At 37.4% G+C, this 55,392-nt stretch carries 66 protein-coding genes (1 of these 66 only partly in view); 32 read left to right on the forward strand and 34 right to left on the reverse strand.

The genetic code is table 11. The features are described from left to right. Positions 1 to 5: 5 nt before the first annotated feature. From B0O44_RS12435 to parS, 7 genes are all read right to left on the reverse strand, one after another. A complete protein-coding gene (locus tag B0O44_RS12435; protein ID WP_110830933.1) occupies positions 6 to 779 on the reverse strand; it encodes a LytR/AlgR family response regulator transcription factor in 774 nt (257 codons plus the stop codon). Further along, on the reverse strand, positions 754 to 1,836 hold the full coding sequence (locus B0O44_RS12440) for a sensor histidine kinase (RefSeq protein ID WP_110830935.1): 1,083 nt from the start codon (positions 1,834 to 1,836) through the stop codon (positions 754 to 756). The genes B0O44_RS12435 and B0O44_RS12440 overlap by 26 nt, the downstream gene beginning before the upstream one ends. A gap of 1 nt (position 1,837) precedes the next feature. Further along, positions 1,838 to 2,836, reverse strand: a complete 999-nt coding sequence (locus tag B0O44_RS12445) for an NAD-dependent epimerase/dehydratase family protein (RefSeq protein ID WP_110830938.1) — start codon at positions 2,834 to 2,836, stop codon at positions 1,838 to 1,840. Beyond that, a complete protein-coding gene (locus tag B0O44_RS12450; protein WP_110830940.1) occupies positions 2,836 to 3,636 on the reverse strand; it encodes an SDR family NAD(P)-dependent oxidoreductase in 801 nt (266 codons plus the stop codon). The genes B0O44_RS12445 and B0O44_RS12450 overlap by 1 nt, the downstream gene beginning before the upstream one ends. Continuing rightward, positions 3,629 to 4,189, reverse strand: coding sequence for a hypothetical protein (locus B0O44_RS12455; RefSeq protein WP_110830943.1), 561 nt, complete (start codon positions 4,187 to 4,189; stop codon positions 3,629 to 3,631). The genes B0O44_RS12450 and B0O44_RS12455 overlap by 8 nt, the downstream gene beginning before the upstream one ends. 109 nt (positions 4,190 to 4,298) lie before the next feature. Next, positions 4,299 to 4,769, reverse strand: a complete 471-nt coding sequence (locus B0O44_RS12460; RefSeq protein WP_110830946.1) for an RES family NAD+ phosphorylase — start codon at positions 4,767 to 4,769, stop codon at positions 4,299 to 4,301. Next, positions 4,769 to 5,227, reverse strand: a complete 459-nt coding sequence (gene parS / locus B0O44_RS12465; RefSeq protein ID WP_170123325.1) for a type II RES/Xre toxin-antitoxin system antitoxin — start codon at positions 5,225 to 5,227, stop codon at positions 4,769 to 4,771. The genes B0O44_RS12460 and parS overlap by 1 nt, the downstream gene beginning before the upstream one ends. Before the next feature lie 133 nt (positions 5,228 to 5,360). Here parS and B0O44_RS12470 point away from each other — a divergent pair, with 133 nt between their 5' ends. Then, on the forward strand, positions 5,361 to 5,777 hold the full coding sequence (locus tag B0O44_RS12470; protein ID WP_110830951.1) for a nuclear transport factor 2 family protein: 417 nt from the start codon (positions 5,361 to 5,363) through the stop codon (positions 5,775 to 5,777). Here the strand turns inward: B0O44_RS12470 and B0O44_RS12475 are convergent. Both B0O44_RS12475 and B0O44_RS12480 read right to left on the reverse strand, forming a co-directional pair. Continuing rightward, positions 5,774 to 6,217 (reverse strand): hypothetical protein, encoded by a 444-nt coding sequence (locus tag B0O44_RS12475; protein ID WP_110830954.1) that lies wholly within the window; start codon positions 6,215 to 6,217, stop codon positions 5,774 to 5,776. The two genes, B0O44_RS12470 and B0O44_RS12475, sit on opposite strands and share 4 nt — an antisense overlap. Positions 6,218 to 6,225: 8 nt before the next feature. Continuing rightward, positions 6,226 to 6,621 (reverse strand): hypothetical protein, encoded by a 396-nt coding sequence (locus tag B0O44_RS12480; RefSeq protein WP_110830957.1) that lies wholly within the window; start codon positions 6,619 to 6,621, stop codon positions 6,226 to 6,228. A gap of 175 nt (positions 6,622 to 6,796) precedes the next feature. Between B0O44_RS12480 and B0O44_RS12485 the strand changes: the two genes are divergently transcribed. Both B0O44_RS12485 and B0O44_RS12490 read left to right on the forward strand, forming a co-directional pair. Next, positions 6,797 to 7,297, forward strand: a complete 501-nt coding sequence (locus B0O44_RS12485; RefSeq protein WP_110830959.1) for a DinB family protein — start codon at positions 6,797 to 6,799, stop codon at positions 7,295 to 7,297. 85 nt (positions 7,298 to 7,382) lie between these two features. After that, positions 7,383 to 7,583, forward strand: coding sequence for an RNA-binding protein (locus tag B0O44_RS12490; protein WP_110830962.1), 201 nt, complete (start codon positions 7,383 to 7,385; stop codon positions 7,581 to 7,583). A 16-nt stretch (positions 7,584 to 7,599) separates the two neighbouring features. On the opposite strand, the gene B0O44_RS12495 is transcribed toward B0O44_RS12490, so the two are convergent. Together B0O44_RS12495 and B0O44_RS12500 are read right to left on the reverse strand one after the other, a co-directional pair. After that, positions 7,600 to 8,166 carry a hypothetical protein gene (locus B0O44_RS12495; RefSeq protein WP_146229823.1) on the reverse strand — a complete coding sequence of 189 codons (567 nt, stop codon included), beginning with the start codon at positions 8,164 to 8,166 and terminating at the stop codon, positions 7,600 to 7,602. Positions 8,167 to 8,321: 155 nt separating this feature from the next. After that, the gene (locus tag B0O44_RS12500) at positions 8,322 to 9,053 is read right to left on the reverse strand and encodes an energy transducer TonB (RefSeq protein WP_110830968.1); all 732 of its coding nucleotides are present in this window, start codon (positions 9,051 to 9,053) and stop codon (positions 8,322 to 8,324) included. A 199-nt stretch (positions 9,054 to 9,252) separates the two neighbouring features. On the opposite strand from B0O44_RS12500, the gene B0O44_RS12505 reads away from it, so the two are divergent. Beyond that, positions 9,253 to 10,338, forward strand: a complete 1,086-nt coding sequence (locus B0O44_RS12505; protein ID WP_110830971.1) for a DMP19 family protein — start codon at positions 9,253 to 9,255, stop codon at positions 10,336 to 10,338. A gap of 92 nt (positions 10,339 to 10,430) precedes the next feature. Here B0O44_RS12505 and B0O44_RS12510 read toward each other — a convergent pair whose 3' ends face one another. Together B0O44_RS12510 and B0O44_RS12515 are read right to left on the reverse strand one after the other, a co-directional pair. Then, complete coding sequence (locus tag B0O44_RS12510) at positions 10,431 to 11,624, reverse strand: PAS domain-containing sensor histidine kinase (protein WP_110830974.1); 1,194 nt, start codon at positions 11,622 to 11,624, stop codon at positions 10,431 to 10,433. Positions 11,625 to 11,744: 120 nt separating this feature from the next. Beyond that, entirely contained in the window at positions 11,745 to 12,269 is a 525-nt protein-coding gene (locus B0O44_RS12515) for a GNAT family N-acetyltransferase (protein WP_110830977.1), read from the reverse strand. Positions 12,270 to 12,410: 141 nt separating this feature from the next. On the opposite strand from B0O44_RS12515, the gene B0O44_RS12520 reads away from it, so the two are divergent. After that, positions 12,411 to 13,043: a class I SAM-dependent methyltransferase gene (locus tag B0O44_RS12520; RefSeq protein ID WP_110830980.1), complete on the forward strand. Its 633-nt coding sequence runs from the start codon at positions 12,411 to 12,413 to the stop codon at positions 13,041 to 13,043. On the opposite strand, the gene B0O44_RS12525 is transcribed toward B0O44_RS12520, so the two are convergent. From B0O44_RS12525 to B0O44_RS12565, 8 genes are all read right to left on the reverse strand, one after another. Continuing rightward, entirely contained in the window at positions 13,044 to 13,691 is a 648-nt protein-coding gene (locus B0O44_RS12525) for a hypothetical protein (RefSeq protein ID WP_146229824.1), read from the reverse strand. 327 nt (positions 13,692 to 14,018) lie between these two features. Next, a complete protein-coding gene (locus tag B0O44_RS12530; protein WP_110830985.1) occupies positions 14,019 to 14,675 on the reverse strand; it encodes a hypothetical protein in 657 nt (218 codons plus the stop codon). Positions 14,676 to 14,679: 4 nt separating this feature from the next. After that, positions 14,680 to 15,186, reverse strand: coding sequence for an RNA polymerase sigma factor (locus tag B0O44_RS12535; RefSeq protein WP_110830988.1), 507 nt, complete (start codon positions 15,184 to 15,186; stop codon positions 14,680 to 14,682). A 145-nt stretch (positions 15,187 to 15,331) separates the two neighbouring features. Further along, a complete protein-coding gene (locus B0O44_RS12540) occupies positions 15,332 to 15,640 on the reverse strand; it encodes a hypothetical protein (RefSeq protein ID WP_110830990.1) in 309 nt (102 codons plus the stop codon). Between the two features lie 52 nt (positions 15,641 to 15,692). Further along, positions 15,693 to 16,085: a DUF3592 domain-containing protein gene (locus tag B0O44_RS12545; RefSeq protein ID WP_110830993.1), complete on the reverse strand. Its 393-nt coding sequence runs from the start codon at positions 16,083 to 16,085 to the stop codon at positions 15,693 to 15,695. Between the two features lie 20 nt (positions 16,086 to 16,105). Further along, on the reverse strand, positions 16,106 to 16,609 hold the full coding sequence (locus B0O44_RS12550; protein WP_110830996.1) for a hypothetical protein: 504 nt from the start codon (positions 16,607 to 16,609) through the stop codon (positions 16,106 to 16,108). 652 nt (positions 16,610 to 17,261) lie between these two features. Further along, entirely contained in the window at positions 17,262 to 17,750 is a 489-nt protein-coding gene (locus tag B0O44_RS12560) for a hypothetical protein (protein WP_110831001.1), read from the reverse strand. Positions 17,751 to 17,849: 99 nt separating this feature from the next. Continuing rightward, entirely contained in the window at positions 17,850 to 18,596 is a 747-nt protein-coding gene (locus B0O44_RS12565; protein ID WP_110831004.1) for a metallophosphoesterase, read from the reverse strand. A gap of 455 nt (positions 18,597 to 19,051) precedes the next feature. On the opposite strand from B0O44_RS12565, the gene B0O44_RS12570 reads away from it, so the two are divergent. Next, positions 19,052 to 19,465: a hypothetical protein gene (locus B0O44_RS12570; protein WP_110831006.1), complete on the forward strand. Its 414-nt coding sequence runs from the start codon at positions 19,052 to 19,054 to the stop codon at positions 19,463 to 19,465. Between the two features lie 36 nt (positions 19,466 to 19,501). Here B0O44_RS12570 and B0O44_RS12575 read toward each other — a convergent pair whose 3' ends face one another. Continuing rightward, a complete protein-coding gene (locus tag B0O44_RS12575; RefSeq protein ID WP_110831009.1) occupies positions 19,502 to 21,673 on the reverse strand; it encodes a hypothetical protein in 2,172 nt (723 codons plus the stop codon). A 209-nt stretch (positions 21,674 to 21,882) separates the two neighbouring features. Between B0O44_RS12575 and B0O44_RS12580 the strand changes: the two genes are divergently transcribed. The 4 genes from B0O44_RS12580 to B0O44_RS12595 all read left to right on the forward strand — a co-directional run bounded on the left by B0O44_RS12580 (position 21,883) and on the right by B0O44_RS12595 (position 24,711). Beyond that, entirely contained in the window at positions 21,883 to 22,701 is an 819-nt protein-coding gene (locus tag B0O44_RS12580; protein WP_110831011.1) for an SDR family NAD(P)-dependent oxidoreductase, read from the forward strand. 79 nt (positions 22,702 to 22,780) lie between these two features. After that, the gene (locus tag B0O44_RS12585) at positions 22,781 to 23,671 is read left to right on the forward strand and encodes a helix-turn-helix domain-containing protein (RefSeq protein ID WP_110831014.1); all 891 of its coding nucleotides are present in this window, start codon (positions 22,781 to 22,783) and stop codon (positions 23,669 to 23,671) included. Between the two features lie 22 nt (positions 23,672 to 23,693). Beyond that, positions 23,694 to 24,218 carry an RpnC/YadD family protein gene (locus tag B0O44_RS25210; RefSeq protein WP_110831016.1) on the forward strand — a complete coding sequence of 175 codons (525 nt, stop codon included), beginning with the start codon at positions 23,694 to 23,696 and terminating at the stop codon, positions 24,216 to 24,218. A 46-nt stretch (positions 24,219 to 24,264) separates the two neighbouring features. Further along, positions 24,265 to 24,711 carry a hypothetical protein gene (locus tag B0O44_RS12595; RefSeq protein ID WP_110831019.1) on the forward strand — a complete coding sequence of 149 codons (447 nt, stop codon included), beginning with the start codon at positions 24,265 to 24,267 and terminating at the stop codon, positions 24,709 to 24,711. Positions 24,712 to 24,752: 41 nt separating this feature from the next. Here B0O44_RS12595 and B0O44_RS12600 read toward each other — a convergent pair whose 3' ends face one another. Continuing rightward, positions 24,753 to 25,166, reverse strand: coding sequence for a (R)-mandelonitrile lyase (locus B0O44_RS12600; protein ID WP_110831021.1), 414 nt, complete (start codon positions 25,164 to 25,166; stop codon positions 24,753 to 24,755). 98 nt (positions 25,167 to 25,264) lie between these two features. Here B0O44_RS12600 and B0O44_RS24990 point away from each other — a divergent pair, with 98 nt between their 5' ends. The 8 genes from B0O44_RS24990 (at position 25,265) to B0O44_RS12640 (ending at position 30,699) form a co-directional block, all read left to right on the forward strand. Continuing rightward, positions 25,265 to 25,471, forward strand: coding sequence for a hypothetical protein (locus B0O44_RS24990; RefSeq protein ID WP_170123326.1), 207 nt, complete (start codon positions 25,265 to 25,267; stop codon positions 25,469 to 25,471). After that, positions 25,383 to 25,643, forward strand: a complete 261-nt coding sequence (locus tag B0O44_RS25390) for a hypothetical protein (protein WP_394340871.1) — start codon at positions 25,383 to 25,385, stop codon at positions 25,641 to 25,643. Before B0O44_RS24990 ends, B0O44_RS25390 begins: the two co-directional genes overlap by 89 nt. 61 nt (positions 25,644 to 25,704) lie before the next feature. Then, positions 25,705 to 27,885, forward strand: coding sequence for a TonB-dependent receptor (locus tag B0O44_RS12610; RefSeq protein WP_110831024.1), 2,181 nt, complete (start codon positions 25,705 to 25,707; stop codon positions 27,883 to 27,885). 80 nt (positions 27,886 to 27,965) lie between these two features. Further along, the gene (locus B0O44_RS12615; RefSeq protein ID WP_110831026.1) at positions 27,966 to 28,346 is read left to right on the forward strand and encodes a VOC family protein; all 381 of its coding nucleotides are present in this window, start codon (positions 27,966 to 27,968) and stop codon (positions 28,344 to 28,346) included. 426 nt (positions 28,347 to 28,772) lie between these two features. Further along, a complete protein-coding gene (locus B0O44_RS12625) occupies positions 28,773 to 29,507 on the forward strand; it encodes a DUF3667 domain-containing protein (protein ID WP_245943656.1) in 735 nt (244 codons plus the stop codon). Positions 29,508 to 29,513: 6 nt separating this feature from the next. Then, positions 29,514 to 29,705, forward strand: a complete 192-nt coding sequence (locus B0O44_RS12630) for a hypothetical protein (protein ID WP_110831032.1) — start codon at positions 29,514 to 29,516, stop codon at positions 29,703 to 29,705. A gap of 53 nt (positions 29,706 to 29,758) precedes the next feature. Continuing rightward, positions 29,759 to 30,367 carry an ankyrin repeat domain-containing protein gene (locus B0O44_RS12635; RefSeq protein ID WP_110831034.1) on the forward strand — a complete coding sequence of 203 codons (609 nt, stop codon included), beginning with the start codon at positions 29,759 to 29,761 and terminating at the stop codon, positions 30,365 to 30,367. 47 nt (positions 30,368 to 30,414) lie between these two features. Then, complete coding sequence (locus tag B0O44_RS12640; protein WP_245943657.1) at positions 30,415 to 30,699, forward strand: aminoglycoside 6-adenylyltransferase; 285 nt, start codon at positions 30,415 to 30,417, stop codon at positions 30,697 to 30,699. Here the strand turns inward: B0O44_RS12640 and B0O44_RS12645 are convergent. Continuing rightward, entirely contained in the window at positions 30,598 to 31,428 is an 831-nt protein-coding gene (locus B0O44_RS12645) for a tetratricopeptide repeat protein (protein WP_110831040.1), read from the reverse strand. The genes B0O44_RS12640 and B0O44_RS12645 overlap by 102 nt on opposite strands. Positions 31,429 to 31,585: 157 nt before the next feature. Continuing rightward, positions 31,586 to 32,866, reverse strand: a complete 1,281-nt coding sequence (locus B0O44_RS12650; protein WP_110831042.1) for a hypothetical protein — start codon at positions 32,864 to 32,866, stop codon at positions 31,586 to 31,588. A gap of 165 nt (positions 32,867 to 33,031) precedes the next feature. Here B0O44_RS12650 and B0O44_RS12655 point away from each other — a divergent pair, with 165 nt between their 5' ends. From B0O44_RS12655 to B0O44_RS12670, 4 genes are all read left to right on the forward strand, one after another. Further along, entirely contained in the window at positions 33,032 to 34,954 is a 1,923-nt protein-coding gene (locus tag B0O44_RS12655) for a sensor histidine kinase (protein WP_110831044.1), read from the forward strand. A gap of 4 nt (positions 34,955 to 34,958) precedes the next feature. Continuing rightward, the gene (locus B0O44_RS12660; RefSeq protein WP_110831046.1) at positions 34,959 to 35,621 is read left to right on the forward strand and encodes a response regulator transcription factor; all 663 of its coding nucleotides are present in this window, start codon (positions 34,959 to 34,961) and stop codon (positions 35,619 to 35,621) included. Positions 35,622 to 35,673: 52 nt separating this feature from the next. Then, positions 35,674 to 36,567, forward strand: a complete 894-nt coding sequence (locus B0O44_RS12665) for an Rpn family recombination-promoting nuclease/putative transposase (protein ID WP_110831049.1) — start codon at positions 35,674 to 35,676, stop codon at positions 36,565 to 36,567. 133 nt (positions 36,568 to 36,700) lie between these two features. Next, on the forward strand, positions 36,701 to 37,231 hold the full coding sequence (locus B0O44_RS12670; RefSeq protein ID WP_110831052.1) for a GNAT family N-acetyltransferase: 531 nt from the start codon (positions 36,701 to 36,703) through the stop codon (positions 37,229 to 37,231). 45 nt (positions 37,232 to 37,276) lie between these two features. On the opposite strand, the gene B0O44_RS12675 is transcribed toward B0O44_RS12670, so the two are convergent. Beyond that, the gene (locus B0O44_RS12675) at positions 37,277 to 37,741 is read right to left on the reverse strand and encodes a DUF4265 domain-containing protein (protein ID WP_110831054.1); all 465 of its coding nucleotides are present in this window, start codon (positions 37,739 to 37,741) and stop codon (positions 37,277 to 37,279) included. A 113-nt stretch (positions 37,742 to 37,854) separates the two neighbouring features. Here B0O44_RS12675 and B0O44_RS12680 point away from each other — a divergent pair, with 113 nt between their 5' ends. Beyond that, the gene (locus tag B0O44_RS12680; protein WP_110831056.1) at positions 37,855 to 38,145 is read left to right on the forward strand and encodes a hypothetical protein; all 291 of its coding nucleotides are present in this window, start codon (positions 37,855 to 37,857) and stop codon (positions 38,143 to 38,145) included. Between the two features lie 113 nt (positions 38,146 to 38,258). Then, positions 38,259 to 38,735: a hypothetical protein gene (locus B0O44_RS12685; RefSeq protein WP_146229825.1), complete on the forward strand. Its 477-nt coding sequence runs from the start codon at positions 38,259 to 38,261 to the stop codon at positions 38,733 to 38,735. A gap of 31 nt (positions 38,736 to 38,766) precedes the next feature. On the opposite strand, the gene B0O44_RS12690 is transcribed toward B0O44_RS12685, so the two are convergent. Continuing rightward, positions 38,767 to 39,243 carry a hypothetical protein gene (locus B0O44_RS12690; RefSeq protein WP_110831061.1) on the reverse strand — a complete coding sequence of 159 codons (477 nt, stop codon included), beginning with the start codon at positions 39,241 to 39,243 and terminating at the stop codon, positions 38,767 to 38,769. Positions 39,244 to 39,267: 24 nt separating this feature from the next. Further along, entirely contained in the window at positions 39,268 to 39,777 is a 510-nt protein-coding gene (locus tag B0O44_RS12695; RefSeq protein WP_110831064.1) for an HAD domain-containing protein, read from the reverse strand. A 168-nt stretch (positions 39,778 to 39,945) separates the two neighbouring features. Between B0O44_RS12695 and B0O44_RS12700 the strand changes: the two genes are divergently transcribed. The 8 genes from B0O44_RS12700 to qatD all read left to right on the forward strand — a co-directional run bounded on the left by B0O44_RS12700 (position 39,946) and on the right by qatD (position 48,799). After that, positions 39,946 to 40,452, forward strand: coding sequence for a hypothetical protein (locus B0O44_RS12700; RefSeq protein ID WP_110831066.1), 507 nt, complete (start codon positions 39,946 to 39,948; stop codon positions 40,450 to 40,452). Between the two features lie 144 nt (positions 40,453 to 40,596). Then, positions 40,597 to 40,782, forward strand: a complete 186-nt coding sequence (locus tag B0O44_RS12705; protein WP_110831069.1) for a hypothetical protein — start codon at positions 40,597 to 40,599, stop codon at positions 40,780 to 40,782. A gap of 186 nt (positions 40,783 to 40,968) precedes the next feature. Further along, positions 40,969 to 42,174 (forward strand): SIR2 family protein, encoded by a 1,206-nt coding sequence (locus B0O44_RS12710; RefSeq protein WP_110831071.1) that lies wholly within the window; start codon positions 40,969 to 40,971, stop codon positions 42,172 to 42,174. Positions 42,175 to 42,177: 3 nt separating this feature from the next. Continuing rightward, complete coding sequence (locus B0O44_RS12715; RefSeq protein ID WP_110831073.1) at positions 42,178 to 43,941, forward strand: ATP-binding protein; 1,764 nt, start codon at positions 42,178 to 42,180, stop codon at positions 43,939 to 43,941. Between the two features lie 127 nt (positions 43,942 to 44,068). Then, on the forward strand, positions 44,069 to 45,967 hold the full coding sequence (locus B0O44_RS12720; protein WP_110831075.1) for a KAP family P-loop NTPase fold protein: 1,899 nt from the start codon (positions 44,069 to 44,071) through the stop codon (positions 45,965 to 45,967). Positions 45,968 to 45,969: 2 nt separating this feature from the next. Continuing rightward, complete coding sequence (locus tag B0O44_RS12725) at positions 45,970 to 46,710, forward strand: hypothetical protein (protein WP_146229826.1); 741 nt, start codon at positions 45,970 to 45,972, stop codon at positions 46,708 to 46,710. A gap of 2 nt (positions 46,711 to 46,712) precedes the next feature. Next, a complete protein-coding gene (gene qatC, locus B0O44_RS12730; RefSeq protein WP_110831079.1) occupies positions 46,713 to 48,071 on the forward strand; it encodes a Qat anti-phage system QueC-like protein QatC in 1,359 nt (452 codons plus the stop codon). Next, the gene (gene qatD / locus B0O44_RS12735; RefSeq protein WP_110831081.1) at positions 48,068 to 48,799 is read left to right on the forward strand and encodes a Qat anti-phage system TatD family nuclease QatD; all 732 of its coding nucleotides are present in this window, start codon (positions 48,068 to 48,070) and stop codon (positions 48,797 to 48,799) included. The genes qatC and qatD overlap by 4 nt, the downstream gene beginning before the upstream one ends. Before the next feature lie 623 nt (positions 48,800 to 49,422). Here the strand turns inward: qatD and B0O44_RS12740 are convergent. The 6 genes from B0O44_RS12740 to B0O44_RS12765 all read right to left on the reverse strand — a co-directional run. Continuing rightward, entirely contained in the window at positions 49,423 to 49,716 is a 294-nt protein-coding gene (locus B0O44_RS12740) for a hypothetical protein (protein ID WP_110831083.1), read from the reverse strand. 210 nt (positions 49,717 to 49,926) lie between these two features. Continuing rightward, complete coding sequence (locus B0O44_RS12745; protein ID WP_110831085.1) at positions 49,927 to 50,271, reverse strand: hypothetical protein; 345 nt, start codon at positions 50,269 to 50,271, stop codon at positions 49,927 to 49,929. Between the two features lie 181 nt (positions 50,272 to 50,452). Next, the gene (locus tag B0O44_RS12750; RefSeq protein WP_110831087.1) at positions 50,453 to 50,968 is read right to left on the reverse strand and encodes a hypothetical protein; all 516 of its coding nucleotides are present in this window, start codon (positions 50,966 to 50,968) and stop codon (positions 50,453 to 50,455) included. 11 nt (positions 50,969 to 50,979) lie between these two features. After that, positions 50,980 to 52,506 carry a TlpA family protein disulfide reductase gene (locus B0O44_RS12755; protein ID WP_110831090.1) on the reverse strand — a complete coding sequence of 509 codons (1,527 nt, stop codon included), beginning with the start codon at positions 52,504 to 52,506 and terminating at the stop codon, positions 50,980 to 50,982. A 24-nt stretch (positions 52,507 to 52,530) separates the two neighbouring features. Beyond that, complete coding sequence (locus B0O44_RS12760; protein ID WP_110831093.1) at positions 52,531 to 53,922, reverse strand: RagB/SusD family nutrient uptake outer membrane protein; 1,392 nt, start codon at positions 53,920 to 53,922, stop codon at positions 52,531 to 52,533. 14 nt (positions 53,923 to 53,936) lie between these two features. After that, positions 53,937 to 55,392, reverse strand: the end of a protein-coding gene (locus tag B0O44_RS12765; protein ID WP_170123327.1) for a SusC/RagA family TonB-linked outer membrane protein. The gene runs 1,991 nt beyond the window's last position; the window shows 1,456 of its 3,447 coding nt (coding positions 1,992-3,447); its start codon lies beyond the right edge, outside the window; the stop codon is at positions 53,937 to 53,939.

A 55,392-nucleotide genomic window follows, 5' to 3' on the forward strand; every position in this document is an offset into this window, starting at 1 on the left:
ACATTCTAACCTCCCAGAAACACCTGTCCTTCCAGCCAGGCCTTGAAGCCCGCTGCACGCTCCCGACTGATCACCGCTTCAATATCTTCATCCACCTGGGGCAGCAGCTGTATCACATAGCGGCTGTTGTAATAGGTGGTAATTTTCCGGATTGCATCGATATGTACAATCAGCTTCCGGTTGATGCGAAAAAAGAAGTTTTTATCCAGCATTTTTTCCATCTGGTCCAGGGAATAATCTAAAGGTACTTTTTGCCCTGCCTGGGTAACTGCCCAGGTAATTCCGGTCATAAAATACAGGTAAGCAATGTCCCTGGCTTTTACATAAATCAACTGGTTGTTGATTTTCCCTATAAAACGGCTATGTTCCCTTTTGAAAAATTCTTCCGCTATTTTAGAGATCTGCAGGCCATTGGAAGGGACCTTAAAATACGCATATTTTTCCATCGCCCTTTCCAGGTCACGGATGTCAATTGGCTTCATTAAATAGTCAACACTGTATACCTTAAAAGCCTGCAGGGCAAAACTATCATAAGCAGTGGTAAAGATCACCGGAATTTTGATTTCCCGGTGTTCAAAAAGTTCAAAACAATTTCCGTCCGACAGCTGAATGTCCATAAACACCAGATCGGCCTGCCCCTTTTCTTCGGCAAACCATTTCAGGCCTTCCTCTACTGACTCCATAATGGACAGTACGTCCAGCCTGGTTACACATTTTTGTAAAAGCTGCACCAGCCTTTCGGCATTGTGCCTTTCATCCTCGAATATGATGACCTTCATGATTTTTTATAATAGGAATTTTAACAATAAACTGATCTGTGGTTTCGATGACTTCTATTTTACGATCGCTGGTCAGCTCATACCTTTTACTGATGTTGTCCAGGCCCAGTCCTATAGATGTCTTAACCCCGTAACGCTTGCGAAAATCATTGACAATAAACAGGGTATCTTCTTTGTCATGTATAGCAATCCGCAAGGGACTGGCCGCAGAAAAACGATTGTGTTTTACTGCATTTTCCACCAGCATCTGCAAGGTTGCCGGGGGCAGCATCCCTTTATTTTGCACCTCCTCGCTAATGGAAATGTCAAATTCAATACTGTCCTGGTGCCGGATCCGGATGAGAAAAGAATACGACTCCAGAAATTCCAGTTCTGTTTTTACCGGCACCAGGTTTTCAAATTTCTTGTCCAGGATATAGCGGTAACTTTTGGCCAGCTGGGTAATGTACTCAGCAGAGAGGTCTGCACTCTGGTACACCAGATTGGTCAGCACACTTAAAGAATTGAAAAAGAAATGAGGGTCTACCTGGCTCCTTAACACATCATATTTGGCCTGGATATTTTCCCTGCGCAACCTTTCTTCGTTGAGCCTGGATTCCTGCCAGCTTTTATAATAGAAAATGGTCCCATTGTAAGCCAGAATAAGCAGGTAAAACATAAAAAGCCCAAAAATCAGGTCGTAGCTGAAAGAAGCAAAACTGCTCCAGGCCATATAATTTCCAAAAAAAACCACATCAAAAAGGGCATAACAGAAGCTGAACAGATAAGCCGTTAGCAGGCCATAAGCAAACAGGCCAAACACCAACACCAGCACCTTCAAAGAACCGGTCTTTTTGCTTGTTTTTTTTTCAATGCCCCTGGCAAAAGCAGTCCCACCTGCCCAGGCCAGCAAACCAAAAATCACAAAAAGCAGACTAAAACCCTCACTCCTGAACAGCACTGAACCGGACCTTGCCGGAAAAGAAAGGTCAAAAGATTTAAATACCAAACTGAAAAGGTAAAGGACCAGGATCCTAAGCCCATATACCATTAAACGGTCCCGGAGCACAACTTTCATGTTAAAAATATTGATGTTCCTTAAACCAGGCCAATGCCGCACCGATCGCCCTGGAAACCGGACTAAATTCCATATTCAGTTCACGCACAGCTTTGTCTGCGGAATAATAATTATACGCACACAATGTACAGGCAGCGAAGTAATTGAGTTTTACATTTTTTTTGCCCATCAACTGCGCAATACTGCCCGCAAGGCCAGCAATTTTTAAAACAAAAGCCGGAATACGCAACATCCTGGGATCCTGGCCTTTTTCTTCATTAAGCAACCTGAAAAAATCACCATAACTTAAATTTCTGCCCGCCAACAGATAACACTCTCCCTGCCGGCCTAAGGTCAATGATCTGGCTATGGCCAGGCAAACATCCTTTACAGCCACAAAATTTTTCCCTCCGGGCGGATAAAAAACAAACCGTTTGTTTAACCCGTGCAGAATCAGTTGACCTGAACTGGGTTTGACGTCCCCCGCCCCAATCATAAAAGTCGGATTGAGGACCACTGCCGGTAAATTCCTCAGTGCAGCCTGTTCTAAAACATATTGCTGGGCAATGTATTTGCTGCTAATGTAACCCGAGCTCAGGTAAGACAAACTAAAAGAGCTGAGTTCGGTGGAAGCCCCGGAACGGTTTCCAGGACCAATGGTATTGGCTGTACTGATGTACACCAGTTTTTTGACCCCATGCTGCAGACAGGCTTTTACGATGTTTTTTGTGCCCCTGACATTTACCCTTTCATAGACCTGCTCATCTACCCCCCACTGACTGGTTACAGAAGCCGCATGCACCACATAATCGCAGCCCTTTACCGCAGCAGCAACATGGTTTGCCTCACTGATGTCCCCGTAATAAACTTCAAAAGGAATATCCGGAAGGGCTTTAACATTGGCAAAAGGCCGCATCATCAGCTTCAGCTCATAGCCCTGTTCATACAATTCTTTTGCAGCATTTGTCCCCAAAAAGCCATTACCGCCTGTAATCAGTACTTTTCCTTTTTTTCCAAACATTATTTAAAAACCATATCCTTTCTAATCACCCTGGAAGCAATTTTAAGTTTGAGTTCCAGAGGCAAAAACCGCATCAGCAGATAGTTAATTTTATTCCAGGCGCCAGGTATGATCACTGCTTTACCTGCAAAAGTTTTTTGTAAAGAGATCCGAACTACTTCAGCTGTGGACATCAGCCCGATCCTGCCCCGGATACCCTGCTTTATGATACGGGCAGATACAGAAGAATTGGTCATCATTTGTCCCGGACAAACCACACTTACTGAAACAGCCGTACCATAAAGTTCTTCCTTAAGGCCCAAAGAGAATGAAGAAATAAAAGCCTTGGAAGCAGGATATACTGTTTTATAAGCAATCGGGGTAAAAGCCGCCATGCTCGATACATTTAAAATATAGCTCTTTTGCTGGCGCAGCAGGTGCGGAAGTAAAGTCTGGGTAATCTGGACCATACTCCGGATGTTCACCTGCAGGATCTGGTCCAGCGCTTCCATAGAGCTCTCGCTCATGGCCGCCGTGCCGCCGATCCCTGCATTATTGATCAGACAACTGACTTCGAAATTTTCCAGAATGTGGTTCAGGTGTTCCAATAACTGCATCCTGTCGGTCAGGTCAAATTCAAATACCTTCACATCCACATCGTATTCCTGCATAAGGCTTTCGGCCAGACCAGTAGCAAAACTACCCGGCAGGGCCATCATCAGGATGTTCATTCCACGCGCAGCACATTGGACGCTGAATTCCTTGCCCAGGCCCGAACTGGCACCTGTAATGAGTGTATAGTCCTGCAGCGCCCTATTCATGATCATAAAAATAAGTGTCCAGGCATTTTTTTACTTCCAGGAGCAACCGGGAATCTACATCGGGAAAAAGCTGATCTGAACTGCAATTAAACCGCTCCAGAAATTCCCTGATGCCCCAGCCTGCAAAACTTTGCCTGATTGCATTTCTGACTGTCCCGGGATAAAACTCTCCTTTTTCACAAAGGGACTCTTCTGCAAGATGCTCCAGGAGTTGTAAATTCACTTCATCCTGACTGTCCAGGACGGCATAACCAGACAATAAGCGCAACAAGTCATGAATAAAAATCAACTCTATCCAGGAACTGTAAAAGCCATACTGGCTGACCTGTTCTTTTCGGACCAGGCAGGTTTCCTTTATGCCCTCGCCCAGATAAGCTTGTTCTATTTTACCCAGAAAATGCCCCAGGAGCGTAGAAACATCAGCTTTTTCGATTTCATAATCTGCAATTACCAACATCATTTTTCGAACGGTTTGATGTAAGACAACAAAGTCCGAAATTCCCCCTACGACCTTCAGGTCTTTATTTCCTTTTACAGAATACGCTTTTAACATTACGTCAGTTTTACAGTGCCGAGCACCAAAACTGTTCATAAGTTTACAAGGCAAAAAAGAATCTGTGCTGAACTGCGGAGATTTCCGCCTGAACCGTATTAAATCATCATCAGGCTGTTTTGATCAGCCTGACATCTACCTGCAGGCGCTCAATGGAAACAACCTTCACCAGGTCATGGTAACCCGGAAACAATGGATTTAACAAATAATTGTATTCTAAAGTATTGATGGCCGAACGGACTTTTGCAGCAATATATTTGCGGTCATTCATCATCCCATCACCAATTTTACGGTTTTCAAGGTTTCCAATGGCCTGCCAGCTTTTCGGATAAGCTTTATCCGGAAGCATATAAATTCCATTTTCGGGTGCCTGGACTTCTATTCCCATAATATACAAATCGGGCGGGGTATCTTCTGCATCAAAATGCACCAGACTTTCCAGATAAGCCAGAGAGCTGTTTTCACTGCTGTACAGCATATAGGTGCCCGGATTGTTCCAGCGCCCGCCTTCCTTATAGGCGCCCATACCAGAAAGATCAGTGGCTCTTTTTTCTGATTTTGCAATACGGTAAACGATCATTAGGAATAGACCCCTTCTTCTATTCTTCCCAGAACCTGGTCTACCATGGCCAGGCCGGTTGGCAGATAAAAAAGGGCCAGCGGTTTCATATTGTTTAAAGCCCGGTTGGGTGTACTCAGCCAGCGCTGTACTTTGTCTTCATTTTCAAAAACTTCAAAGGCATGTTCTACAACTTTTGCCACCTCAATGACATGGGAAGAAGCATATTTATCCAGTTTATCTTCGCTTTTTTTGCGCTCCAGGGTTTTGACCGAAAGGTTCAGGATGTCTTCTGCAAAGTTCTTTTTAGACATACCCATATGCCCTACAAGGGCATCAACAGAAGCTTTTTTGATCCCGGTATTGCTTAAAGTAATCAAATCAAAATCAGACCGGATGTTTCCCTGTACCAGTTCCGCTCCACCTAAAAGGTAGACGATGTCATAAACAAAATTTCTTTTTTTCTCTAAAACCGCCATATCCGACATTTTTACCAAATATAAGGAATAAATGTCGCATTTGTTTTAAGGAAAAAGAATTTTTTCAAATCTTCACTGCCATAGGGTTGTCAGTGCCTTTTTCTTTTTTTGTGAAAACAGATTTTAAATCCTTATGTCCGAAACACAAACCATCCAAACACGAGAAATTGTCCAGAACTTTTACCAGGCACTTGCAAACAGGGAGCTGCAAAAATTGACCGGGTTCTTTGCAGAGCAAACAGACTGGGATATCCCAGGAGATCAGGAGCTGGCACCCTGGCTTGGCAAACGTGAAAACAAGCGTCAAATTAAAGCTTTTTTTGAATTACTCTGGCAAAACACAGAACCTGTTACTGCACAAATAGAGCATATCCTTGCAGAAGGAGATTTCGCAGTAGCGACAGGTCATTTCAGTTCAAAAATGCTCCGTTCTTCCCAGATTTATTCTTCTATATTTTCTGCACATTTTACCATAAAAAACGGGCAGATTGTCCGCTACCGCTTTTTAGAAGACAGCAACGGCCTGGTGGAAGCCTTATGTTTACCTTAAATTTTTACCCGCACTTCAAAATCGGCAGACATCTGTGCATTGTAGACCTTAAAGCAAATTTCCCAGCGATCCTTGAGCAGGTCTGCAATGCACTCCCTGAACAAACGCTCAAAGCTGTCAAAGTCGATTCCAGGTCTGCAAATGACCAGGTACTGGTCGTCCCCCTGCGCAATAACTTCCTGAACATCCGTTTTCCAGTGTAATTTAATGTCCCAGGGCAACCTGTTGAAATTTTGCTGATCAATCAGTTGACCGATGCGCTTTACCAGGTCCTGATCTATTTCGGTTTTACCACGTACAGACCACTCGCCTTCCAATTTTTCGATACTGCCCAACAACTCGTCCCCATCAACAATACGCCAGGGTTCACCTGAACGGAACTGCAACACCTGATAAACTACTCTTTCTGTCCCCGGAGGGAAATAAGCCAATTCAATCATACCACGAATTAATCAATATTTTCAATAGGGATCAAAATGTTCTTCTGTTTTTCGAATACTTTTTTGCCATAACGAAAGCGGAACCGAAAGGCATAAGCATCAAAACCAACCTCTTTTACAAAATCAATCAGTACAGGACGCAATAGCTCCATAAACTTCAGACAGTATTCGTCCATGTCCCCGTCAATAAATTTTGAGCGGTAAGCCTCCGAAAATTCCATCAGGTTAATTTCTATAGACTCTACCGTGTTGTTAAAAAACTGGGTTTTGTTAATGATGTTGTTGCGCAGCTTTCCATTTAGCCTTACAAACATCACCAGTTTTTCCTGCAATAACCTGATTGTATCGCGGTAATCCAGTTGCCAAAGATAGCCGCCCGGGGTAAATTCTAATTTGCGCATCATTTGTTCCTTAATTTCCTTACAAATCTATATCAAATAGGAAGTTAAGTCCAAATAAAATACTAATTATTTTAGTTTTATTAATTTTGAAAATACTAATTATTTTAGTTTAAAAATATTTTATATTTGCGTTAAGTCCTGATTATTTTGCAGGACCGGAACGATTAATTTTTTACCTATGTACCGCAACATCACCGATTTTTTAAACGACTGGAAATACGAAAGTGAAAACACTGCAAAAGTATTTTCTATGATTACCCATCAAAGCCGTCAGACGGTTCTGAACGAAAATGTACGTTCACTCGAACGCCTGGCCTGGCATCTGAGCCAAACCATTACCGATTTTGGTTACCGCAGTGGACTGTTAACCAGCGACCCGCTCGACAAACAGCCCATACCGGAAAGCATGACAGCCCTGACAGCCATTTATCAGGATTACGCCGAGCAGTTTGCAAAAGCCGTGCATTCCAAATGGACAGATTCTTCTTTAACCGATGAGGTAGACATGTACGGAAGTCCCTGGACCAAAGGCACTCTATTACGTATACTGATTACCCATCAAAGCCACCACCGCGGACAAATGACCATCATCATGCGTATGCTTGGACTAGCTGTGCCGGGGGTTTACGGTCCTACTAAAGAAGAATGGGCCGGCATGGGTATACCGGCACAAGAATAAAGAGGACTGTCACTGCAATTTCCATTTTTAGTTGCTTTTTGTTATGGCATAAATTTCATTACATTTAAGTTCAATTCTAGTCCATATGCAAACTCAAGCCGGCACAACAGAGAATTTAAAAGATGGTGACAAATGTATGGTTGTCAAAGGGACACATACTGGAAAATCCGGTACAGTCAGAGATATACACATCAGCAAAACCGGCCATATAACCATTACCGTTGAACAGGACAACGCGGTCAGATTCAAAACCCTGGGAAGAAATGTTGTCATTTCTCCCAGGTAGTCTTTTGATTTTCGATTTAAAAAGGCATCTTTTTTACGGTAATGTTGTGGTCTTTGGCATAGGTTTCTGCAAGGCCCCAGAGTTTCTCGTACTTTTCTGCAAAAGTTTTATAACTTTTTTTATCCAGTTCTGCTAAAGCATTGTTTATGGTATCAGCTGGCGCTTTTTGGTCAATCATCCGGGCAATCTTCAGGTGGTCTGTTTTATAGCTGTTTAAAACATAGGTATACAAATCCAGCGATGCATTGATCATGGGTTCTGTTTCCTTGCTGGCATATAAATCTTTGACCTTTTTAAAATTCTGTTCTGCCGAAGCGATAGAATAATTGAGCAGGTATTTCTCACAGGTATTGAAATCAGCACTTCCGCCGCCTTTAATATATTTTTCGTAGGTGTAAAAATAATCGGCACCAAAACGGGAAATCATATTGGTATTTAAAGCCACTTTGTCAAAATATTCCTGAGGGCTGTACATCATATTACAGCTGCCGGCCATAAACAGGAGCAGCAGCAACGTACTTTTCACCAAACCGCCTTTCAGCGAGGCAACTGTTTTTTTGGTCGTTACAAGGTTTTTCATCATGCTGGTATTTATCTTAAACACCAGCAAAATTGCAGATCCAGTAATAGTATTGCAAATAATGCCCTCCTACAAAATGTCTACATGTAGGTAAAATCGGCAACTGCAATGGGGTTTACATCTAGTTATACTACTACATCTTACCGGGAACCCCTCATTTAACGTTGAAAGTTAAAAGGTATAGCATAATCCCTTGTAATATTTTTTCCCTGATCCATTGCGGGAATAAATTTTTCAGGAATTAATCTAGCTACGCGCAATGCCTCCTGGTCTAAATCGGGATCTGTTTTTTTGGCGATTCTAATGCCTGCTATTTTCCCATGTTCATCAATGGTTAAGGCAACCATCACTCTTCCGTAAGCCCCTCTTTTACGAGCAGCATCGGGATATTTTGTATTCTCTCTTATAAATTTCATAATTGCCTCTTGGCCGTCCACATATTCAGGTTCTTTATCAACTTCAATAATATTGTACCTGGATTTTTTCTCTTCACGGCTTAAGGTGGCCAAATATTCCGCCTGAATTTTGTGTAGTTCTAATTTACCGTCTTCTTTGTACACAAAAACCTCACCTACCATATTATTAAAATAGATCTGCTTTTCTTCTAAAATACCTGCACTATTGTAATAGAAAAACGTTCCATTTCTATTCTCAGGTTTAAGAGAGGTAAAAGTACCCACCATTTGCGGTTTCCCGTCCGGGAAATGGTCAATCACTTCAAATGTATGATCAGACTTACTTTTTATAGTTCTGAAATAGTAATGTTCAGAGGGGACCGTAGTCTCCTTCCATTTGTTATTATACCATATTGTGTCAATAGATTGACCACATACTGAACCAGTCATTATAAAAAATAAACAAGCGGTCAAAAGAACAATATATTTTTTCATGAGTGTTAATTTAAATTGTCAGATTAAAACCTGTCATCCAAAATTATATTATTTTTTCTTCATATTATAAAGAAACAAGCTCTGATCTGGTTTGATATGGATTAAATAACACCTGATGTAACTGTATTCCAATGAGCGCTATTTTAAACGATAAAAGCTTAAGTGATTTTTATATCTTGTATGCTTAAATAACCAGCAGATGCGTTTTCTTTTGTTTATTACCATACTATTTTTAGCGGGTAAAACCCAGGGACAAGTTCCTGGGTTTACAGAACCGACACCAAGAGAAGAATTAATCATTAAGCTTGCAAATGAATGTTTTAACACCAGCAAATACAAACCAATTCAACGCCTGGCAATTTACCCCTTTAACAAAGTCAGCAGCATTAAATTGATTTCTTTTAAGGAGGATGACCTTATTCCGGTTCATAAAAAGCGTATCGACAATTCAAAAGTACTGGAAAGTTGTACCCTAAATACTGTCCAGACCAATGAATTAACCGAAATCTTATACAATATCGGCTACAACCCTGACATTAAACCAATTCTTCGTCTCCTATCAAATTATAAATGCTACGAACCCAGAAATGGCATTCTATTTCTGGATGCCGCAGGAAAAGCCTTTGAATTTATTGAAATCTGTTTTGAGTGCCACCGTACCAGAGCATCTTCCAAAAAGGTGGTTCAGGGCATTTTTTGTGAAGACAAATTCAGTTTGTTAAAGAATTTTTTCCAACAGGCAGGCATTCAATATGGAACATCGTCGCTCTATACCAAAACAGCTTATTCCGAAATACTAAAGCTGGACACTAATGATGTACTTCGCGCATTTCAGGAAAAACTAGATAACAAGGTACTCCATGGTGATAACATTGAACAGCTCAGTGATCTAGAAAAAAAAATATTTATCCTTTTAAATTCAAGAGAAATATATGATGGTTATAGTGGAAATAGCGGCCTGGCATCGTTTTATTTTAAATATACTGGCAGGTTTTACCCTCAGACAATAGACTTGCTTTCAGAAATTGGGGCCCGTCGAACACTGGAGGCTTTTAAGTCTTCTATGCAACAATGGCCAGAGGGCATTATTCCTGAAAACAGAGCAAACAGATTAAAAGTTCTTTTAAAAATTGCTGACCAAGCCATACCAATATGGCAAGGTATAGAAAAGGAACTTTACACTTATGAAAGCTCAGAAGCCTCGCAAGTATTAACCCAGAAGGAAAACCTCAAAGGGTTAATATTTAACTATATTATGTCCCATAAAAATGAGCTAAGCGATTAAGATTTTAAAAGCCTGCTGAAAGATTATTCTTCATCGCAACAGCCATAACTTAAATAATGAAAAAATCCGCGGGATTCAGAATTCACAGTTGATCAATCTTTTATCTCAAAATAAAATGTTGTCCAACCTTCCCTGTACCCTTCTATTTTCAGCTCACTGTTCATCTTAGAAATGAACTCCTTACAAAGCTGTAAACCATAACCCGAACCCAGTTCATTGTCCGTGCCATAATCGGACTGCATGTCACGGGTCGATAAAATCCGGGTGATTGTTTCTTCATCTATGCCCTTCTCTGTTGTATTGGATACAAAAAAAGTTTGTTGTCCAGCCATAGCCTTCAAACCAATACTAATCTGCCCGCCAAAGGGTGTAAATTTAACCGCATTGTCTATAAAATTTCGCAACACCAACGAAAGCAGGTCTGCATCGGCATGTACACTTAAATTTTCCGGACAATCCACACGGATTTCAATTTGTTTTTTAAACGCCAGCAAAGCAAACAAATCAATATGCTCCCGGATAAAACCACTCATTTGAATCTTAACCGGATCCTGTTGTTGCCCCATTTGCAGAAAAGACCATTTTAAAATGCTATCCAATACACTTCTAACCTGTTTTACATTGAGGTTAATCTGGTGAACCATTTCCAGATGCTCCTGTCCACTAATCAATTCTTCTTCTGCCAATTGGGCCGCGCTCATTAAGTTATTGAGAGGACTTCGCAGGTCGTGCGAGATCACCGAAAACAAACGGTCTTTAAAAGCCATTATTTCGGCCAGTTCAGCCGCCTGCCGCTCAATTTCCTTTTTTGCATGATTCAAATCTGTGACATCAAAAGAAATCCCTATATAAGCTTCGTCCATTGGGTCTTTAACCATGGTATCATGAAAATAAAGCTCCTTACCATCTACCGTGAAATGGTGAATCTGATGCGCAATACCCTCTTTGATCACCTGCTGTACCATTTCCCAGCAATAGGGATACAGTTCAAAGGAGTTTTTACCGATCACATCTACATAACCCGAGCCCAGCAATTTATGTCCCGCCCCACTGGAATAGGTAATTGTCCCGTCGAATTTGGCCCTGTACAGGCATATGGGAAGATGATCCAAAAATACCATTAACAAGTGGTTCTGTTCTTTGCATTTTGATTCCAGCTCAGACAACTGTTGTTTACTACCTGCCAATTCTGCTTCAAGCAAAACTATTCGTTCCCTGAGCCGACGGGTTTCATCGGGGTCTTCTGCCGAAGCGCCCGTTCCGGTTAAATGATTATTTTTTGTCATAACTGCGATGCTAATTTAACAAGAAGGGAAAGCACTGCAACCCTTTTAAAAAAAATTGACAGGGAATTTATGATGTAAAGAAAAACGTTACAACTTTTTAACCAGATTTAGAAAAAAGGCCTATATCTCTATATACATACAATGCATCCCACGGAGTTCATCTTTAAAAAAGGGAACATCCACCCTGGTTTTACTGTGAAACCTAAAACCCACCTTTTCATAAAAAGCAATCGCATTAAAATTCTGGTCAATGACATAAAGAAATAAAACGGTGTTCTTTTTGGACCGTGCCATTCCTATGACCTGTTGAATCATGTGACTACCTGTCCCCCCTCCCTTGTGCTGGGGAAGAATATAAATTTTCTTGAGCTCAGTTGCCCTGACAGCTTCTTCGCCGGGAAGGTTTATCCGGTGGTTTAATTGAATGAACCCTATACTGGTACCATTAACCTGGATAAAGTAGTATTCAAACACATCATTTTTTAAATTGGCCGAAAGCACTTCTGTACCAAATTCTGCTTCAAGGTATAACTCTAAACCATTTTCATTCCAATGGTGCCCAAAATTTTGGGCATAAGCCTGCCTGCAGATGTATTGAAGTTCATTCACTTCAGCCAGGGATGCCTTGATCAGTTGATTATTCATTTCATAAAATTTGACGTGCAATTTTAAAGATAATCTGTCAAATTAAAACAAATCATTCCTACTTGGAAATATTAAATATCTCTGACACATGGTCCGCTGATTTCCATTAAATTGCAACATTGTAGCATAAAACAAAAAATCATGTCAAACGAAACAGAAAAACCAGAATTCTGGGAATCGGCCTTTGGGGAAAAGCAAGAAATGTGGGGCTTTGAGCCTGCAAAATCTGCCGCACTGACAAAGGATTTTTTTGTTGAAAAATCAGTAAAAAACATCCTGATCCCAGGCATCGGTTATGGCCGGAACGCACAGGTTTTTAAGGAGAGTGGAATGACAGTAACCGGTATTGAGATTTCTAAAACAGCTATTGAAATGGCTAAAAAACATTACGGAACAGATATGGTGATTCATCATGGTTCTGTAACGGATATGCCATTTGATAAAAACCAATATGACGGGATATTTTGTTATGCTTTAATTCATTTACTGGGCAGTAGCGAAAGAGAAAAACTTATCCGTGACTGCTATGACCAGCTCCAGGAAAATGGTTATATGGTCTTTACTATGATTTCAAAAAAAGCACCCACCTATGGACAAGGCAAACAGATCAGCAAAGACCGTTATGAAATATTCGAAGGGGCACAATTGTTTTTCTATGACCAGGCATCCATAAAATCGGAGTTTGGTAAAGCCGGATTATTCGAAATCACAGAAATCAATGAAAACCAGCCATTTTTTTTAATTAAATGCAGAAAAGTTAACAACCTGTTTTAATTACAAAATCATGGGTTCCACTTCCATGACTGTTGCCCATTCATTTAATTCAAGTGGTTTCCAATAAGGATTTTGATAAACCGAATAAATATATTGGTACAATTCTTCGGTTAAAAAGATCAACCGCCCATCATTATCGATGCTAATCAGATAGATTTTCTCCTTAATATTTTGTTTGGCCAGTTCGGCATTTAAAATCTCGGCAATTCGTTTTGGCGCTTCGGCCCAACCTGCCCGTGGAAAATTTTTGAATATGATGTACGGAGTACCATTCATGGTGAGCCCCTGATTTAGCCATTTCTTATTTGAGTCCCAGTCTGCAAAATAATCTGTAACGTCGCATTTGAAATTAAGCTTGTCAAACGTTGGTTTTAAATTATTCAGAAGAGCAAGTATTCCCCCGTCTTCATAAACATCTTCTCCGTCGCAAGAATAGTACCTGTACTCTTTTGGCGCCTCCTTTTCGTCATCCCAAATACCCGTCAATTCCGCATCGGGAGCATAATTTTTAACCATGTCCTTTTTTAGTAAATCAATGTCAGCAGCATCGGCATACCTGAAATAACCAAGTTGTTCAAGTCTGTTTACAAAACTTTCAGCGGCTTGTTTATTGTAATAAATTTTTAAAGCCGGTTTCTTTTTAGGCACCGGATCCATTATAAACCAACGCCTCACTATGATTATCCAAATAATGAACAGTATTGCACCTATTGCCATCGTAATTACATCTACATTTTAACTTTTGAAAACAACATCAGTTATAAGCATTTTAAGATTACATTTTCAAAAACAGACTAATGTATAGATAAAAATTAACTCAAACAAAAATAATAAAATAAAAAAATGTTATTATTTATCGTAAATAATTATTATTGAATTAAAACATAAAACAATTTTAACTAAAACAAACACCACCACAACTACAGCTAATCCCATCACATCAGCGTCTTAAGAGCCATTGTTAACATTTAAAGACTAAATTTCACCTGAGCTTTCGGCTTTATACGCCTCAATATCATGTAAAAACTCCATAGCACTGCTTAATTTTTTCCCACCAAAACTTTCAACAAATGCTTTTACCCATTTGATATGGATATTTTTATAACTCAGCTTTTGATACAGATAAACAGATAAAATAATAAAACAGCTCACCACAGCCAAATTAATGAGCCAAAATGTAAGGCCCGCATGATCCACAAGTTGCTGGCTGTACCAGAAGGTACACCAAAAAGGTGCCTGCAAAATCATTATCCTGCTTACATTGTTTAAAGAAACCTGTATGGTGGCCAGTTTTTGCTGCGCGCCGGTAATGTTATCGGCAATGTTCACCTGATCCAGCAGTGCAAGATGCCGGATATAAGTGGCCACAGCCAAAATGTTAAATAAGGCAATGATTCCCATAGAACCCGAAAAGTAAATATTTTGAGCACCTGCAATGGTTAAAAACACCAATAGCAATACCCATAACAAACCAACAACAACCCCTGTAATCTGACTTCGTCGAAATGAGCTGATGTTGTTTTCGGCCTTTTGTGTTTGAATCTCTTTGATTATTTTCTCATTAAGCTGTAGTGATCTTTCCAGTTTGGCATCATATGCCTGCCACAGCTGTTTTATATCTAGCTCGTTCATAATTTTAATTGTTAATTTTTGAAAACCTTTGTTTTAATTGTTCTTTGATCCTGTTTGTTTTTGTCCTGATGTTTGTTTCAGATAAGCCCAGGATCTCGGCCATTTCTTTCCCGTTTTTTTCTTCCAGGTACAACAACATCAAGGCCCTGTCCAACTCTCTGAGTTCGTTAATAAATTGTTGCAATAAGGCCAGATTACCGTCTTTCTCGTTGGACGGCTCTTGCTCGAATACCATTATGCTTTCTGAAAAGGGCGTATTGAACTTTTCCTTTATTTTTTCTTTGCGGTAAGAAGTAATGGCCACGTTTAGAGCAACCCGGTAAATCCAGGTAGAAAGCTTACTCCTGGCATCATAGCTGGGAAAGGAGCGCCACAGCTGCAGGATGATTTCCTGTACCAGGTCCTTTTTATCATCATCATCTTTTTTAAAAGAATTGGCGATTTTATAAATGATGCCCTTATTCTGCTCAATGACCCATAAAAATTGCTTTTCCAGCTCAGGCGTATTCATGATTGTTAAAATTCATCTGCTGTAATTAAAGTTAATTTTAAATTTTCCTAATTATTCGCACCAGCAGGTGAAATGTCACAGACCTTATTTCTTTTGCTTCATTACTTTACAGGAGCTTATCTGTTCATTGCAAAGGAGCTATTTCTTAAACATATACATTCAATACACAGGGATCCAGTTCCAATGCAAATGGATCCAATACCAACAACAGGTACTTTTCGGTGTTGATCTTTGCATCATAAAGAACAAGAACATCGGAAAGGCCATAATGAAATTTTTCGTCAATCATTTTTAGAGTAGTCCAATCCCGGGATTCAACAAGCTGCCGAATCCATAAATATTTATCCCCGGAATACACAAACGAATTAATTACATCCAATTCAATAGAAAAGATTTTATTGAAGCGATGTGTGCCTTCCAGCGACTTTACAAGCGCTTTTTCAAAAAAATCCATTGTTTAATTTCACTCTTACAAATTACAATCCTACAAACTGGAATACACCGATTTATCTTATAAAAACAAATAATGAATACAGAATAATTATTACCCCTATAGCTAATAAAATTTTATCAAAGTAATTACTTTTATCATTAACAATCATAAAGGAAGCCGGGTCATCTGATTTATATAGCAACTCCACCTGTTCTCCTTTCTTAAATAAAGAAGGAGTACTTCCATCAGAATACTTTTCTCTAACCCATGTTCCATCGTTTAATGTAAAACTGACAATAGGATAATAAAAACGTCCTACGCCTTTAAACTCAACAACAACATCAACCACAACACCGGTCGTTTTTATAGCATTTAGCTGATAATCTTTACGCTTCCTGTACCGGATAAAGTACATAAGAATTAGTGCTAAACCAATTACAGCAAAAACAACAAAATTATTTTCCATTTGAAACGAATTGTTAACTTCTAAACTAGCACTTTCTCTTCAGGTTTCATGTGACGCCATATCAAAAAGAAAACAAGCGACAAAACCACATAAATAAGGTTTAAAGCGATAGCAGAATTCTTATAATGAATAAACTGAAGGATAAAATTCAATCTTGCAGGATAATAGTACCAACCCAGAGTCAGTTTATCTTCAATACCGTTAAAATTAATAAAGGTTACCAATTCATAACCCTGAACATATCTAAACTGAAAACCATTTATCAAAATATGAATACTTTGGAGTAAACAAATTAACAGATTAATAAAAATCCATTTTCTCCGGATTGAATTAAGATTTAGTAAAATAAGGACATTTACCACTAAAGTGGCCAAGATAATTGTTAAACAAATCGTCGCTGGAATAATGTCTAAAAGACCAGAAAACCGCGCTTCATCAATACCTAAAGTTGTATAATATAGGAGCATCAAAACAGTAAACAGCAGATAAGAACATGGTATAATAAGTAAAGCTTTTTTAATCATATATAGTCTCCTGTTGATGCTTCAGTATTAAATCAATCCAACTAATGTCCCCTAACCATTTGTCTTAACCAAAGCGCTAAAAAAAGAAACCCTGTGGACAGCACAAAGTACAATATTACCAAAATAGAGCTTACCCATTTTTCCTTCCGGTTTTCTGCTTTAAACTCCTCCATAATTGAATCATGCAGTCCTTTTTTTCTGATCAAAAAGTCAAGAAAAAAGTAAAACGGCACCAGGAACAATAATAGCCAAAAACATCCAAGGCTCCACTTTTTTTGTATTGGGATATAAAACAATTTAAAATTAAAAAACACCTCTATCAACTCAATTAAGGTGAAAAAATTAAAAATTATCAGAGCACAAGCTGATACACAAAAAGACACAAATGGATCTCCTGAACCAGAAGCATAATAGTTATACAGCCTGAAGTAAAAATATCTGAGCGCTCTTTTCATTTACTAGTTCTTAAAATTAGTTATAATTTTAAGAACTAGTATGGTTAAAATTATCTAAGGATTTTTTTTACATTTTACCTTCAGTAAATAAAGCCTCAACGTGCTCAATGAGTCCAAGTTTCCGGCTACTGTTGGTCATAAAAACAAAGCCAGATTGTGTGTTTTTGTAAATAAGAGGGGTTTAAATCGGCACGCTGTTAAATACCAATATCCAAGGTATACCTTCTGAAAGTCTTTTCTGAAATCACAAAAGGGTAATTACCAACTGACATGTCTTTAACCTGATGATCAATACCACATCGGGCAGCCTTTACCGTGCTGGAAAAAGTCAGTAGAATAGGGTCAATTGATCCAGTATACACACTAATTTTAAAGTCTGTGGTTTTTTCCGGAACCATGAAATACACAAGCCCCTTATCCACATAAACAAATTTAGAAACGATGCGCTGTTCAACTTGATTTACAATTTTAATCTGTGCAGTATCTATAGCTTTTTTCAGCAACAGATTCTCCTTTGTATCCTTGTCAACCAGCTTAAGTGCAATGGTCCATGGACCTGACTCGCTAAACACACCGGCACAAGGGTCAATTTCTTTGTCCTGCTCCAGTGCTGATCTTTTTTTGCAACCAAAATAGCTCAGCGAAGTTATTAAAAGCAGGCAGACAAATAGAAAACGGTACTTCATAAAACAAGATGGTTAATTTAGTTTGTTCAGATACTAATCTATTTATTTTTTCCGTAAAACAGTAAAAATCAAGCAATTTACTTCAAACATCAAAAAAGGCTATACTTCAACAATTAGTTCCTTTTGGTAACCATTATATTTTTCATCAATATATCCATGCGGGTTACAGATAATTTCGGTCTGATCTATTTTGTACCTCACCGGTGTGTGGATATGGCCGTGGATCCAATACAGTGGTTTATGCCTAAAAATGACGCTTTCCATGTCCGATGCGTATGCCGAACTTACAGGATCTTTTTTGTATACTTCGGGTACAGACCTAATACTTGGAGCATGGTGCGTGATCACCACATTTTTATAATCACCGGACTCTTCCAGACTTTCTTCCAGCCACAATTTTGAAAACTGATGAATTTTATACGTATCAATGGATCTTAATTTGGCATAAGAAGGATCTTTTCGAATTTGCTTATAGTCGTTCATTTTAGCCTGACAAATTACCCCATATTCTACAGGGTTTCCAAATAGGGAAAAGTCTGTCCATAATGTTGTACCATGAAACCTTATTCCATTAAACTCAATCCTCTCGTTTTCAAGAACGAAAACATTTGAATCCATTGAAGCCTTTTTAATTTTATGAAGTGTTTTTGGATAGCTTCCTTTATAATATTCGTGATTTCCCAGAATATAAAGGACCGGTTTATCAGGAATATTTTTTTTAACCCAATCAATTCCTTTTGTTCCCAGATTTGTATCTCCCGCCAAAATAACCAGGTCAGCATTTTCAAAATTCAAATCTGAAACACCAAATTCCTGATGTAAATCACTAATAATCTGTATTTTCATTGATCCAAATATGCACTAAGCTTAAAACATATTTTCAGAAAGGTAAAAAAGAAATCTGTATATCCATTTGAACGGCTCAGTTTAGTGCCTCTTTTTGATAAACTTCCCGATAATAAATATCTTTATTCCTCCAGCCGATTAAGCAAAGCATATATCGGGTAGAAAAAGACAAGCCAGTTCACATTTTATATAAAATTCAATGCGTATGTTTAAGCTCATCAAATGGACACTGACTACATTTATAACATTTATTATAGTCTATTGCACCATAAGCGTTATTACTTCAGATAATTTTATGTCTGTAACACCTGGCTGGCACACCACCATCTATCCGTCACAAATTCGCATTACAATTTTATCATTACTCCTGTTAATCTGCGCAGGGGTTATCTCTTGGCTGTTTCGTACCATTTACAAATACATCTCAAATTTTGCCATCCGGTTAAAAGCCAAAAATGAAATTTAAGGAAGTACTCACTTTAGATTGGTATGATGATATTATAACTGCTTTCTGTAAAAGTAGTGAGGATTTAATTTATTACTGTAATCTTTTGGCCATGGATAAAGAAAAAGGCGACAAAATTTACGTCTGCATGGAATTAAAATATTTTGTACAATCGACCACCCTAAATAGGCTCATAGAAACAAACTCTTTTCTTAACAATGAAGATATACTTCTGAAAGCCTTAAATATGATTACTTTAACCAATGAATCTTTTTTGATAAAAACCAGTGACCTGAGGTCCAATAATCTGAAAGTTATACAATATAAAAGGGACTTCAATTGGAACCATAATTTCTTTTCCATTGATTATCCCGATGCATTAAAAATATCGGCCCAACTTGACAATTGGTGGGCCTATTTTTAAAAAAAGATATTCATGAAGTTGAGCTATCCCCTAAAGCTATTTCAGATATTTGAAGGCCCCATTTTCCCTGGCAAGCACATATTTGCTCCAAAACTGTTCGTCTTCCAGCGTCCGGTAAGAATAATTCCATTTTGTAATTGTTCCAAGATTTTCCATAATCCCATTTTCAAAACTGCCCTTTTTCTTTTTAAATGGAGGAAAATAGGTCCATTCATAAATCTTTCCGGAGTCCTTTAGAAAGACAAAATACCGAACAGAAATCACCCCCCTGTTGTCTTTAATTTCCATAGGATTAATGATTACCTTTTTATCGGCAGCATAAATCATGGGGAAATCTTTAAAAATGGAATTATAACCAGCAATCTGATAAAGCCCAGACCTTATAGATGCCTCATAAAATGGTTTAAAAACATGGTTAGCCACGCTATCCTTAAAATTATCCTCCGCTGCCTTTCTTTCTTCTTTCATCTGGTCTGCAACCAGTCTGTACATGCCAATATAATTGCGGTTATCCAGCTCTTCCTCCTCCCAAATTTCCCTATATTTTTCCCAGTCAGGATTTTTCCGTTTGTCTTCTATTTTTTCAAAAAGTTCCCCTTCCCAAAAATCAGGATCAGTGACACTAGTCCCTTCTTTAAAATAACCCCAGCCTTGAAGATTATTAAGATAAATTAATCGGCCTTCGTTTTCATCACTGGCTTCAAAATAGGTGGCCATATCTTTCTTATAGTACCACTTGCCCTTATCTGAAACGCCTTTAACGATATATGCATAGTTCTGGGGAACACTCAGAAAGTTTTTATCTTTAATCGTAGCTCCGGATAAAATCTTCACCTGCAAATCCTTTTTGTTTTCCGAAAGGTCTTTCAATCCCTGAGGGCCTACCCGGCGAAAAAAGAAACCTACAAACTTCGTTTTATCATCATTATAAAAACTTTGGTAAAGGTCCTGAAAATCTACTGTACGATCAGCTTCTGGAATAACGGATTTGATCAATGACAAATCCATGTTTTTTAAAAAAATTTCCTTTTTAATCAAATCAGCTCTTTTTTCGGCTAAAACATTCCCTGCCTGTAGTGTTTTATTATTTAATGCAATTTGTTTTATAACATCAGTCAAAGCAACAGACAGTGCATTGTTAATGGTACATTGGATAGAACCATCGCATGAAAATTCGAATCCCCGGTTCAACTGATCTCCTTTGTATTCTTTATCCAAAAGAAAAGAATTGCTTTCGGCTTCATACAACTGAACTTTTAAATGTAGTACAAAACCTTCTTTTTCTTTTGCCATATGCGCCGATGGGAAACTCAATATATAAGGCATATTTTCATCTTTGGCAATCTTTGCCAAATCTGTTAAGTCATTTCCTGCGGTGGTATCTTTTATAAGAATAAGTGTATTTGGAAACCGTTCTATAAACCTGTAGGTAAGGTAGTTTTGGGAATTAATAGAAATCTGCTTAAAAAAATCAAGCTTTTTAGCATAGTTTATGGTGCTTTTGGCCATCAACCTAAAGTTCTCTTCCTTGATATCCGACGGCTCCGTCAGTTCATGACTGCTGATCTCTTGTTTTAATTTCTTATTCTGGTTCTCAATATATTTAGCTGCTGCAGGATCAAAAGAAATTTTCTTTACCGAAAGGATCAGTAATTCGGGTTCAAATTTACTTTGCTCAACTTTCTGTTGTTGGGGTTCACTTTTGTCTTTTGTTTTAATAAGCAGCCCATGCTGTTTATCTGTAACTTTATACTTTTTAAGTTCCCCCGCATCGATCACATCAACACTTATTAACGTGCTATCGGCAATGCTTGCCAAATCACCTTCGTAATCATTTTTTAAAACCTTTTCATTTAAAATATACTGGATATTCTGATCATTAGAATTGAGCTCCAATAATGTTTTGTACGAAGGCGATTTTGCAGAGAAGTATTGTTGAAAACGTTTTCTGGAATAAGCTTTGGTTTCAATTAAAACCACACCGTTTTTACCTTTTTCACCATATTTTTTAAATGCTCCTTCCTTTAGTACAGTGACTGTGGCAATATCATTAGAATTAATATTGCCCATTTCAGACTTGAGGACTTCTTTTCCATCAATAAAAAACAAAGGATCACCGGCACCCCCTTTGGGCAACTGAGCCAACAGGGGAACAGCATAAAACAAAGAAAAAATGAATAAACGGAGTGTTTTTTGAAATAAAGGCATCTTTGAAAGCATAATTTATTGGGAGATGATTCTCAAAAATTGGTCGTAGCAATGATAATCAAAAGATTTTAAACTGAAGCGAACTGGGTTTATATTCTATGCCCCAAACCCAACTCCTTGATTTGTGTCAATCTTACCGTGTTTTGTATAAACCCGGCCCAGGTAACCGCTTTACCTTTGTGTTGTTAAACAACATAAAAAAATAAACAATGTCAAAAATAGTTTTAATTACCGGTGCTTCACGTGGCTTTGGTAAGTTATGGGCAAAAGCCCTCTTAGAGCGTGGCGATAAAGTTGCAGCAACCGCCAGAAACCTGGAAGATTTAAATGACCTGGTCCAGGAGTTTGGCAGCAATGTTCTTCCCTTGAAATTGAATGTCAATGACAGAACGGCTTGTTTTGCTGCAGTAAAAACAGTGAAAGATCATTTTGGACGGATTGATGTTCTGGTTAACAATGCCGGATTTGGATTATTTGGTGCGATTGAAGAAACCAGTGAGCAACAGGCCCGTGCCCAAATGGAAACCAACTTTTTCGGGCTGCTTTGGATGACCCAGGCCATCGTTCCGGTCATGAGGGAACAAAAGTCCGGACACATTATCCAGGTTTCGAGCTTTTTAGGCTTGGTCACCTTACCGGTACTGGGCTTATACAATGCTTCAAAATATGCTGTAAACGGTTTAAGTGAAACCTTACAACAAGAGGTTGCAGGTTTTGGCATTAAAATCAGCCTGATTGAGCCAAATGGCTTCTCCACAGATTGGTCCGGTGCATCTGCAGTTCAAACAGAAGCAAACGAAGCATATACACCCGTTAAAGCAGCATTTTTTGAAGGCACCACTCCAGATTCATGGGGCAAACCAGAAACCACTGTTCCGGCATTTTTAGAGCTTATTGATGCAGAAAACCCTCCTTTGCACTTTTTACTGGGCAAAATTGCTTACCCGGTGGTTAAGCAGGTTTACGCTGCACGTTTGGCTGAAATGGAACAGTGGAACCAAACCGCTGTAACCGCGCATGGCCATTAATAAACCACAGATTTTAAATTCATCAAATCACAATTTACGCCCTCAAATGTGTAAATTGTGATTTACTATTTTCCTGCACATGAAACATTATAAAATTTTAAGTGAACTGCACCAGGACAATGGATTCCCCCCACCGGAAAACCCATTGTTTAGCATTTACCAATGTAACCATACCTGTACCATTGGCGACCGGGAATTTACCAGTGACTTTTATGTAGTCGGTTTAAAAAATATAATTGCCGGTACGATCAAATACGGACGGACAAAGTACGACTACCAAAGCGGCTCCATGCTGTTTTTTAAACCACGCCAGGTGATTGAAATGAAAAACCTGGAGCTTGAGCAAGACGGCTTTTTGATATTTATCCATGAAGACTTTTTAATGGGACATTCCCTGTATCATGAAATCAAAAAATATCACTATTTCGATTACGAAACCAATGAAGCCCTGCACCTTTCACCAAGAGATGAAAAAGTGAGCTGGGAACTGTACCATAAAATTGAACTGGAATACAATAACAACCAGGACGAATACAGCCGGGAAATTATTCTGGCCAATTTAGATACCATGCTGAAATATGCACAACGGTTTTACAAAAGACAATTTATCAACCGCTCGAGTGTTCCGGGAAATACGGTTACAAAATTTAATGAAGAAATAGACAAATATGTAGCAAGTGGTATGCTGGATGTGAAGGGATTGCCATCGGTTCATGACATGGCATCAAGGCTTAACCTTTCGCCAGGCTATTTAAGTGATTTACTAAAAATTGAAACCGGAAAAACTGCACTGGAACACATTCACATTTATCTGATTTCGGAAGCAAAAAACAGGCTAATAGGAAAAGAAGAAACAGTTTCCGAAATCGCCTATGCTTTAGGCTTCGAAAACCTATCCTATTTCTCGAGGTTATTTAAGAAAGAAGTTGGGGTCAGTCCAAATAGGTTTAAAAAACAAATGCCGAATTAATATTGGCCAGAACGACTTTACCATGTCGACCACCATTCAAACCCTGGATTTTCAATACAGGTACAACCTGGTCCCGCTTTTTAAAATCGATCACCGCCTGTTTTTAAAGTCAGATAAAATAGAGCAAAAGCTACTGGCCATATTAGGCAACCCGGGAATGGAAGACCCAAAACAAATCCTCAAGCAAATCGTTATGGATATAAAAAACCAAACGACTGGAGGGCTTACACAAGACAAATATTTATACCAATTGCACGTACTTGTCCAATTGCGTAACTTAGGAAATCAATTAGATGAAATTATGGTATCAGTAAACGAATTTTTCAATATTGAAAAGGCCCCTGTTTACATTAGGGGAGAGAAAAAAGGAATTCAGGAGGGCATCAGGGAAGGCATCCGAGAAGGTATCCAGGAAGGAATTTTAGAGGGAAAACATAAACAAGCCTTAGAAATCGCTTTGGAAATGAAAAAGGATGGACTTTCTATGGAGAAAATTATAAAATTCACCAAACTCTCCGTCGAGGAAATTGAAAAGTTGAAAATATAAATGACGGATCATTATTCCCCATTTAAAACGACCTAAACTTTCGCAGATGCATTTGAAAATATGTTTAGCAAAAAAAGTACTTCTTTTTTATGCTGTAATTGCGCCGTTTATTATGTACGGATCACTATATAATCTTATCGAAGGTGTAATTTTACATAACAGCCCCACCTACCGTGTTGGGGTCTTCAGTTTATTTGGATTTGCGATCATGCCATTTTTACTTATTGTTACCTACATTCATAACAAATGCGTAATTACAACAGATCAAATACGTGTTGGTAAAAATGAATATAAATTTTCTGAGTACGATGTTCAAGTCAGAGAAAAAGAACTTCCTTTTAAGGAAAGGCCAATTACCTCACTATTCAAAAAAAACTATTATGACCTGGTTGTAAAAAAAGTAAACACCAATCATGTCGTGTTAGAAAAGAGCTTAGATGTTTTCAAAAAAGATATTGAAAATATTAAAAAGGCAATTCCTGAAGCCCGTTAAATACCACCTGATCGTCTATTTCACCATTTTAAAAATCCCTTCTATTGCCCAACCTCTGCATACTCCCGGTCCGTTACCGGTGTTAGCCAGTTTACCGTACTGCCGTTCTGTACATTGGAAATCGCAATATGCACCATTTTATGCGCAGCGGAGGCTCCATGCCAGTGTTCCACATCTTTTGGGATCACTACCGTAGTTCCCCTGCTGAGCACCTGCGCAGGTTTTCCCCGCTCCTGATACCAACCCTTACCTTCAGTTACCAGTAACACCTGCCCTATTGGATGCGTATGCCAATGCGTTCTGGCCCCAGGACTAAAAGTTACCTGTCCAACATTGTACAGGTTTTCCATTTGATCAGGTGCCACCAGGCCCTGAATATGTACCTCACCACTAAACCATTCCGATGGCCCCATGTTTCCCAATGGAAAAATAGAACCGCTATTTTCTGTTGTCATTTTATATTTACTTTTTAAGCTAAAAACTGCTCATCCTTATACATAAACTAAAACCCACAGCTACAATTTTAGTTTTATAAAATCAATCATTTTACCAAATGTCAATCGAAACTGAATATAAATCTTTCATGACTGTAGTTAAAGCAAAATCTATAATTTTACAAGGTGAAATTGTTTGCCCTGTTTTTATCCATTTTTGTACTCGTTCTTACGACGGTGCCTTGCTGTGCTTTAGAAAAAAACGACGTACAGCACCAACAACAGAAACCGGACAAGCATTCAGAAAAAGCAGAGGACTGTTGTAAATGTTGTTCACCATTTTATGTTTGCGGCACCTGTATAGGTTTCACCATCAACAGTTTTTCCCTGCTTTCCTTTGCCCTCATTTTAAAACCCGTTCAGCACGATAGCATTTACCTGCCCGTTGAACTGAGCCAAATCCCTCAGGTAATCTGGCAACCACCCAAATTAAGTTAATCATTATTACAGTCTCTACCAGACTGGTTTTATTTATTTACTTAATGACCATTATTACATCATGAAAAAATTAGTTGCGCTTATGGCAGTGCTGCTTTTTGCAGTATCGGCCTATGCCCAAAACACCTATACAGCGATCATTAAAGACGCAAAAACAAAACAAGCTATTCCCGGGGTTACCGTAAAAGTTCAGGAATCAAAAATTGGCGCTGTCAGCGATTCTAACGGAATGGCCCAGTTGACCAATGTGCCCAATGGCAACCAGGTTATCCAGTTTAGCTATACCGGCTTCAAAACAGAAAAAAGCACCTTGTTGTTTCCCCTACAACAAAGTACAGCAGCCGAAATATATCTTGAGGCCAATGAAGAAGGAGAGAAACTGGAAGAAATTACCGTTTCGGCAACAAGAAGCACCCGGACAATTGCAAATATTCCAACAAGAATTGAAGTGATTTCGGGTGAAGAATTAGAAGAAAAAGGCAATATGAAACCTGGCGACATCAGAATGCTGTTGGCCGAAAGTACCGGCATTCAAACACAGCAAACCTCGGCCACCAGTGGAAACTCCAGCATCCGCATCCAGGGGCTCGACGGGAAATACACACAAATTATCCGCGATGGCTTTCCTTTGTATTCCGGTTTTTCAGGTGGCCTGGGCTTATTACAAATCGCCCCTCTTGATTTACAACAAGTTGAGGTCATTAAGGGATCATCCTCGACCCTATACGGCGGTGGTGCCATAGCGGGCCTGGTCAATCTGGTGTCCAAAAAACCTACAGCAGCTCGCCAGCTTAATTTTTTAGCAAACGGAAACTCGGCCTTAGGGCTCGATCTAAGTACTTTTTATGCACAGAAATTTAAAAAGGCAGGCACAACTATTTACGCCGCATATAATCACGGAACAGCTTATGATCCTTCTGGTATTGGTTTAACCGCCATTCCTAAATTTAATCGTTATACCCTAAATCCTAAATTGTTCCTTTATTTTAATGAGCAAACCACCTTAACGGCAGGATTAAATGCCACAATTGAAAAGCGCATTGGGGGCGATATCGAATTGATCCAGGGCCGGGGCAATGCACAGCACCGGTATTTTGAAGAAAACAAAACCGGACGCTATAGCTCGCAGCTAGAACTGGACCGCAAATTAAACGACAAAGAGCAGTTCGTTGTCCGCAATTCCCTAAGCTATTACGACCGCTCTATCGGACTTCCCGATTACCGTTTCTCGGGCGTACAACTTTCCACCTATAGTGAAGCCAATTATTCCCGTAAAGGTGAAAAAACCGACTGGGTACTGGGTGTTAACCTGCTTTCAGACCATTTTAAAGAAAACAGAAACAGCGATTTTGCGCTCAGGAGCTACAATTACAACACCATTGGCGCTTTTGTGCAAAACACCTTCAGCATCACCGAACAGTTTACGATAGAGTCGGGCCTTCGGGGCGATTACCATAATGAATATGGCTTTTTTCTTTTGCCAAAGCTTTCTGCCTTGTGGAAAATCAACACGCATTTTTCTACCAGGTTGGGTGGCGGACTGGGTTACAAGGCACCCAGTGTATTTACAGAAGATGCAGAACGCATACAGTTCAGAAATGTACTTCCAGTTGATGTGAGCAACACGAAAGCCGAACGTTCCTATGGCGCCAATTACGATGTCAATTACCGCACCGCACTCTTTGAAAACCAGGTTGGACTGAGCATCAACCAAATGTTCTTTTATACCCGAATTAACCAACCCATATTGCTGGTTCCCGCTACAGGCGGCAATTTAACCTACATTCAACCACCGGGAAACCTAAAAACCAAAGGAATGGAAACCAATGCAAAACTTAGCTATGGGCCTTTTAAACTATTTATCGGGTATACCCTGGCCGATGTCCATCAGCAAACCGGCAACCAGACAGTTGTTTATCCACTGGTTTCCAAACACCGTTTAAACAACATCCTTATGTATGAAATTGAAGATCAATGGAAAATTGGTGCCGAGGCCTATTACTTCAGCCAGCAAAGGTTAAGTGACGGAACAAAGGGAAAAAGCTATTGGACAGCCGGACTCATGGCCGAGAAAATCTGGGAACGTTTTTCTATTTTCATCAACTTTGAAAACCTGACCGACACCCGGCAAACCAAATTTGACAGCATTTATACCGGATCCATCAGCAGTCCGACTTTCAGGGACATTTACGCCCCTGTAGATGGATTTGTCGTTAATGGAGGGATCAAACTAAAGCTATAACCAATGAGATAAAAAGCTGGGGTTACAGCCCGGCTTTTTATTTTGTATTTTTAAATCGGTTAAGTTTAACAGAGAAGCCCATGAAAATTAAAAATATCGACCACCTGGTATTAACCGTAGCTGATCTTGATCAAACCATAGAGTTTTATTCAGCTGTGCTAAACTTTGAGGTGGTCACCTTTGGAAACAACAGAAAAGCACTGGCATTTGGAAATCAAAAAATAAACCTTCATCAAAAAGGACACGAGTTTGAGCCTAAAGCAGCGCAACCCACCTGTGGCTCGGCAGACCTGTGTTTTATAGCCGAAACAGACGTGGCCATTGTTTTAAATGAATTGAAAGAAAAAGGAGTTGATGTTGTTGAGGGAATTGTGGAAAGAACAGGCGCAACAGGAAAAATCAGGTCTGTTTACTTTCGGGACCCTGACCAAAATCTTATTGAAGTAAGCAATTATATATAGCAAACGGCTTAACAGTTGACAATAAACCCATAAGCATGGTAATTTCATTGACAATAAATATATTTACCCCATAATACAATTGTACTACTATGAATCTGCATCGCTTCATCAAACAGGCATTAAACATATTGATCACTATCGGGATACTTTATTACGTCCAAATTTTTATTACTTCAGAAATTTTCATGTCAGAGAAGCCCGGATGGCATACAACAATTTATCAAAAACAAGACCTCTTCCTATTTTTATTGTTCATGTTATTGGTTTGCACAAGAGTTGTATACTTCATTTTTCACAAAAAGACTACAATGTCTCTGTAAAATAAAAACAAAAGCGCCTTACTGAAATTTTCAAGCCTAATATTATCCCATGCACAATTAAAATATTTATATATTTTTGGGATACCTATAACCGACTTACTCCTTAATGACGCCAACACAAAATATACATTGCAAAAACTGCAACACCGAGGTACATTTAAATTATTGTCCCAACTGTGCACAACCTGTTAAACTGAAACGGATTAACGGACATTATGTTCTCCACGAAATTGAACACGTATTACATTTTGAGAAAGGAATACTCTACACCATCCGCGAATTGGTGCTCAGACCAGGCCAAAGTATCAGAAACTTTATATCTGAAAACAGAAGCCGCCTTATTAAACCCATTATTTTTATCATTATTGCTTCCCTGATTTATACGCTGGCCAGTCACTTTTTTCATATAGATGAGCCAGTACTAAAAGCAGGTCAGGCAGAAAACACTGCAACAGCTTCCATTATCAAATGGATTTATGGTCATTTGGGCTATTCAAATATTATTATGGGTGTATTTATTGCCTTTTGGTTAAAACTCTTTTTCAGAAAGTACGATTATAATTTCTATGAGATTTTAATACTTTTATGCTTTGCTATGGGAATAGGCATGTTGTTTTTTGCCTTTTTTGTAGTGCTTCAGGGACTGACACATGTTAACCTCACGATGGTGCGGGAGCTTGTATTCTTTTTGTATTGCGCCTGGGCAATAGGACAATTTTTTGACAAGAAAAAAGTCGTCAATTATGTTAAAGCCCTAATTGCCTATTTATTGGGAATGGTTACTTTTTGGTTTTGCGCCCTTCTTTTAGGCCAATTAATTGACCAGATTATAAAACATTAAAAATATATGGAAAATAAAAAAGCATTATCCTTTGTTTTTATTATTGTAGCCATCATTTTAGGCTGCACATTGTATAAGCAATTTGACTTTGAAAACTTTAAATTTGAAAAACCTGCATTAGCATATGTGTATCTCACAGTCTTTTTTGCCAGTATTTTCTTTATCGTAAAAAGCTTCAAAAACAAATCACAACAGTAGCAAGCTGTATCTTTTTTTGTTGTATTGTCCTATCTTTAATCCTAAACCGAAACATGAAAAAGAAGGAAATAAAAGCTTTTTTTAAAGCAATCAGCGATCGGGACCTTCAGGCAGTAACTACGCTTGTCCATAGCGACAAAGCCTATATTGAAGCCTGTAATTTTGCTCCTCCCCAAAAAGACGATGGTCAGTCTGGTCTTCAGGTGGCCTTTAAAACGGGTAATTTTGACATTGCCTTATTTCTTATTGAAAACGGTGCAGATGTAAATTTCATAGAACAATCTGCGGTGAACCAGTGGAGGGCACCGGTATTGCACGATGGTATACGGGCAGCCATATTTAATTCGTACACCATGCAAAAAGACACCGGTAATTTTGACAAAGCTTTATCGCTTTTGAAACTGATGTTAAACCAAAAAGCCGATCCAAATGCACTTGACTCTTATGGCAACAACTGCCTGCACAGGGCCTTGCTTGACAGTAGCCAAATGCTCAACCATCCGGACGCCGATTTCAGCAACGGAATTTTATTGAATCAATTGAGAAGCCTGTTTAAAGCCTTAATACAAGCAGGTGCAGATGTGAACCAGGTCAATGACAAACGGCCCGCTGCATTGGAATTTGTAACCAACTTTAGACTGGAGAACTACGAATTGTTTTAGCGAATAACCCTGGCAAAAAAATCGTACCTGGGCACAGCATTTATGTCGTGAGCAGCCTTGCTCCTTTTCTGAATAATCAGAGCTGGATAAATGTATTTGGGGAACGTTTTATTTTGCAGATGCCCGAAGACATGGAGCTGTACCCACCTTCCGCTGAAATGGCCGGAGCCTTTTCTAACCTTATGCAGTTCACAGACGGCAACAGGGTTGAGACACTTCTAATAAACTTGCTATTTCCCAGATTTTTGACAGACTTTAAGCTCCCGGGCAACATTTGCGCCCAGATCAGAAGCCTTATGATAATCTTTACATGCTTTATCGAGATCGTTTAACTTAGCATAAATTCTGCCCCTGGTAGAATAATAACCTGCACGGGAGGGATATATAAACAACGCTTTATTAATATCCAAAAGTGCAGCATTAAAATCATTTGAAAATTCTTTCGAAATACTTCTTTGAGTTAAAGCATCTGCATTGGCTGTATCCATTTTTAAAACCTGGTCGCAAACGGAAATCGAACTTTTGTAGTCATAGGTCAGGAATTTCAGTTCAGCTATTTCCAATAGGATTGAAATATTGTTTTTTTCCAGTTTAGAAGCATTTTCATAATCTAAAAGGGCCTTTTGGTTCTGGTAGATGTCTTTATAAATTTTGCCCCTGCCCTTGTAAGCCGAAACAAGATTAACCCTTAAAACACTGTCCTTTTCCAACCCCTTTAATCCAATGATTTTATCATAATTGAGCCTTGCCTGATCTATCTGATCACTTTGCGAGTAAGCTTTAGCAACTTTTAAAAGGGAATCTGTTAACAGTACCTTCGGATTTTTGGGAGCCTCTACCACCGGTTCGCTGTCTTCCAGAACAACAGCAATCACAAATGCACCAATCCACAACACGATACAAAATATCGATGAAAGTCCATAAAACAAAGTCGATAAGCGCCGGGTCCGGTTTTTTTTATACCAAAACAGGGTAATTTTGGGTGCGATAAGTCCTACAATCGTGAATAAAAAGCTAATTACAAATAAGATTAGCAGGGTATAAGTTACATAAGCTATCATGTATTTCGATTAGTGGGTTAATATAATTTTATTAAAACTAATCACTATTCACCTTACAAACACGTACCTGTTTACAGGTATATGCACCCAGAAAATCAATCACTTAGCACCTATCCTATTTTCCCCGCGCACCGGTCTTTACCAACCAGCTTCATTGCTATTTGATGTTAAAGAAATAAATCATGGAAGACTCTGCATTTCCCGGATTATAGAACTCCTGTATAGGATCAATTTCAAAAAACTCTCCGGGTTTTATCCTGACAGAAATATTTTTATAATACCATATCCCATCCGAATGCAAATCCCGCTGAAGGCCTTTTAGAATGACGGTTTTACTACTGGTATTTTTGTAACCTGAAGTCGTTACATATTTCCCTTCCTTTTCCTGTTCCACCATATCCATCGTCACATTGCCCCGGCCATCATAAACAGAAACAGGTGCTTTTTCTTTTCTATTTGGTGTCTTTTCTGTATAACGGGTAAAAACAAGATACTTTTTGGCGTCCGTACTTGGCGGAAATTTGGTTTTGAAAAACTGAACAGTCTCCTGGTAATTCTTTTTGTTTATGGTGGCCAATTTCGAATTACCCACATCATCATAACGTTGCTGAAAAGCGGCTATTCGTTTTTTGTCTGCTTCCGGACGCGATGCAACATCAAAAGGGATGCTGTGTTTCCAATCTTTTTCACCATAAATCATATAGTAAGCCAACTCATCTTCAAACAATACATCAACCGTTGTTGTCCAAACGGCGTTCCTAAAGCCCTTATACGAAAACTCGCCCCTTACGACCAAGGGTTTGCCATTCTTAGCGCGCGATATAAATTTTATATCCTTCAGGCTGCCGGGTACATATTCCGGGTTCCAGTTTCCTTTTAACGCATGAAAAAGGTACTGATCGAGTAAATCGTAATAACGTTTGGTTTCGGTTCCAGCATTGAGGTTTTCACCAGGCCTGGAAGCAGGAGCAGAACTGACACCGGCAAGCACATTGTTTTCCGGTATATTTGTGCCCGAATATTTTCCGTTTATAATTCCATCCCATACACCGGTCCCCCTTGTTTTTCCCTGAATCCGCATATTATCCAACAGCCTGATCTGGTAATTGTCCAAAGCATATACACCATAAGGATCATCTTTGCGATTGCCGGCAAAAGAAAACGTCTTTGTGGAGGGATTATAATTGCCCGCCACATATTCAACCGCTGTAGCACCCATTTTACCCTTATAAAAATTCATGGCCGACCTATCAATTTTTACAATTGACCACTTAATGGTTCCTGAAACCTGCTGATATTTATTCACCGTAAGGTCGCAGTCGCCCAGGTACTCATAGCCCGTGTTGGCAACGGTTTCATTTAATGTTAATTTAAATTGCTGGGCCGTTCCATATAAAAAGGAGAGCACAAACAGAACGACCAGATTGATTTTTTTCATGACGTTAATTTAGAGTTTCAGCGTTTAAAGCGGCAACAGTTACCAGTTTGCATTTAAGTTATAAAATTACTTGCTCTTTTTTCATAAAACCCTACCTGTTTACAGGTAGATATAACCAGAATATCAGACACTTACTGTATTTTAGTTTTCAATTAATTACTGCTGATGTATTTCCAGATTTATGATGTAAAATATTGGGGACTGCTTGCTGCGTTTTTTTTAGTTTTCCTCTCAGAAACATCTTCTTCACAAACGGTCAACGATATCCTGAACATTCAGGTCAATGGCGTGGATTATTCCCTGAATCAGCACTTGTATATTTACAGAACAAACAAAAAGCTCAGCCCCGGTTTTATACTTGGTTCTTTAAAGAAAAAAGACTTCAAAACCCTTAGCCAGGACCAATCTTTTAGTGAGCGGCTCCATGTTGCCAAACATTATTGGCTGTTGGTTAAAGTGAAAAATACTACCGGCCAGGATAACACCTTTTATTATCAATTTAACAGTCAGGTGATCGATTTGGTAGAGGGTTATCAACAGAATGAAAACGGCAGGCTGATCAGCTTAGGCACTTCGGGCACCAATATCCCCTTTCAGGCAAGACCCTATAATTATTGCGACATTGTATATCCTGTTCAGCTTAAAGCAGGTACAACAACGACCATTTTGTTTGTCATCAATAATGACGATGGAGACACCATTCATTTCCTTCCGCAATTAAGATCTGCAAATACTTTTAAAGCAGAAGAAGAACGTTTTTATCTCGTGGCAGGATTAATTACAGGCTTAATGCTTACAGTGTTTATGCTCAATGTATTTTTTGGACTTTTTCTTAAAGACAAACTTCACTTGTTGTATGCGGTGTATATTTTAATTGCCCTTTATGAAATCTATAGCATGAGAGGGCTCGACATCCAATACCTCTACCCCAATTATCCCATTTTGTCTGGTTACCTGCAAAATTTATCCCCTTCACTTCTGGGGATCCTGATGACCTATATTATGCAATGGTTTTTAAATCAAAAGAAAAGCAACAGCCGCATAAAAATACTGGTTGATGTTGGTTTATGGATTATAATTGCATTGATCCCGGTTAATCTTTTTATTTTCTTTTTTTTAGGGGACAACCGGTTTTTAACCGGCTTATACGAAATGGTACTGGCTGTAGTCCTTCTAATTCAATGCCTGCTGTTTATTCTTTCTGCTGTAGAAAAGGTTATCCAAAAATTTGCACCTGCCTGGTTTTACCTGGCTGCAGTTCTGATATTTTTAATCGGATTAATTGAGTTTATACTGATGGTTTTATTTGGGGACAACCAGGAACTCCTTTTCAAGAGGTTCCCTAACGATATTGAAATTGGAATTGTATTGGAAACCTTTGTGATTTTTTTAGGTATCGTATTCAGGTACAATTCCTATAAAACCGAAAAAGAAAACTTAATGAATGAATTAAACCGGCACCAGCAGGAACTGATTAAAAAGATTGTCGGCGCTGAAGAAGAAGAGCGTAAAAGATTGGCCCGTGATCTGCATGATGATCTTGGTGCTACCTTAAGCACCCTCTCCCTGCATTTAGGAAGTTTAGAAATTAAACATCAGGAACAGTCTGTTTTGGAGCAGTATCAGAATTATAGCCTGAGCCTAAGCAATAAAGCTTTTAATGACATGCGTGCCATTGCACACGATCTGCTGCCAAAAGATTTTATGGAAAATGGTTTATTCAATACCATCAACGAAAGGATTGAAGAATTAAACCAAAACAGTCCCATTAATTTTGTTCTGATTACCGAAGGAGAGGACGAACATTTACCGGAAGTTTATTCGGTGACCATTTACAGGATTATTAAAGAACTTTTGGCCAATATCAACAAACATTCCCTGGCCCGTCAGGCTGCCCTACAAATTCTGATTGAACAAGACCGTATCCAGATTATGACCGAAGATGATGGCATTGGCTTTAATCAACAAAAAAAGGTAAAGGGAATTGGTTTAAAAAATATTCAGGGGCGAGTTGCTTTTTTAAAGGGAACCATACATATAGACAGCAATGAAAATGGCACACAAATGATCATAGAAATTCCGCTATAAACTTATGCAAAGAAGTATAGATTCAGAAATACCTATTAGGGTCGTCATTACAGATGATCACTCGCTTTTTGCTGATGGGCTGGAGCAAATTATCAATCAGATTAGCGGATTTAGGGTGGTGGCCAAGGTCAATAACGGTCGTGAGCTTTTACAGATTCTCAATGGCATGCAACCTGATTTGATTTTGCTGGATATTAATATGCCCGAAATGGACGGACTGGAAAGCGCCATGATGATCAAAAGAAAATTCAATAAATTGAAGATCATTTTTGTCAGTACGCATTTTGAAGCAGGTTATAAAAACTTTATAAGAGAAAATAACATTGAGGGTTTCATTGCCAAAAACATTACAGCAGTTGAATTGAAAGAGGTTCTTAAGCAGGTGATGTCTGGGATTAAAGTGTTGGTTACCCCTACTGAACTTCAATCCAATATCAGGCAAGCACCGGAAACCGATTTTATGAAAATGCATAAGCTCACTAAAACAGAAATTGAAATTATTCAACTCATTGCCGAAGGCTATTCTACCAAACTTATTGCCGATAAAAGAGGGCTCAGTCATTTGACAGTAGAGTCCCATCGTAAAAATATTTTCCGAAAGCTCCATGCAAAAAACATGGCCGATGTAGTGGCTTTTGCGGTCGTACAGGGAATTTATAAAAAATAACCAGTATCCGAAAAAATTGGCCTTGATTGGAGGTATGCTAATTTAATTATACATGACCACAACAATGAGCCGTTACATTGACCCCCTCACCGATTTTGGATTTAAACACCTGTTCGGAAGTGAACCAGACAAAGACATTATGATCGGGTTTTTAAATGCCCTCTTTGAAGGGGAGAAACATATTATTGACATCGTTTACAGCCCTACTGAACACCAGGGAAATCAGAGTACCGAGAAAAGGGTATTTTTTGACCTGACCTGTACGGGAACAGACGGAGAAAAGTTTATCATTGAAATGCAGCGGGCGCACCAACCCTACTTCAGAGACAGGTGTGTGTTTTCCTTATGCAGATTAATCAGTGCCCAGGTACCTAAAGGAGAAGTTGCCGGGATGGTTAAGCTAAAAGAAGTTTACCTCATTGGCATTATGGAATTTAAGTTCGAAGAGGATCAAAAGCATTTTATGCACAACATCTCTCTGTTTAACAATAAGACCAATAAAGTTTTTTTCAAAGGCATAGGACTTAAGTTTCTGGAATTGGCTAACTTTGATAGAGAGGCGCATGAACTGGAATCAGATCTGGATCGCTGGTTTTATTTGTTAAAAAACCTGAGCAAATTAGATAAGATGCCCGACTACCTGGATAAAAGAGTGTTCCAGAAGATTTTTAAAATAGCAGAGGTGAGTAAACTATCCAAAGAAGAACAGAAGTTATATGAATCAAGTTTACAGGCGAAATTTGATTACCATAATTCTATAGCCTATGCTAAAGAGCTGGCTAAAGAAGAAGGAAAGCTGGAGGGAAAGCTCGAAGGAAAACTGGAAGGGAGGCACACAGCAACTTTGAATATTGCTTTGGAGCTCAAGAAAAAGGGTCTGGACAATGCTTTTATTGCAGAAGTCACCAAGCTTCCTGTGGAAGAAATTGAAAAACTAGACATATAGCCTGATTTCATTTCGGGCTAAATCCCATATCTTTTTGAAACTTACAGAACGATTTATCCCTAATCCGATTTTCGGGGATGTTAATCTCTGCTCCCTGGTACACCAACAAAAATGAATCAAAACACTTATTTTCATGTTACTTCAAATTCAGACAGACAGATTAAAATTACTACCCTTTACGATACAGATTTGTGAAGAAGTATTATCCAGTTCGACTTCATGTCTGACAGATTTAGGTATTAGCCCTGCTAAAGATTGGCCTGATCTGGAAACTTTGGATACATTGCCAAGAATTTTAAAAAATTTAAATAAAGTCCAATCACCTTCTGGATTTGAATCCTGGATGGTTATTCATAAAAGCACAAATATTTTAATTGGAGATATTGGATTTAAAGGCTCGCCTAATGAATATGGGGAGATTGATCTTGGCTATGGAATTGTTCAAAGCGAAACTCAAAAAGGATATGCAAAAGAGGCGGCTTTAGGATTAATAGAATGGGCATTTAAACAAGCCGGAATCAAAGCGATTACTGCAAACTGTTCAAAAGAAAATTTCACTTCACAAAAAATATTAACTTTTTTAAATTTCACTAAAATTGAAGAGCATCAGGAGATGCTCTATTGGAAGTTATTGTCAAACAACTCTGGGGGCGTGTCCTATTGAAAACAGGTTTAAAGGCCTTACCCAATTATGCCAGTTCATTTTCTTTTAATCCATTCTGTGCTTATCCGACAAACAAGGTTCTGCATATCCTATAATACCCGACTCTTCCAGCTCCATTAACTTACGCCGAACAATGGCATAATCCACATCAACAGGAACATCGATTACAAAATAGGCTTCATTGGCTTTCTCACTGGAACAACCTAGTATATCAAATTCTTCCCGGATATCATTCGCAGGTGTTTCATCATTAAACATCACCACCTGTACCGTAGAATTACCAGAATATTCGACAATGTACCTGTAGGTTAAACGTTCCTGTTCCTCATCAAATTCTGCAAAAAAGACATCATTTGCAGCTATGTCCGGGGCATAAAACGGAATACTGTCCAATTTGTAAAGTCCTTTGTCCTGGTCAACTGTTATCGCCCACATGGTTTCCACTGTGTGTTGCTCCAGTACATCACTGTAAAACTGAAAAAGTATTTTAATGTGTTCTTCTTTGGGCATGCTCACCTATTTAAAAATTTCCTTTTTGTTGAATGATCTGTTTGAAAAAACAGCTAATATAAAATTCTTCAGCCAGGTTAAAAACAACCACTCACAGGCTGTATATTTATAAAATGCATATTAACGTTTACACCGTAATCACAATTGCCATTTTCGTACTATATGGTTACTCCTCATTTAAAACCCATCTGATTATAAAAAACTTAATAAAAACCATTGAAATTCCACGCCATTGGAGTGGCCGTATTCATGTAAAAGAACTTCAGCAGGCCCAGTTATTGACCAATGATACAACAGCTTTAAAGCAAATAAATGAGGCGATTTTTTTGTTAAATATGAGTAAGTATGTCGTTTATGGAGGATTTACTGTATTTGTAATTTTAATGCTGTTTAGTAATTTATAAGGGGTTTTACTATCCATTACTTTACGGTATGTTTTGAGCGAATTGGCCAAGTTATCACCAAACAAAATGGTTCAAATGGAAAACTCTAATATTACACAAGATCCAAAAAAGAAATGAGAAGAATATACTATCTATTTGCAATCTGTTTGTGTTTAGGCTATGGATGTCAAAACAATACCACTGAGCGTTATAGGGTTGGGCAAAAAGACAGTGCGAACTTCACAGTGTTTCTTTCAATGCTTTATCCTAAAGAGCATTTATTAGTCAAAGTAAACGACCAGATTGTGCTCGAAAAGATTGGCCGGGATACCACAGGCAGTCCGACTGGGGAATATTATTTTCATTATCCTGAGCCTATAAAAAAAATCGAGGTTACCAGCCGGTACCAGCAAAAAGTATTTCTTAACAAATTGTTTATCGATACATTGACTGATGTTGCCCAAAGAACAGTAGCAATATCCCGGCCCTTCCCGAAAGGCATGACGAAAACAAATTATAAGCCTTATGGATATGTCCCAATTGATTCATCGGACCGGCATGTTACTTTACTAAACGATGCTGTTTATTATAAAGGAACTTGGGTATATTAATGGGTCAGCGCAGGTAACAGTTTTATTTAATTTACACCCGCTCCTTAAAATAGTCGGTAATTTTTTGATCAATATTGGACCGGTCAACTCCGAGTACATACCATTGATGTTCTCCGTATTGAAGATCTTTCCAGGCATAATACAGGTCGAAGGAGTCGGAAAGTAATGACGTGTAATCAAGGTCCAGATACATGCTCATTAATGTGTATAAGGCAGCTGAAGGCTTTTCCTGTCCGGACAGTACCCTTTGTGCCAGATAGGAAACATATCCATTGATGACCTGGTCCTGATCAGAATAGTCAATCTCCAGTTCCTCCAATACCTTATCGGTCAAAGTCCACATTTCAAAATAGTCCAGCATTCCGCGCACGCCCGCTAAAATGAGCAGGTTTTCTGTTTCATAACCAGCAAGGAGCATATCATATGCCCATTTCACCCAGCCCTCTTCGTTGTGCCTCTTGAGTATTTTATATGCAAGAACTTCTGCTGTAGCTGCTACCGGAGTCATAATTATTTATCAGGAAAACTTAATTCAACGTGTATTTTTCAAATCCCTGTTTTTAAAAAGGTTCTTTTTTAATCTTCTTTGAAGAACATTTTTAAGGTCTTTTACCTCATTTAAACCCGTATACGAATTGGTCAGCACTAACCTTTGTTTTAGTGCCTTAGGTAAATCATTTAGTGATTTATCATCATCAATAATCACAACCTTATTGTAATCAATATTGTTGTGATGTATCCATTCCAATAGTTCGGTTTTTCGGCTGCAGCTAGGGTCGAAGGATAATTTATGGTCGTTTAATATAGAAAGAAATTTAATTTCTATACCCCTGTTTTTAAACAGCGCTTTCCATTTGTTTACCGTATACCTGTACCTGTGTGAAGTCGAAAGAATTATTTGATCCTTTGTTTTATAAAGAACTGAATTGAGGATGTCTACTGCTACAGGATTAAATTTATAAAATCCATCTCCCTCTAATTCCACGGGTTTATGTGGATTCGCATGTACCATTACACCGTCTATGTCGAGGAAAAAAATCATTTCGGTTTTAAGTTTTTAAATTCCTGTTGTGTGAATGGTTTTGATATTATTGGATGAACAATAACAACGAAGATAAAAGATTTAATCACTTGTTAAACAAGAAATACCCAGGACTTTGTATATTCAGAAATACATTTCTGACAAAAAGTACATGCTAAAAAGTAAAATATGATCCGTTTAACATTTGACAAAACAGGCACTGGGCATGACGATTTATTCTTAAGAATTGGTACCGAGCCAGCTTATTTAAAAACTGCCGACAGTTACTATCTATTTGATTTTCTAGAAATCAGCGATGAGGAAATTAAAAGCAAAAATTTAAAAGGTCAGCAGCTTCTGTCATTTGGGCTCATTAGGCTACTTGACTATTGGACCAGCAGAATTACATCTATTGAACCAGGGCAATGTACATTTTTACCATTTGACCTTTCTGACGAATACATTGGCGGCCTTTTAATTGAAGCCAGGACAACTGATTTTAAGCTTAAACCTGTTTGGACCGATCAAATTCATGGTTATGCAGTTGGGCAGTCTAACCTGGATGCTCAAATTAAAAACAACGATCTGTTATTTAAGCATGAGGTAGAAACTGAATGGATAATTGATCAACAAACTTTATTGGGTGACTTGGAACTGAGCAAAAAAGATTTGTCTGAACATCTTCACCCTCACTGATCAATCCGTTGGTCCAGTGTTTCCAGCTACGGATTCTTTTATAGATTCCGACATATTATTTTCCTTCCACTAATAATTTTGAAAAATTCACACGATTAACGATTAATATTATAACTTAGGTTTAAAGTTACATCTCTAATAACTATGAATTTAAAAATTAACCTCTCTCCAAGGCATTTCTATGTCCTAACGGTTTTGTTGACAATTCTTTTGTCCTTCAATTCCTGTAAAAAAAATGAAAAATCGGTACAACTGACTAATGAAGCCAATGATGCAAAAGCATGGTTTATTCATCAATCGAGTTCTAATGTGAGCTATAAAGTTGTTTAAGGTGAGAATGGTTTATAAGCCGACATTTGATCCTAAACTTAAAATTAATGCCCCCAGAAGGGAATTTTACTTTGAACTCAAGGAAGATACCATTGGAAATCCAAAACAAATTTTAGCATTGTTTAAAAAGTATGAGATGAGCCGAACTTTTAATAAATAAGTTATTTAATCCAATAAAATGTGAGTATGAAGCATATTTTACTCAATAATAGTAGCAAGATTGCATACGATGATAGTGATCCTAATGATGTGAAGGTATATATTGATGGTAAACTTCACGATTTTAAAGATAGTACTGAAAATAGAGTTGATTATGCTATTGCAACAAAAAGAAATAAATATTCTCAAACACTAAATAATCAGTTTGAAAATCTTATTCTGCTTACTGGAGCAGGTTCTTCAATTGGCTGGGGAAAAGATGATAAGCTAGGTAAGTCGATGGCAGATTTATGGGACGATGTTGAAACTCTCCTAACAGATAAAGTTTTTAGTCAATTACTTGCGAAAATAGGTTATAATGAAAAGTGGGAAAATGGCTCTGTAATAAAAAATCTGGAAAAGGTATTATCAATGGCCACGCCCGCTATACCTTATGTTCCCAAAGAAGATCTTGATATTGAAGATTGTGTTAATAGGATTAAAGATTTTATAAAAAATGCCTGTCAATTGAGTTTGCCTGATAATTCGCCTCATGTACTTTTATTGAATAAAATCACAAAACGCAAAGTTACTTTACCTAGATTTAAGCTATTTACCTTGAATTATGATTTAATGTTTGAACAAGCAGCTTGTGAAAGCAATTTTGTTATTATTGATGGTTTCTCATTTTCCCAACCAAGAATCTTCAGCGGACGAAATTATGACTATGATATTGTTTCTAGAAATCAAAGCAGGGTAAAAGAGGAAGATAATTTTATTCAAAAAGTCTTTCATTTATATAAATTACACGGATCCGTTAATTGGGAGAAAGAAGAAAAGAAAATCTTACAAAAAGAGAATCCAAACAACCCATTAATGATATATCCACATCAGTCGAAATATGAAAGTTCTTATGAACAACCTTATTTTGAAATGATGTCTAGGTTTCAGTCCAATTTAAGGAAAGAAAATGTCTTTCTAATTACAATAGGATTCAGTTTTGGGGATAAACATATTGTAACAGCAATCATTGAAGCGTTGGAACAAAATCCAAGTTTTCAATTGATGATAATAAATAGAAATATTGATGAAACCAATGAGAATTTAAAACCCTTTATCGAAGCAGCAAATAAATATTCCAACATATCCATTGTGTCAGAAACGTTTGAGGATTTTGCTAAATATTATCCTGATCTAAAATCTTACAGTCAAGAAGATTCAAGACAAATAGTAATTAACATCCCTAATGATTAAAATATGAGCAATAGTCCTTTTAATCACAGTCATTTTCTGGGATATGTAAATTTTGTATCTCCTGCATTTGTGAAAGTCCATTTTCCATCATCTGTATTGATGAAGACATTTGTACATCACGCTGAGGTATTACGAGGTGGTCTCGTAGGTAATTATATTATTATCGAAGGAGAAGAGAAAGGATTTCTTGGCAAAATGTTAGAGATTTCTTTACCTGAAAAAGAAAGATTGGAATTAAGCGAAAGGACTTTCTCTACTAAAGCTTTTCATCCGATAGGAAGAATTGAAATTCTTTTATCATTTGATTTATTTGATCCCAGTAAAATAGAAAAGGGAATAAACAGTTTACCGCTTATTGGTTCCAAAGTATTTATCTGTTCAGCCGAATTCTTGGCAACTCATTTTAAGACCTTTGGAATAAAACCCGAAAATATTGAACATTCTCCCACGTTTAGAATGGGAAATTTGATATACGATAAGAACGTTCCGGTAAATATTTCATTGCAAGCCATATTTAGCCGTCATTGTGCGGTTGTAGGTACAACTGGTGGTGGTAAAAGTTATACGATTAGTAAATTTATCGAAGGGGTTATAGAAACCGGAGCAAAGGCAATTATTTTAGATCCTACTGGTGAATATGCAACTTTTGATACGCATTCAAAGGTTGATCATTCTATATTGATTTCTGAGAGTTATTTTCCATATCAGAATTTGACCATTAATGATTTATTTGTTTTATTTAGACCTTCTGGACAGGTGCAACAACCTGTTTTACTAGAAGCAATAAAATCTTTAAAAGTAGCTCACTGCTTATTGGAAAGTATTCCTAATAATGGACATAGTAACAATGGGATTAATGATACTTTTACATTCAGAGGTCAACAGGTAATTATAAATAATGGACTAGTAGTAAAACAAAATAATCTTACTGCCGCATACAATAATGCTTATTTTACTTATAAAGCTGTTATTGAAAATTTCACAATAAATAATTTCAGTATAAATCTACTCCACAAACAAATTGGAAATGAATGTTTTCAAATATTCAATGATCGGTGGGCAAACACCAGAGATGAAAGAAATTATGGAAATGCGACAAGCTTGATAATGCGTGTTAATAATGTAATCTCAGACAATGATTATGCTGGTATGTTTGGGTTTAATACTCCAACAACAAGCAATCTTATTACTGAAATTAACGATTTTTTGGTAAATCCTCAAAAAAATGTATTTAGAATTGGCTTTGAAAATGTACCATACAACTTTCAGGTAAGAGAAATTTTAGCTAATTCATTAGGGAGGTATCTATTAAATAAAGCTCGCTCCAATACTTTCAGAGAGAATCCTCTAATTCTGTTTGTGGATGAAGCTCATCAGTTTTTGAATAAGAAAGTCAAAGATGAGTATTTTGAAAGTACTGAATTAAATGCCTTTGACAATATTGCAAAAGAAAGTCGAAAATACGGCTTATTCCTATGCTTATCAACACAGATGCCAAGAGATATCCCTGTTGGTACACTGAGTCAAATGGGAACATTCGTTACGCACAGGTTGATAAATTATCAAGATAAAGAAGCAATAGCAAGTGCCTGTTCCACTGCCAATAAAGAAACACTTTCGTTTTTACCTTCCTTAGGATCAGGCGAGGCTATCATTATGGGAGTTGACTTTCCTATGCCGATTTCTGTTAAAGTGGGTTTGCCTTCTACAATACCGAAATTCGATACACCGAAATTTAAGATGGTAAAAAATGAAGTGCCGAATTAAATCAGTCTGCGTTCTTTACTAAAATTTGCAAAAAAGTAAAAAATTATATTTTAAATATTACGGTATTCCGTAGCATTTATTAATTCGAATAAAATATTTTCATAGTAAAAACTACAATTATTAACTTATGTGGGCAGATAATGAAACTTCAGAAGATCTCTTAGGATTTAAGGTACACGCAGATTTATTAATCAATATTATAAATGATGAATCTGTTTTGCCAATTACAATTGGAGTTTTTGGTGATTGGGGAAGTGGGAAATCCAGCATCTTGCAACTAGTAAAAGAAGAATTTGACAAAGATGATGATAAGGATTCTCTCTGTATATACTTTAATGGATGGGCTTTTGAGGGATACGATGACGCTAAAGCTGCATTACTAAATTCAATTCTCAAAGAATTGGAAGATAATAAGAAGATTTCTGAGGAAATTAAGGATACGATCAAAGAAAAAGCAAAGAAACTTTGGAAATCTATTGATTGGATACGAGGTGCAGGTATGGTTATGAAGAATGTTGCGTTATCTGCTATTTCAGCATATTTTACAGGAGGTCTTAGCTTAATTCCTTTTGCAGCTCAAAGGTTAACTGAGTGGGGAGATAATCCAGAAAAAATAATAGAAAAACTTAAATCGGAAGAAGGTCAAGAAACATTTAAAGCTTTTATAAAAGAAAGTAAAGAGGAAAATAAAAGTTCTACAAATGCAGTAGCTGAATTTAGAAAAGATTTTGCTGAACTCTTAGACGCTACAAACTTTAAAAGACTAATTGTAATTATTGATGATTTAGACAGATGCAGTCCCGAAAGAATTATTGAAAATCTGGAGGCGATTAAACTTTTTCTAAATGTACCCAAAACTGCATTCATAATTGGGGCTGACCCTCGAATTGTAAAATACGCTATTGAACATAAGTACAAAAACAATAAAGAAATCGAAGAAGATAACAACAGGGTTGTTATAGATTACTTAGAAAAATTAATTCAACTTCCTTATTCTCTACCAAGACTTTCCGAATCCGAAGTTGAAACTTACATATCAATGCTAATCTGTAAAAAAGAGATTAGTGATATCAAATTTAAAAACGTGCTTGATGAATTTAAGAAGTACCGATTAACTAATAAATACTCTGCATTTGGACTATCAAATTTTGAGAAGATTTTAGATGCTGGAGAATTTGAAAAAGTTAAAGACAATGTCATTACGATTCCTTCATTAGTACCCTTAATAACAAATAGTTTATATGGGAATCCCCGACAGATTAAACGCTTTTTAAATACTTATACTATCCGAAAAAGACTTGCAGAAGTGGCGTCATTACAGAATTTTAATGATGCGATTCTTGCAAAAATGATGATACTTGAATATTCCGAGCCTAAATTGTTCAAAAAATTATTTGAATGGCAAATTGTTCAAGATGGATTACCTAAGGAAGTAACAAAGATAGAAGCTATGTGTAAAGAAAAAGGAATTGATGATGTAATTTCAGAAATAAAAAATTCTGATTTCAAAGAATGGGGTAAACCCAAAATAATAAAATGGTTTCAAATAGAACCTTTACTGTCAGAAGTTGATTTGCGAGATTATTATTGGATTGCTCGTGATAAATTAGAAAATTCTATCACTGCAGCGAGTATGATTCCACCTGTAGTAAGAGCATTGTTTAATGAATTATTACCTGAGAGTATGACAGCATCAGTCACAAAATCTATACTTATTGAAAAGTTTCAGCCATTTAGCAATATTGAAAAAGATGCATTTTTCAGTATTATGTCTTCAAATTTAAAAAGAAATCCTCAACAAAAACGGCTGTATGATATTTTCAATACAATGATAGAAAGTAAAATCGAAAACACAATTTATCACTATACAGAAGCCCTTAAAATAATCAGTGTATCAGATATTGAACCTGCGGTTGCTATAAGATTAGCAGATTTTAAATCAGTGTCAGAAATTGGCGATTTTTTGAATAATTATTTCAAGGATGGAAAATCAAAAGCAAGTAAGGCGTATAACTTAAAAAAATAGAAATGGGAACATCTAAATCATTTTCTGATGTAAAGCACTCAATGATTCCAAATTGGGGTACGCTTAGTTCTTCACTTACTTCAAATTGTGATTCTTCTATTCTACCTGCTCAGAAGCTTCAGAACATAATGGGAAATTTTGTTTCAACATTGGGTGGAGCCTCAACGGGTGGCCGTGGCGGATCAAAAACAGGAGGAAGAAGTAGTATTAGAACTGCAAAGAAAATCGGAGGAGTCTTTTCAAAGTTTATTAGTTCTGGTAATAATATTAGAGAAACGCTTGAATATAGCGGATTAACGGATCTTGATAATAAAACCGTTGGCGATATAATTAATCATTTGATTGAGTATTGTTCAGGTAACGCAACCTCTATTGATGACAATGCTGCAAAAGAAGCTACCAGATTATTATTAGAAGAATTAATAGGACAAGCTGAATCCATTGAAGAAGTGCAAATTTTATTAGAAGAAACCTTTACAGTTAATACATTAGAAGATGTAATAATAAAGTATTTTGGGTATTACATCAATGAGCTTTTATCAAAGTGGTTCTATGAAAATTTAATAAAAAACAAGAATGAAAGTGATTGTAATAATCTTTTCAACCAAATAAAAAATTTCATAGTTGAAAGAATCGGAGATATGCACAAAAAAAATCCATTACAAAACATCAATTGGAGTTCTGATGATGCCGATAGGCTTATAAAAAATATTCAACACGATGTATTAACAGTATTTGAATAGTTATGAAAGTAAACGTAGTTATTGAGGATGCAGATTATAGCAAATTTTCAAATTTGCAACTTTGTTACATAGATAACGGAGTGAATAGAAAGGTTCCATTATCTTTCTTAAGTTACGAAAGAGTTTTTGATTTCAAAGCTGATTTTACTTCTATAAAATTCGACTTCTTTCTTGTATCTGCAATAGTGTATGGTGTAGATAATCTACTTAGTCGAGCTATTTATTCAAATGATGGCTGGACGAGAGATATAGAAGTAGAGTTTCCAGTAGATAATTTAGCCGATTGGAGTGGTAAAGAGGAGAAATTGAAACAAATTTTAGACTTCTTAACAGGAGATAATTGGCAGATTTCTTTCCGAAAAAGAGAAAGAGTTGATTTATTTCAGCCACGCGCGAACAGGAGGAAAATCCCACGATATGAAAACGATACTATTGCATCAGTAAGTTTGTTTTCGGGTGGTTTAGATTCTTTAATAGGTGTCATAGATGAATTAGAAAAACTTAGTAATGATAAAAGGATACTTTTAGTTTCTCATTTTGATTCAAAATCACCTGGTCCGAATGGAGATCAGAGAACATTATTGAAACATTTAATGGGTCAATATCCAAATAAAATATATTGGGTACAATCAAAATTGGCATTATCAAGAGAGGATGCTAATGGTAACAGAGTAACTATTGAAAATAATTACCGTAGTCGTTCTCTTTTTTTTATTGGTCTGGGTTGTTATTTATCACCTATCGATGATTTGATAATTCCAGAGAATGGTACAATTTCAATCAATTATCCCCTTACACCATCAAGGGTAAGTTCTTTAAGTACTAGAACAACTCATCCTTACGTTTTAAAAAATACTCAAGAGTTACTTGTAGATTTAGGATTGTCTACAACAATACATAACCCTTATACGTTTAAAACTAAAGGAGAGATGTTTGTGGAATGTAGCAACCAAATATTTTTACAAAAAATCTATCAAGATTCCATTTCTTGTGGTAAAAGGGGTAGAAGGCAATTTCATTTTGATAATACTAATGAAAAACATAACTGTGGAAGATGTATGCCTTGTATCTACAGAAGGGCCGCATTGAATAAGGCAGGCTTGGACAACGAGAATCATTATGGTAATTTTATCACTAAAGTATCATCTATAGGAAATAATGATTTACCTGCATTATTTAGTTATTTAAAAAGAAAAATTTCATTAGATAAAATGAAAAGAGATTTATTAGTGAATGGCAATATTGATATTGATAATCTTACAGATTATGCAAAAATGGTATTGAAAAGCAAAGAAGAAGTTTTAATGCTGTTTAGTGATAAAGGAAATAGATTTGTAAAATCAGAGTTGGGCTTAAGATGATTATTGATACACATTGTCATATAGATTTATATCCTAATCCAAGAAAAGTTTTACAAGATTCTGTAAAGGCAAATATAACTGTATTAGCAATGACAAATCTTCCAAGCCATTTTGAAATGGGATATTCCCATTTTCAGTCATTAAGAAAGATACGATTAGCCTTAGGAATGCACCCCCTAATGGCTGATTCACATAAAAAAGAGTTTGATTTATTTCTAAAAAACATTGATAAAACATCATTCATTGGAGAAGTAGGGTTGGATTTTTCCAAAGAAGGTATTCCTACAAAATATATTCAATTAGATACTTTCTCTAAAATCTTAAAGGTTGTGTCAGGACAAAAAAAAATCATAAGTGTTCATTCCAGAAAAGCCGAGAAAGAAGTTTTAGAGCTCTTAATTAAAAACAATATACAGTCTGCAATTTTTCATTGGTATTCAGGTGGCATAAACTTAATTGATTCCATTTCAGAAGCAGGACTTTTTTTCTCCATTAATCCTGCTATGTTAAGGTCTACGTCAGGTAGAAAAATAATTTCTAAAATACCAAGGCATCTTGTTTTAACTGAAACAGATGGCCCCTTTGTAAATGAGAAAAATTCGCCTTTAAATCCGGGAGAAACATCTTCAGTAATCAATCATTTAGTCCAAGAATGGAACATCCCAAATTACGAAGTGGAGAATATTATTTCATTTAACTTCTCACGATTAATTAGTCATTTGAAATAAGAAATAAATCTCAAAAAACAGGACCTGTAAACGATGTCGATGTTGCTTATATAAGACCGAGTTCTATTCAGCAAGAGCTAACGGTTTGGTTTTTCGTCATGCTAGAAAGAGCAAAAGAACTCGTATTATGATAATCGGTAAACCTTCAGCAAACCTAACGCTAATGGTCTCATGGAAATCGTCTCTGTTCCTATTTATAGGATTGTCACTATAGCGTTCCGTGGCAATAAAACTACAGAACAGCATGTTTTAGTATAGATACTTACAGACAAAACAATCTACCAGAGAATATTAGATGGATGGAGAAAATCGTTGACGAATCAAAAGAAATTATTAAATCACTAATTACTCTACGAGAATTTGATCTCACTGTTACAGATAAAAAAGCTAGTACCTTGGGGTGGCCCTATCTTTTATTCATCAAGACTATTTAACTTAAAAGGTACTGAATTCCAATTTCTTCATCGCAAGCTTTAAATATTAAATAGAACTAATTTCGAAAAACACAACCTCCGAGCGGCCCAATCGGCTCAGGGAAAGTTTTTTGATTATAATGAGCCTATACTTGCAAAACTTAAGTGCACTTCAACTACCCTCGCCAGAAACCAACCCTTCCCAAAAACCTACGCCACCTCCATATGCGCGTACCCGATCCTATACAAAGCCAGCATATCTGCCACGGAAATTTTATGAATGGCCTGGTAGTTTTCAAAAGAGAAAAAGTTCATAAAAGAATTTAAAGAATAAAACGAAGCATTGATCTGGTAGCGTGGGGTGTATTCTTCTTCGTTGCGGAGTAAAACAGAAAGTTCGACCAGGGAGCTGGCATGAAGTACAATTTCTACACCTTCGTTGGTGGTAATGTGGTTCTCGGATTTCCAGAAATAGTTTTCCAGTTCTGTAGCAGTAAAATTCATAAAGAGAAATGATAAAGGTTATCAACTAATTAATTTGGGGCTTGTTTTGTTGTTTAGGGCTGCGAACCAATTTGTAGGAGAATGGTCGTTTTTTGTACCTAAATGCCATGTGATAAAGCTGGGGGCTTTAATGCCATGGCGGCCTAACAACAATATACAAAATAAAATATAAATTATAAAAATTTTGATGTCCCGGGTGACAAAAAAATTTTAGGCAGGCTGCTGCTGAAAGTCGTCTAAGAAATCCAGAATGACACACAGCTTGTTGTAAATTAATACCGCGGTGCCGCAGCGCAAATTGTCGCTGTTTTTCAAAGTACCGATAATTTCGGTAGCGGCATCCATTAGGGTGATCAATTCTTTCCTTAAAGCCTCACAATCTTTTTTGGCTTTTTCCGGATCGTTTAAAATATCCGTAAAAATCAGGTCGGTAAAGGTTTTATAAGCCCGGTCTATTTCAACAGCAGGGTCAACGAGGTACGGAATTTTCGTGTGCCCCGTTACATAGATCAACCAGTTAAAGTGGTTGATGCTATCGTCAATGGTTTTTTTCATCGTTTTTAAAGATTTTAAGATATTATAGTTTATATTAATTAAAATTAACAATTTATAAATTAATTCACAAAAAAGTAACAAATTATTTTTTTCTTGTAAACCGGGCCTGTGGCCACAGGTCCCGGTAAACGCACCTAGTTATAGAGAGCACATCTTTGGACGTTTCTATGGTCTATGGCCTTTAAGGCCGCTTTTTATACACCGCCTGAAAGAAATCCTTACCTTTATCCCCCTGGGCTACATCGGTTACTGTTAAGGTTTTCCCCTCCTCAGATAATTGGTAAGTTTCTGTCCGTTTGTACGAAAATGCAGGATTGCCCTGCTCGTCCTTTTCTACTTTATAATCCGATACCACCTGTATATTTTTTCCATCGGCACCAAGTTTTAAGGCGCACCATTTTCTGTAACCTGGCGTAGTCATTTTCACCTCCACAGGCTGTGCATTTATGGTGAGCTTGTCGGTCCTAATGCCCTCCTGCTTCAAATCCTTTTTGATGGTGATTTCATTTCCCTGCCTGGAAATGTCAATACTTGCCGGCATGGCCTCTTTAATTGTTTTAAAATCGGCCTGCGTAGTGTCCATTTCCCAAAAACCTATTAACTTGTTTTCAACAGGTGCTTGGCTGGCCCCGGTAAAAAGAACAAACAGTACAGCCACAAACAGCAGCCCGGCACCTTGAATTTTTATCGTTTTCATCAATTAAAAGTTTAATTTTTGGACATTTTTATAGGGGCTGGTTTGGCGGAAGGATTTGCCGCCAGGTAGTCTTTGATGATTTTGATGAATTCACCTGTTGAACCTTTTTTAGTAGGTTCAAAACTCTGATCTAAGCCTGGTCTGGGAGGATTTCCGAATAGAATATTGCCTTTTTTATCTAAAAGAAATAATTGAGGATAGCCCTGAAAACCGTAATACTTAATCAGTTCATGTTCTTCACCTTGGCCATTCGTATACAGATTAATGGCCTCTGCATGTGTATATTTACGATTTTTGGTTGCAGCTAGAAACATCTCCTTCTTTTTATCCACATCAATGGAGACAAAAACGACTTCGGGATTATCTTTAAATTCATCAATCACTGAGGTCATGGCTTTTGTTAAAAAGACACATCCTGTACAACCTGTAAAAAAGAAGTCAACAACTACCACTTTACCCCGTAAGTCTTTTAGGTTCACCGTACGGCCAAGCGTATCTTGTAAATGAAAGTCAAAGAAAGAATTGCCTTTACCGATTAATAGATCATTTTTTACTAAATAGTCTTTATAAGACTTTGTATGTATTAAGGATAAAGTTTGCTTTAGCATTTTACCATAACCAGCGTCGGCATCTAAGAGTGCCATAGACAATAATTTATCTCTTAGCGCCCCAACTTCATACTTATCTGCAATAAACTTGATAAATTTTTCCTTTGAAAGAGCAGCCCCAGGTTGATCAGCATTGAACTTTTTCCATGCAAGCGCCTGTTCTTTAGTAAATAGAAAATCTACGTATGACATAGATCGATCTGCTATTAGAGGTGATTCTGGTTTTAAAGAAAAATATGCTTGATTTTTCAAAACATAATCTACGTACTCATTCCTATGCCAGGCTGTACTAAGCGTATTAATAATACCGTGTATTTCTATTACCTGGTAATCCAGTTTCAAAATGGCATAACTCAAAGGAGATAATTTCGATTTGTATGTTTCAAGAATTTTCAAACTATTTTCCTTAATCATCCTTTGCTCAGTCCTAGTTTCTGTTACAAGATCATCCCTCTTTTCTTTTTTGGGCCAACTTTTTCTAAGTTGAGCCCTCTCTTGTAAAACTTTAACAATGCAATTGTATTTTTCGGCGCCTTTACCACTAAAAGTCACGCCCAATTCTCCTATATCCATTTTAATATCGTCACCGGCTTCCGCTAAAAACATAGCAGATATCATTTCTGCATCGGAGTGTTGTTCTAACATTCCAAAATATCCACCAGAAGTATGGAATGTTAGCTGGAAATAGCCCGTCTGAGCTATATTCTTTAAATCAAAATCAAACTTCCCATCCTTAATTCTACAATCTATAATTTGTTCTGGTTGAGAATAAGAACCATAAGGAGGGTAATAATTCAATCTTATCGTATCTACAGTTTTATCAGCTATGGTTATACTAAGTTTTAAGTCATTTTTTCTTTTTTGGGCACTGGCATGAACGCCAAAAAGAAAAATATAAGGGAATAAAAATATTTGAATAAATGTTTTCATAATGTTTTAATAGCTTGTTAAAGGTTATCGTGAATTTTGTTGAATGCCACTTAAGGCAATTTCGTCGTCGGGAATAGGCATTACATACCTTGGATCATTTGGCGGCAGCGTATAAGTTTGCCCACCCAGGTTACGGGTTAAGGTAATGTTTGCCCCTTCTTTATTTAAGCGTTTTAAGTCCGACCAACGTAGCCCTCTCCAAACCAGTTCTTTTCTGCGCTCCAATAATATTTTAGCCAATACTTCACTCTTATCGTTAGAAATAAAAGGCACATAAGTTCCGGTAACATACCTTTTAATCAATAAGGCATTCAGTCTATTTAAAGCTTCGGGTAAGTTCCCATCCCTGGCCAGGCTTTCTGCAGCAATTAAATACTGTTCATCAACAGCCAGACCTGTAAATGGATAACCTCCCTGGTTATAATTGTGGTATATTAGATTCATAAAATATTGCCCATTCTCTCTTCTAAAAAAGATGAATTTCCTTAAATCATTTTGTTCATAAAGGTCTATAACGTGGGGATCTGCTATTCCAGAGATTGCTGATGTAATATAATAATCGCCACTAGTACCTGTGAACCATAATAGTTCATCATTAGGAAAATCAAAAGGAACATCAGTAGCCTGGCTTAATGAATTAAAATCTATCAATTTATTGTATAATTCCAAAGATCGGGCAGCATATTCTGCTGCTTTTGGATAATTACCCATACTTAGATAAATTCTACTGAGTAAGGCATTTACCGCTACAGATGATGGCTGGTTACGGTATTTCGCTTGCAAAGGTGTTCCAGCCAATAGTTCCTCAGCAGCAGATAAATCTTTAAGAATTTGATTGTAAGTTTCCTGAACAGAAGCACGTTTTTGATTGTCGTTGATGTTTGAGGAAAGTTTTAAGGGTATCCCTAAATCCGAGCCAGCAGTAGCTGGGTCATAGGCAGGTGAAAAGGTTTGCACCAGGTTGTAAAAACAAAATGCTCTTGAAAACAAGGCCCAGCCCTTCACATATTTTCCCTGACTACTGTTTTTTAGACCCTCAGATAATTTATCCCATTGATCTAATACCACATTACAATAAAATATACTTTGGTAAGGCAAATTCCAGTCTGGAATTTTCACCTCGCCAGCGTAGATATCTTTAGCCCATATAAAAGCGTTTCTTTCTGTTTTGCTGATGTCTTGAGAATTAAAGTCGGAAAAGGAAGGATAATAATATTCATCTGCAGATAAAAAGGGCAAAGTCGGTGAATTGAAAACCATTACAACAGTATTGCTCAGTAACTGGCTCATGTCGTCGAGTGTTTCCGGTACCACCAAATTAGTTTTAGGTTTTTTATCTAAAAACTCACTCTTTTTGCAGGCACAAAACGCCAAAAGGAGAATAAGAAACAAGCTGTGTTTTAATTTTATAATCATGTTGATGGATTGTTTTAAATACTAGCACTAAGACCTATCGCATAACTTCTTGGGCTTGCTACACTATAACCACCAAAACCTGTATAGTCAGGATCTAAACCCAACTTATTGGCCCGCCAAAGTATGGCCCCTAAATTGGATGCGTAGAAATACAGCTTCAGGTTGCTAAATACTGATTTTAGCTTTTGGATATTGAACGTATAACTCATTTTCAGATCCTGCAAGCGGATGTGATCGCCTTTTTCTACCAGAATTTCGGAACCTCCATAAAATCTTTCTCGAGAACCATCAATGGGATAAATTAAGGAAGGGACATTGGTGCTATATTCATCACCTGGTTTTTGCCAGCGCAAAGCATAATCCGCTTGTTTGTAACTTAGATCACCGACAAAAGACCCTCGTCTAAAATAGTAACCCATTTTGTACACCAGGTTTACAGAAAGCTCAAACCCTTTATAGAAAAAATTATTGCGGAAACTGCCAAATACGATTGGGCTTGCCGGACCATGATAGACCAAATTGTTTAAATTACTGGTGTTTTGAATGCCCGCATAATCTTTACTGATTTGCCCATTGAAATAGCCTTGTGGATTACCCAAATTATCTAAGCCTGCCCAGCGGTAACTAAACAATGCAGAATAAGGTTTTCCTAGCATTGGGGCATTATAGTTTAAAGTCACATAATTGGAACTTACGGCTTGCTGTACTTTGTATTCTATTACCTTATCTTTAACATAGCTCAACAGAAAATTAGTTGTCCAACCCAAGGTTCCCTTTAAATTGATGCTGTTTAAAGCTAGGTCTATTCCTTTGGTTAAAATGGAAGCTGAATTTCCTGTAAACTTTACCACACCCGACTGTGGCGCAATTGGACTATTACCAATAAGGTTGGTGCCTTTTTTGGTGTAATATTCTATTGTACCGGTAATCATATTGTCTTTAAGCCCAAAATCGAGGGCGGCATTATTTACCCGTACCTTTTCCCAGCTTAAGTTTGGATTGGGAGGGTTTACGATATACTGAAATGGCAGATTGTAGATGCCATCAGAAGGTTCAGCACTTGCAGTGACATAAGCAGAAAGATTTTTACTTAAATTTCCATTGTAACCATTGGTCAGCCTTAAACGCAAATAAGGTAAAAATTGGAACGGATAAAAACTTTCTTTGTGAGCATTCCAACTTACACCCAGGGAATATAATGGCACTCCTTTTAAATTTGCATCGACCCCAAATAAATTGGATTCATCTTTACGCGCACTGGCCGAAAAACCATATTTATTTTTATAACGATAGCCGATGTTCGCATAATAAGATACAAACCGGTCTGTAGATCCACCTTGGCTACCATATTTCTCTATTTTACCACTACGTTTTTCTAGCAAAAACGGAAAATCCCTAAAATAGTCGACCATAACGTCAGTTGCCGTACTGGTTTGATAACCATATAACCTGATTAACCTACTAAACTCT

The organism is Pedobacter nutrimenti, from assembly GCF_003208655.1.
GTDB lineage: Bacteria > Bacteroidota > Bacteroidia > Sphingobacteriales > Sphingobacteriaceae > Pedobacter > Pedobacter nutrimenti.

What these genes read in the sequence shown, in the direction of transcription:
- B0O44_RS12435 (WP_110830933.1), bottom strand. Translation starts at nt 779, where the DNA reads ATGAAGGTCATCATATTCGAGGATGAAAGGCACAATGCCGAAAGGCTG.
- B0O44_RS12440 (WP_110830935.1), bottom strand. Translation starts at nt 1,836, where the DNA reads ATGAAAGTTGTGCTCCGGGACCGTTTAATGGTATATGGGCTTAGGATC.
- B0O44_RS12445 (WP_110830938.1), bottom strand. Translation starts at nt 2,836, where the DNA reads ATGTTTGGAAAAAAAGGAAAAGTACTGATTACAGGCGGTAATGGCTTT.
- B0O44_RS12450 (WP_110830940.1), bottom strand. Translation starts at nt 3,636, where the DNA reads ATGAATAGGGCGCTGCAGGACTATACACTCATTACAGGTGCCAGTTCG.
- B0O44_RS12455 (WP_110830943.1), bottom strand. Translation starts at nt 4,189, where the DNA reads ATGTTAAAAGCGTATTCTGTAAAAGGAAATAAAGACCTGAAGGTCGTA.
- B0O44_RS12460 (WP_110830946.1), bottom strand. Translation starts at nt 4,769, where the DNA reads ATGATCGTTTACCGTATTGCAAAATCAGAAAAAAGAGCCACTGATCTT.
- parS (WP_170123325.1), bottom strand. Translation starts at nt 5,227, where the DNA reads ATGGCGGTTTTAGAGAAAAAAAGAAATTTTGTTTATGACATCGTCTAC.
- B0O44_RS12470 (WP_110830951.1), top strand. Translation starts at nt 5,361, where the DNA reads ATGTCCGAAACACAAACCATCCAAACACGAGAAATTGTCCAGAACTTT.
- B0O44_RS12475 (WP_110830954.1), bottom strand. Translation starts at nt 6,217, where the DNA reads ATGATTGAATTGGCTTATTTCCCTCCGGGGACAGAAAGAGTAGTTTAT.
- B0O44_RS12480 (WP_110830957.1), bottom strand. Translation starts at nt 6,621, where the DNA reads ATGATGCGCAAATTAGAATTTACCCCGGGCGGCTATCTTTGGCAACTG.
- B0O44_RS12485 (WP_110830959.1), top strand. Translation starts at nt 6,797, where the DNA reads ATGTACCGCAACATCACCGATTTTTTAAACGACTGGAAATACGAAAGT.
- B0O44_RS12490 (WP_110830962.1), top strand. Translation starts at nt 7,383, where the DNA reads ATGCAAACTCAAGCCGGCACAACAGAGAATTTAAAAGATGGTGACAAA.
- B0O44_RS12495 (WP_146229823.1), bottom strand. Translation starts at nt 8,166, where the DNA reads ATGATGAAAAACCTTGTAACGACCAAAAAAACAGTTGCCTCGCTGAAA.
- B0O44_RS12500 (WP_110830968.1), bottom strand. Translation starts at nt 9,053, where the DNA reads ATGAAAAAATATATTGTTCTTTTGACCGCTTGTTTATTTTTTATAATG.
- B0O44_RS12505 (WP_110830971.1), top strand. Translation starts at nt 9,253, where the DNA reads ATGCGTTTTCTTTTGTTTATTACCATACTATTTTTAGCGGGTAAAACC.
- B0O44_RS12510 (WP_110830974.1), bottom strand. Translation starts at nt 11,624, where the DNA reads ATGACAAAAAATAATCATTTAACCGGAACGGGCGCTTCGGCAGAAGAC.
- B0O44_RS12515 (WP_110830977.1), bottom strand. Translation starts at nt 12,269, where the DNA reads ATGAATAATCAACTGATCAAGGCATCCCTGGCTGAAGTGAATGAACTT.
- B0O44_RS12520 (WP_110830980.1), top strand. Translation starts at nt 12,411, where the DNA reads ATGTCAAACGAAACAGAAAAACCAGAATTCTGGGAATCGGCCTTTGGG.
- B0O44_RS12530 (WP_110830985.1), bottom strand. Translation starts at nt 14,675, where the DNA reads ATGAACGAGCTAGATATAAAACAGCTGTGGCAGGCATATGATGCCAAA.
- B0O44_RS12535 (WP_110830988.1), bottom strand. Translation starts at nt 15,186, where the DNA reads ATGAATACGCCTGAGCTGGAAAAGCAATTTTTATGGGTCATTGAGCAG.
- B0O44_RS12540 (WP_110830990.1), bottom strand. Translation starts at nt 15,640, where the DNA reads ATGGATTTTTTTGAAAAAGCGCTTGTAAAGTCGCTGGAAGGCACACAT.
- B0O44_RS12545 (WP_110830993.1), bottom strand. Translation starts at nt 16,085, where the DNA reads ATGGAAAATAATTTTGTTGTTTTTGCTGTAATTGGTTTAGCACTAATT.
- B0O44_RS12550 (WP_110830996.1), bottom strand. Translation starts at nt 16,609, where the DNA reads ATGATTAAAAAAGCTTTACTTATTATACCATGTTCTTATCTGCTGTTT.
- B0O44_RS12560 (WP_110831001.1), bottom strand. Translation starts at nt 17,750, where the DNA reads ATGAAGTACCGTTTTCTATTTGTCTGCCTGCTTTTAATAACTTCGCTG.
- B0O44_RS12565 (WP_110831004.1), bottom strand. Translation starts at nt 18,596, where the DNA reads ATGAAAATACAGATTATTAGTGATTTACATCAGGAATTTGGTGTTTCA.
- B0O44_RS12570 (WP_110831006.1), top strand. Translation starts at nt 19,052, where the DNA reads ATGAAATTTAAGGAAGTACTCACTTTAGATTGGTATGATGATATTATA.
- B0O44_RS12575 (WP_110831009.1), bottom strand. Translation starts at nt 21,673, where the DNA reads ATGCCTTTATTTCAAAAAACACTCCGTTTATTCATTTTTTCTTTGTTT.
- B0O44_RS12580 (WP_110831011.1), top strand. Translation starts at nt 21,883, where the DNA reads ATGTCAAAAATAGTTTTAATTACCGGTGCTTCACGTGGCTTTGGTAAG.
- B0O44_RS12585 (WP_110831014.1), top strand. Translation starts at nt 22,781, where the DNA reads ATGAAACATTATAAAATTTTAAGTGAACTGCACCAGGACAATGGATTC.
- B0O44_RS25210 (WP_110831016.1), top strand. Translation starts at nt 23,694, where the DNA reads ATGTCGACCACCATTCAAACCCTGGATTTTCAATACAGGTACAACCTG.
- B0O44_RS12595 (WP_110831019.1), top strand. Translation starts at nt 24,265, where the DNA reads ATGCATTTGAAAATATGTTTAGCAAAAAAAGTACTTCTTTTTTATGCT.
- B0O44_RS12600 (WP_110831021.1), bottom strand. Translation starts at nt 25,166, where the DNA reads ATGACAACAGAAAATAGCGGTTCTATTTTTCCATTGGGAAACATGGGG.
- B0O44_RS24990 (WP_170123326.1), top strand. Translation starts at nt 25,265, where the DNA reads ATGTCAATCGAAACTGAATATAAATCTTTCATGACTGTAGTTAAAGCA.
- B0O44_RS12610 (WP_110831024.1), top strand. Translation starts at nt 25,705, where the DNA reads ATGAAAAAATTAGTTGCGCTTATGGCAGTGCTGCTTTTTGCAGTATCG.
- B0O44_RS12615 (WP_110831026.1), top strand. Translation starts at nt 27,966, where the DNA reads ATGAAAATTAAAAATATCGACCACCTGGTATTAACCGTAGCTGATCTT.
- B0O44_RS12625 (WP_245943656.1), top strand. Translation starts at nt 28,773, where the DNA reads ATGACGCCAACACAAAATATACATTGCAAAAACTGCAACACCGAGGTA.
- B0O44_RS12630 (WP_110831032.1), top strand. Translation starts at nt 29,514, where the DNA reads ATGGAAAATAAAAAAGCATTATCCTTTGTTTTTATTATTGTAGCCATC.
- B0O44_RS12635 (WP_110831034.1), top strand. Translation starts at nt 29,759, where the DNA reads ATGAAAAAGAAGGAAATAAAAGCTTTTTTTAAAGCAATCAGCGATCGG.
- B0O44_RS12645 (WP_110831040.1), bottom strand. Translation starts at nt 31,428, where the DNA reads ATGATAGCTTATGTAACTTATACCCTGCTAATCTTATTTGTAATTAGC.
- B0O44_RS12650 (WP_110831042.1), bottom strand. Translation starts at nt 32,866, where the DNA reads ATGAAAAAAATCAATCTGGTCGTTCTGTTTGTGCTCTCCTTTTTATAT.
- B0O44_RS12655 (WP_110831044.1), top strand. Translation starts at nt 33,032, where the DNA reads ATGTATTTCCAGATTTATGATGTAAAATATTGGGGACTGCTTGCTGCG.
- B0O44_RS12660 (WP_110831046.1), top strand. Translation starts at nt 34,959, where the DNA reads ATGCAAAGAAGTATAGATTCAGAAATACCTATTAGGGTCGTCATTACA.
- B0O44_RS12665 (WP_110831049.1), top strand. Translation starts at nt 35,674, where the DNA reads ATGACCACAACAATGAGCCGTTACATTGACCCCCTCACCGATTTTGGA.
- B0O44_RS12670 (WP_110831052.1), top strand. Translation starts at nt 36,701, where the DNA reads ATGTTACTTCAAATTCAGACAGACAGATTAAAATTACTACCCTTTACG.
- B0O44_RS12675 (WP_110831054.1), bottom strand. Translation starts at nt 37,741, where the DNA reads ATGCCCAAAGAAGAACACATTAAAATACTTTTTCAGTTTTACAGTGAT.
- B0O44_RS12680 (WP_110831056.1), top strand. Translation starts at nt 37,855, where the DNA reads ATGCATATTAACGTTTACACCGTAATCACAATTGCCATTTTCGTACTA.
- B0O44_RS12685 (WP_146229825.1), top strand. Translation starts at nt 38,259, where the DNA reads ATGAGAAGAATATACTATCTATTTGCAATCTGTTTGTGTTTAGGCTAT.
- B0O44_RS12690 (WP_110831061.1), bottom strand. Translation starts at nt 39,243, where the DNA reads ATGACTCCGGTAGCAGCTACAGCAGAAGTTCTTGCATATAAAATACTC.
- B0O44_RS12695 (WP_110831064.1), bottom strand. Translation starts at nt 39,777, where the DNA reads ATGATTTTTTTCCTCGACATAGACGGTGTAATGGTACATGCGAATCCA.
- B0O44_RS12700 (WP_110831066.1), top strand. Translation starts at nt 39,946, where the DNA reads ATGATCCGTTTAACATTTGACAAAACAGGCACTGGGCATGACGATTTA.
- B0O44_RS12705 (WP_110831069.1), top strand. Translation starts at nt 40,597, where the DNA reads ATGAATTTAAAAATTAACCTCTCTCCAAGGCATTTCTATGTCCTAACG.
- B0O44_RS12710 (WP_110831071.1), top strand. Translation starts at nt 40,969, where the DNA reads ATGAAGCATATTTTACTCAATAATAGTAGCAAGATTGCATACGATGAT.
- B0O44_RS12715 (WP_110831073.1), top strand. Translation starts at nt 42,178, where the DNA reads ATGAGCAATAGTCCTTTTAATCACAGTCATTTTCTGGGATATGTAAAT.
- B0O44_RS12720 (WP_110831075.1), top strand. Translation starts at nt 44,069, where the DNA reads ATGTGGGCAGATAATGAAACTTCAGAAGATCTCTTAGGATTTAAGGTA.
- B0O44_RS12725 (WP_146229826.1), top strand. Translation starts at nt 45,970, where the DNA reads ATGGGAACATCTAAATCATTTTCTGATGTAAAGCACTCAATGATTCCA.
- qatC (WP_110831079.1), top strand. Translation starts at nt 46,713, where the DNA reads ATGAAAGTAAACGTAGTTATTGAGGATGCAGATTATAGCAAATTTTCA.
- qatD (WP_110831081.1), top strand. Translation starts at nt 48,068, where the DNA reads ATGATTATTGATACACATTGTCATATAGATTTATATCCTAATCCAAGA.
- B0O44_RS12740 (WP_110831083.1), bottom strand. Translation starts at nt 49,716, where the DNA reads ATGAATTTTACTGCTACAGAACTGGAAAACTATTTCTGGAAATCCGAG.
- B0O44_RS12745 (WP_110831085.1), bottom strand. Translation starts at nt 50,271, where the DNA reads ATGAAAAAAACCATTGACGATAGCATCAACCACTTTAACTGGTTGATC.
- B0O44_RS12750 (WP_110831087.1), bottom strand. Translation starts at nt 50,968, where the DNA reads ATGAAAACGATAAAAATTCAAGGTGCCGGGCTGCTGTTTGTGGCTGTA.
- B0O44_RS12755 (WP_110831090.1), bottom strand. Translation starts at nt 52,506, where the DNA reads ATGAAAACATTTATTCAAATATTTTTATTCCCTTATATTTTTCTTTTT.
- B0O44_RS12760 (WP_110831093.1), bottom strand. Translation starts at nt 53,922, where the DNA reads ATGATTATAAAATTAAAACACAGCTTGTTTCTTATTCTCCTTTTGGCG.